Origin of the sequence: Bacteroides sp. CAG:189 (assembly GCF_000432295.1) — a bacterium.
Taxonomy (GTDB): Bacteria; Bacteroidota; Bacteroidia; order Bacteroidales; family Bacteroidaceae; genus Bacteroides; species Bacteroides salyersiae.
In genome coordinates this window covers 1-40,425 of the sequence record NZ_HF991045.1, presented here as the reverse complement: position 1 = coordinate 40,425, position 40,425 = coordinate 1, and the positions used below count along the sequence as shown (strand labels likewise).

The 40,425-nt window shown below is 43.2% G+C and carries 28 protein-coding genes and 1 tRNA gene; 14 read left to right on the top strand and 15 right to left on the bottom strand.

From position 1 onward, the window contains the following. Window positions 1-277: 277 nt before the first annotated feature. Window positions 278-354, bottom strand: a tRNA-Met gene (locus QVP90_RS06275). Between the two features lie 225 nt (window positions 355-579). Between QVP90_RS06275 and QVP90_RS06270 the strand changes: the two genes are divergently transcribed. The 4 genes from QVP90_RS06270 (at window position 580) to QVP90_RS06255 (ending at window position 5,445) form a co-directional block, all read left to right on the top strand. Continuing rightward, the gene (locus QVP90_RS06270; RefSeq protein ID WP_025819194.1) at window positions 580-966 is read left to right on the top strand and encodes an START-like domain-containing protein; all 387 of its coding nucleotides are present in this window, start codon (window positions 580-582) and stop codon (window positions 964-966) included. Window positions 967-1,045: 79 nt separating this feature from the next. Beyond that, on the top strand, window positions 1,046-2,947 hold the full coding sequence (locus tag QVP90_RS06265) for an LptF/LptG family permease (protein WP_021935944.1): 1,902 nt from the start codon (window positions 1,046-1,048) through the stop codon (window positions 2,945-2,947). A 7-nt stretch (window positions 2,948-2,954) separates the two neighbouring features. Next, a complete protein-coding gene (locus QVP90_RS06260; protein ID WP_005926387.1) occupies window positions 2,955-4,169 on the top strand; it encodes a bifunctional 3,4-dihydroxy-2-butanone-4-phosphate synthase/GTP cyclohydrolase II in 1,215 nt (404 codons plus the stop codon). Window positions 4,170-4,251: 82 nt separating this feature from the next. After that, on the top strand, window positions 4,252-5,445 hold the full coding sequence (locus QVP90_RS06255; protein WP_005926383.1) for a pyridoxal phosphate-dependent aminotransferase: 1,194 nt from the start codon (window positions 4,252-4,254) through the stop codon (window positions 5,443-5,445). A 178-nt stretch (window positions 5,446-5,623) separates the two neighbouring features. Here QVP90_RS06255 and QVP90_RS06250 read toward each other — a convergent pair whose 3' ends face one another. Both QVP90_RS06250 and QVP90_RS06245 read right to left on the bottom strand, forming a co-directional pair. Beyond that, on the bottom strand, window positions 5,624-7,900 hold the full coding sequence (locus QVP90_RS06250) for a CotH kinase family protein (RefSeq protein WP_007478854.1): 2,277 nt from the start codon (window positions 7,898-7,900) through the stop codon (window positions 5,624-5,626). Window positions 7,901-8,067: 167 nt separating this feature from the next. Next, complete coding sequence (locus QVP90_RS06245) at window positions 8,068-8,238, bottom strand: DUF362 domain-containing protein (RefSeq protein ID WP_002559159.1); 171 nt, start codon at window positions 8,236-8,238, stop codon at window positions 8,068-8,070. Window positions 8,239-8,391: 153 nt separating this feature from the next. Here QVP90_RS06245 and porT point away from each other — a divergent pair, with 153 nt between their 5' ends. The 4 genes from porT to QVP90_RS06225 all read left to right on the top strand — a co-directional run bounded on the left by porT (window position 8,392) and on the right by QVP90_RS06225 (window position 13,011). Further along, window positions 8,392-9,093 (top strand): type IX secretion/gliding motility protein PorT/SprT, encoded by a 702-nt coding sequence (gene porT, locus QVP90_RS06240; RefSeq protein WP_021935943.1) that lies wholly within the window; start codon window positions 8,392-8,394, stop codon window positions 9,091-9,093. Window positions 9,094-9,254: 161 nt separating this feature from the next. Then, window positions 9,255-10,172 (top strand): homoserine O-acetyltransferase MetA, encoded by a 918-nt coding sequence (gene metA, locus QVP90_RS06235; protein WP_005926374.1) that lies wholly within the window; start codon window positions 9,255-9,257, stop codon window positions 10,170-10,172. Further along, window positions 10,169-11,998 carry a peptidase U32 family protein gene (locus QVP90_RS06230; protein WP_021935942.1) on the top strand — a complete coding sequence of 610 codons (1,830 nt, stop codon included), beginning with the start codon at window positions 10,169-10,171 and terminating at the stop codon, window positions 11,996-11,998. The genes metA and QVP90_RS06230 overlap by 4 nt, the downstream gene beginning before the upstream one ends. A 44-nt stretch (window positions 11,999-12,042) precedes the next feature. Next, window positions 12,043-13,011, top strand: coding sequence for a hypothetical protein (locus QVP90_RS06225; protein ID WP_224206839.1), 969 nt, complete (start codon window positions 12,043-12,045; stop codon window positions 13,009-13,011). 183 nt (window positions 13,012-13,194) lie between these two features. Here QVP90_RS06225 and QVP90_RS06220 read toward each other — a convergent pair whose 3' ends face one another. Further along, window positions 13,195-15,612 (bottom strand): TonB-dependent receptor, encoded by a 2,418-nt coding sequence (locus QVP90_RS06220; protein WP_005926363.1) that lies wholly within the window; start codon window positions 15,610-15,612, stop codon window positions 13,195-13,197. 752 nt (window positions 15,613-16,364) lie between these two features. Here QVP90_RS06220 and QVP90_RS06215 point away from each other — a divergent pair. Continuing rightward, window positions 16,365-17,132 carry a phosphatase PAP2 family protein gene (locus QVP90_RS06215; protein ID WP_005926360.1) on the top strand — a complete coding sequence of 256 codons (768 nt, stop codon included), beginning with the start codon at window positions 16,365-16,367 and terminating at the stop codon, window positions 17,130-17,132. Here QVP90_RS06215 and QVP90_RS06210 read toward each other — a convergent pair. The 4 genes from QVP90_RS06210 to QVP90_RS06195 form a co-directional block, all read right to left on the bottom strand. After that, window positions 17,129-17,722: a response regulator transcription factor gene (locus tag QVP90_RS06210; RefSeq protein ID WP_005926358.1), complete on the bottom strand. Its 594-nt coding sequence runs from the start codon at window positions 17,720-17,722 to the stop codon at window positions 17,129-17,131. The two genes, QVP90_RS06215 and QVP90_RS06210, sit on opposite strands and share 4 nt — an antisense overlap. A gap of 6 nt (window positions 17,723-17,728) precedes the next feature. Next, window positions 17,729-19,348, bottom strand: a complete 1,620-nt coding sequence (locus QVP90_RS06205; protein WP_005926356.1) for an NAD(P)/FAD-dependent oxidoreductase — start codon at window positions 19,346-19,348, stop codon at window positions 17,729-17,731. Window positions 19,349-19,355: 7 nt separating this feature from the next. Continuing rightward, window positions 19,356-20,723 carry a DNA repair protein RadA gene (gene radA / locus QVP90_RS06200; protein WP_021935939.1) on the bottom strand — a complete coding sequence of 456 codons (1,368 nt, stop codon included), beginning with the start codon at window positions 20,721-20,723 and terminating at the stop codon, window positions 19,356-19,358. 123 nt (window positions 20,724-20,846) lie between these two features. Further along, window positions 20,847-21,884: an asparaginase gene (locus tag QVP90_RS06195; RefSeq protein WP_005926352.1), complete on the bottom strand. Its 1,038-nt coding sequence runs from the start codon at window positions 21,882-21,884 to the stop codon at window positions 20,847-20,849. Window positions 21,885-22,281: 397 nt separating this feature from the next. On the opposite strand from QVP90_RS06195, the gene thrA reads away from it, so the two are divergent. The 3 genes from thrA to thrC all read left to right on the top strand — a co-directional run bounded on the left by thrA (window position 22,282) and on the right by thrC (window position 27,520). Continuing rightward, window positions 22,282-24,717 carry a bifunctional aspartate kinase/homoserine dehydrogenase I gene (gene thrA, locus QVP90_RS06190; protein ID WP_007478827.1) on the top strand — a complete coding sequence of 812 codons (2,436 nt, stop codon included), beginning with the start codon at window positions 22,282-22,284 and terminating at the stop codon, window positions 24,715-24,717. 163 nt (window positions 24,718-24,880) lie between these two features. Next, the gene (locus QVP90_RS06185) at window positions 24,881-26,092 is read left to right on the top strand and encodes a cofactor-independent phosphoglycerate mutase (RefSeq protein WP_005926348.1); all 1,212 of its coding nucleotides are present in this window, start codon (window positions 24,881-24,883) and stop codon (window positions 26,090-26,092) included. Between the two features lie 126 nt (window positions 26,093-26,218). Further along, window positions 26,219-27,520: a threonine synthase gene (gene thrC, locus QVP90_RS06180; RefSeq protein ID WP_021935938.1), complete on the top strand. Its 1,302-nt coding sequence runs from the start codon at window positions 26,219-26,221 to the stop codon at window positions 27,518-27,520. A gap of 350 nt (window positions 27,521-27,870) precedes the next feature. Here the strand turns inward: thrC and QVP90_RS06175 are convergent, their stop codons facing one another. From QVP90_RS06175 to QVP90_RS06165, 3 genes are read right to left on the bottom strand one after another with little or no spacing between them, the layout of a single operon-like run. Next, window positions 27,871-28,485 carry a thiamine diphosphokinase gene (locus tag QVP90_RS06175; RefSeq protein WP_021935937.1) on the bottom strand — a complete coding sequence of 205 codons (615 nt, stop codon included), beginning with the start codon at window positions 28,483-28,485 and terminating at the stop codon, window positions 27,871-27,873. A gap of 30 nt (window positions 28,486-28,515) precedes the next feature. Beyond that, window positions 28,516-29,109 carry a nicotinamide riboside transporter PnuC gene (pnuC, locus tag QVP90_RS06170; RefSeq protein WP_021935936.1) on the bottom strand — a complete coding sequence of 198 codons (594 nt, stop codon included), beginning with the start codon at window positions 29,107-29,109 and terminating at the stop codon, window positions 28,516-28,518. A gap of 11 nt (window positions 29,110-29,120) precedes the next feature. Continuing rightward, window positions 29,121-31,394 (bottom strand): TonB-dependent receptor, encoded by a 2,274-nt coding sequence (locus tag QVP90_RS06165; RefSeq protein WP_021935935.1) that lies wholly within the window; start codon window positions 31,392-31,394, stop codon window positions 29,121-29,123. Window positions 31,395-31,626: 232 nt separating this feature from the next. On the opposite strand from QVP90_RS06165, the gene QVP90_RS06160 reads away from it, so the two are divergent. Next, entirely contained in the window at window positions 31,627-32,529 is a 903-nt protein-coding gene (locus QVP90_RS06160) for a mechanosensitive ion channel family protein (protein ID WP_021935934.1), read from the top strand. Between the two features lie 125 nt (window positions 32,530-32,654). Here QVP90_RS06160 and QVP90_RS06155 read toward each other — a convergent pair whose 3' ends face one another. The 3 genes from QVP90_RS06155 to QVP90_RS06145 all read right to left on the bottom strand — a co-directional run bounded on the left by QVP90_RS06155 (window position 32,655) and on the right by QVP90_RS06145 (window position 35,428). After that, complete coding sequence (locus tag QVP90_RS06155) at window positions 32,655-32,894, bottom strand: hypothetical protein (RefSeq protein WP_005926331.1); 240 nt, start codon at window positions 32,892-32,894, stop codon at window positions 32,655-32,657. 234 nt (window positions 32,895-33,128) lie between these two features. After that, window positions 33,129-34,490 carry an MATE family efflux transporter gene (locus QVP90_RS06150; RefSeq protein ID WP_005926328.1) on the bottom strand — a complete coding sequence of 454 codons (1,362 nt, stop codon included), beginning with the start codon at window positions 34,488-34,490 and terminating at the stop codon, window positions 33,129-33,131. Window positions 34,491-34,495: 5 nt separating this feature from the next. Beyond that, on the bottom strand, window positions 34,496-35,428 hold the full coding sequence (locus QVP90_RS06145; RefSeq protein WP_021935933.1) for a lysophospholipid acyltransferase family protein: 933 nt from the start codon (window positions 35,426-35,428) through the stop codon (window positions 34,496-34,498). Between the two features lie 615 nt (window positions 35,429-36,043). On the opposite strand from QVP90_RS06145, the gene QVP90_RS06140 reads away from it, so the two are divergent. Next, window positions 36,044-36,817, top strand: coding sequence for a class I SAM-dependent methyltransferase (locus QVP90_RS06140; RefSeq protein ID WP_005926318.1), 774 nt, complete (start codon window positions 36,044-36,046; stop codon window positions 36,815-36,817). A 115-nt stretch (window positions 36,818-36,932) separates the two neighbouring features. Here the strand turns inward: QVP90_RS06140 and QVP90_RS06135 are convergent, their stop codons facing one another. Beyond that, a complete protein-coding gene (locus QVP90_RS06135; protein WP_021935932.1) occupies window positions 36,933-39,506 on the bottom strand; it encodes a beta-N-acetylglucosaminidase domain-containing protein in 2,574 nt (857 codons plus the stop codon). Window positions 39,507-40,425: the final 919 nt, after the last annotated feature.

Here is a 40,425-nt window from a genome sequence, read left to right as displayed (position 1 = left end):
AAAAGAAAATCCCTCAGGTTTTTACGTTGATCCGACTTTCCTTTCTGTATTTGATATCTTTTAATGACCGGTGGGTTATCTTGTTAATAACTTTGTGTATACTTGTTAATAATCCTGTTAATAACAGTGTGAATAATTGATATTATTTAAGTGGATAAAGAGAGTGGTTACGATTCTTTTCACGTTGATCCTTTCTTACAGTACTACAGAAATCGATCAGTTTTGGGGAATAAAAAAGCGCCTAAGAGTGGAAGCCTCCCAAACGCTAATTTTCTTTTGGTAGCGGGACCCGGGATTGAACCGGGGACCTCATGATTATGAATCATGCGCTCTAACCAGCTGAGCTATCCCGCCATCGTTTCTCGATTGCGGGTGCAAAGATAGATACTTTTTTTTATTCTCCAAAACATTTGTCGTTTTTTTCTGTTTTTTATTTAAGGATCGGCTCTTTGAGTTATCATAAATAGATACATTGAGAGTGGAAAATAAAAAAAGAAAGAAAATAAAGTGCATGATTTATACTGCGTAATTAGAAAAAAGTATTTATCTTGGCACACACAATTTAAGGTGAATATAGCTATGAAAAGAGAGAAAATACGTTTGGAGTATCTTCTGAATGCGACCTCTAAAAACATTCTTTGGTCAGCAATCAGCACACCGACCGGTTTGGAGGACTGGTTTGCAGATAAAGTCGTGTCGAATGATAAAATAGTGGAATTTCATTGGGGGAAAACGGAGCAACGTGATGCCGAAATTACGGCCATACGCGCTTATTCTTTTATCCGTTTCCGTTGGCTGGACGATGAGAACGAAAGAGACTATTTTGAAATTAAAATGAATTATAATGAACTTACAGGTGATTTTGTGTTGGAAATTACTGATTTCGCAGAGCCGGATGAAGTAGACGACATGAAAGAATTGTGGGACTCTCAGGTTAATAAGTTGAGAAGAACTTGTGGTTTTTAGTTAACTTTCAACTAAAAACTTTCTGCACTCCTTTTTTTGTGCTAATTTTGCATCTCAATCGCACGAAACGTATTATAAGATGCTACGCATAAAAAGATTAGATATATTTATAGTAAAGAGTTTTTTACTGCTCTTTATTGGTACATTCTTCATTTGTCTCTTCATCTTCATGATGCAGTTTTTGTGGAGATATGTGGACGAACTGGTCGGAAAGGGATTGGAGATGAGTGTGATGGCTCAGTTCTTCTTTTATTCGGCATTGAGTCTGGTGCCTTTGTCACTTCCGCTGGCCGTATTGTTGGCATCCCTTATTACTTTTGGAAATTTTGGAGAACGTTATGAATTGCTCGCCATGAAAGCGGCGGGCATTTCTTTGCTTAAAATCATGCGTCCTCTCATCATACTTGTCTGTATCATTTGTGGAATTTCCTTTTATTTTCAGAACGTGATCGGTCCCATAGCGCAAGGAAAATTGGGAACGTTGCTGATTTCTATGAAACAGAAATCTCCGGAGGTGGATATACCGGAAGGGGTGTTCTATTCGGAAATTCCCGATTATAACCTTAAAGTGCGGAAGAAAGATCGTAAGACCGGTATGCTATACGATGTGTTGATCTATAATTTTAAAGACGGGGCGGAAAATGCGCATATTATTTATGCCGATTCCGGACGTATGGAGATGACGGCGGATAAACAACACTTGTATCTGCATCTGTATAGCGGTGAGCTGTTCGAAAATTTGAAGAGCCAGAATGTGAAGGCGCAAAATGTGCCGTATCGGCGGGAATCTTTCAAGGAGAAACATACTATTATCGAGTTTAATTCGGACTTTAATATGGCCGATGCGAGTATAATGAGCAATCAGGCCACTACGAAAAGTATGCAGACGTTACAGGTTTCCATCGACTCGATGGAACATGTGGGAGACAGTATCGGACGCCAGTATTATAAAGAGGCCATTGGCGGGGTATATAGCAATCCCGGTGGATTGTCAAAAGAAGATACGATAAAGATTACACAGGCCGATATCGGATCTTACAATGTAGACAGTCTTTTCGAAGCCGCAACGCTGATGCAGAAACAAAAGATTCTCTCTTCTGCTGCAAACCGTGCCGAAAGTCTGCAAGGAGATTATGGCTTTAAGATTTACAACATGAGAGAAAATGATTATCAGATCCGCCGGCATGGAACGGAATGGCACAAGAAGATAACGATTTCTCTTTCCTGTCTGCTTTTCTTTTTTATTGGAGCGCCGCTCGGCGGCATTATCCGTAAAGGCGGATTGGGGATGCCTGTGATAGTATCTGTGCTTGTGTTTATTGTTTATTATGTGATAGATAATAGTGGATACAAGATGGCACGAGACGGTAAATGGATTGTATGGATGGGGATGTGGCTCAGTTCTGCCATCCTGGCGCCGTTGGGGGCATTTCTTACTTATAAATCCAATAATGATTCGGTGGTGCTGAATGCGGATGCTTATACTTCCTGGATCAAACGGGTGATAGGTATCCGTGGTGTGCGCCATTTGTTTAAGAAAGAGGTTATTATCCATGATCCGGACTATTCGAAGATTTTTGCGGAACTTACTGCTCTCACTACAGAGTGTCGCGCATATATAAGTAAACACCAACTGAAGAAAGCACCCAATTATTTTAAACTTTGGATGTCTACCGGCGAAGATGATGAAGTGAAAGCGATCAATGAGCGTCTGGAAACGTTGATTGAAGAGTTATCGAATTCAAGATCGTTTACTTTGCTGACAACTTTGAATAATTATCCCATTATACCTGTGGCTGCTCATGTGCGGCCGTTTCATGTATATTGGTTGAACCTGTTGGCGGGAGCCATTGTGCCGATAGGATTGTTCTTTTATTTCCGTATCTGGATATTCCGTATACGACTTGTACGGGATATAGAGAAGGTTATAAAGACCAACGAAGATATTCAATTCATAATAAAAGAGAATCATAATTTATAGAATAAGTATGGAAGAGATCAGACTGAATACAATCGATGAGGCTATTGCCGATTTCAGAGAAGGGAATTTCGTAATTGTAGTGGACGATGAAGATCGCGAGAACGAAGGTGATTTTATTATTGCGGCTGAAAAAATAACTCCTGAGAAAGTGAATTTTATGATGACACACGGACGGGGTGTGTTGTGTGCTCCTATTACGGAGGAGCGTTGCGCCGAATTGGAACTGGATATGCAGGTTACTGCAAATACTTCTATTTATGAGACACCGTTTACTGTGACTGTCGATCTCCTTGAAGGTTGTACTACCGGAGTATCTATGCACGATCGTGCAGCGACTATCCGTGCTTTGGCCGATCCTAAAACGAAACCGGCTGATCTCGGGCGTCCGGGACATGTGAATCCGTTGCGTGCCCGTTCGCGTGGAGTACTCCGTCGTGCCGGTCATACGGAAGCGAGTGTGGATTTGGCAAAACTGGCCGGACTATACCCGGCTGCTGCTCTGATCGAAATTATTAATGAAGACGGGACTATGGCACGTTTGCCTCAATTGGTGGAAGTGGCCAAACGTTTTGGGCTTAAAATAATCTCGATTAAGGACTTGATTGCTTATCGTGTGCAATTAGAGTCGATTGTGGAGAAAGGAGTAGAGGTGGATATGCCTACCCAATACGGACATTTTCGTCTGATTCCGTTCCGTCAGAAATCAAATGGAATGGAGCATATTGCATTGATTAAAGGTAGCTGGGATAAAGATGAGCCGATTTTGGTACGTGTGCATTCTTCATGTATGACAGGTGATATTTTCGGCTCTTGTCGTTGTGAGTGTGGAGAACAGCTTCATAAGGCGATGGAGATGATCGAGGCTGCCGGAAAGGGGGTCATTGTATATATGAACCAGGAAGGACGTGGCATTGGACTGATGAATAAGATTGCCGCATACAAACTTCAGGAAGAAGGATATGATACGGTAGATGCGAATCTGCATCTGGGTTTCGATGCCGATGAACGTGATTATGGAGTCGGTGCGCAGATTTTGCGTGAGGTAGGAGTGGCAAAAATGAAGTTGATGACCAATAACCCTGTGAAGCGTATCGGTCTGGAAGCATATGGTTTGGAAATAACAGAAAATGTAGGTATCGAGATTACCCCTAATCCTTACAATGAACGTTACTTAAAGACCAAGAAAGAACGAATGGGACATACGCTACATTTTAACAAGTAAAATCCGCTTTTACTTTCATATATCAAATATTATAGCTTATTTTGCAACTAATTTCACTAAACGACAATAAAGTAGATACAAAATGAATCAGTTATCAGACCGTTTGAACAGCTTGTCGCCATCGGCGACACTTGCTATGTCGCAGAAGAGTAATGAACTCAAAGCACAGGGCGTTGATGTTATTAATCTGAGTGTGGGAGAACCCGACTTTAATACTCCCGACCACATCAAAGAAGCTGCAAAGAAAGCTATCGATGACAACTTTTCGCGTTATTCTCCCGTTCCCGGGTATCCGGCATTGCGCAACGCCATCGTAGAGAAACTGAAAAAAGAGAATGGTCTGGAATATACAGCCGCTCAGATTTCATGTGCCAATGGTGCGAAGCAATCTGTATGTAATGCAATCATGGTATTGGTTAATCCGGGTGATGAAGTGATCGTGCCTGCACCGTATTGGGTAAGTTATCCGGAAATGGTGAAACTGGCAGAAGGTACTCCGGTGATTGTAACTGCCGGGATCGAACAGGATTTTAAGATTACTCCTGCACAGTTGGAAGCCGCCATTACCCCGAAAACAAAGGCATTGATACTCTGTTCTCCGTCGAATCCTACCGGTTCGGTTTATAGTAAGGAAGAGTTAGCCGGTTTAGCTGCCGTGTTGGCGAAATATCCGCAGGTAGTGGTAATTGCAGATGAGATTTATGAGCATATCAATTATATAGGTAAACATCAGAGCATTGCACAGTTCCCGGAAATGAAAGAACGGACAGTGATCGTAAACGGTGTGTCGAAAGCCTATGCGATGACCGGATGGAGAATCGGTTTTATTGCCGGACCGGAATGGATTGTGAAAGCTTGCAATAAATTGCAGGGACAATATACGTCGGGGCCTTGCTCTGTTTCTCAGAAGGCTGCTGAAGCCGCCTATACGGGTTCTCAAGCTCCGGTAGAAGAAATGCGTAAGGCGTTCGAGCGTCGCCGCGACCTGATTGTGAAGTTGGCAAAAGAAGTCCCGGGCTTTGAGGTGAATGTTCCTGAAGGCGCTTTCTATTTGTTCCCTAAATGTAGTTCTTTCTTTGGAAAATCAGCAGGCGACCGTAAGATTGCGGATTCGGATGATCTGGCTATGTATCTGTTGGAAGTGGCTCATGTGGCTTGTGTGGGTGGTGCTTCTTTTGGTGCGCCTGAATGTATTCGTATGAGTTATGCTACCAGTGATGAGAACATTGTTGAAGCTATCCGCCGGATTAAGGAAGCATTGGCGAAACTGAAATAAAGATAGTTTGTGTCTGCCGGGCAATGGCGGATGTAAAAAATAAACCTGTATCGGACAGATCGTTTTGATTTGTATCGATACAGGTTTTTTATTAGGGTTGATTTAGAGCCTGCTTTAATTAATTGTCCTCTCAAAATAATACTGAGTAAAATTAAAGCAGGCTTTGGGTTGTAAAGGGCTATTTTACAATAACCTTAAATGTCTGTTGGTTACTTGCATTGACTACTGTCAACAAATAGATGCCTTGGGATAATCCGTTGATCGGTAATCGGGTAAAACTGTTTGTTGTTTCCTGTTGCATTATAACACTGCCTTGCATTGTCATCAACCGGATAGTGGAGTTGGCAGGAGACTCAACGGTCAATACCTCTCCATTTGCAATGAGACGGGGATAAACCTTGGTCTGTTTTTCGTTGCTGACGTTCTCTACACCTACGCCGGATTCTTTTCCTTCTTTGGTGACAGCAAATATGGCCGGGTGTCCCTTTCCTGTGTTTTCTATCTTTATCGATGCAATTACTTTATTTTTATCGGTATTTATTTTATGTTCATACAGGCAGAAATTGTATCGTCCGTCCATTTGGTCGTTCGACCGTGTGATCCTGCTTAGTCCATGTACCGCTTTTCCTGTAGAAACTTCGCTATACCAGTCGCCTATTGTTATGCTTTTAGGAGTAGAACTGGTTTCATCGGCATAATATACGGTTACATCTACTGTGGAACTACCATCGGTACAGGTCGAAAGCAAATAAAGGGCTTCCGTTTGGTGAGAACCGTCGAATTGCAGGGTAGCTGCATTTTCTTTGATCAGAGTTGCTGCATTGGGCTTGTCATATGCGGCAAGGCGATATTGAACGCCGGTGCTGGAAGTGATATTTCTATCGGTTGGCAGAGAGCCTTGTTCTTGTACTCCTGATGTATAATAAATCCAACCTTGGTTATCGAGGGAAGCTGTAGAATAGTTGACGGCAGGACGTTGCTCGGCTATGACATCTTCATTAAATCCTGATGTGACGGTCAGTTGGGTATACTCTACCGGTTCGGGCTCTTTATCGAGTAAGGCCCTGTCCATGAAAATCAACCGTTCTTTGATCCAACTCTTTAAATAAGAAATTTCATCATCATAAGATTGGGCCACGTATTGATTGGGCCATACGTATCTTCCCCATCTTGGCCAAGCCTGTGAGTTGCGTTCTTGTGCTCCCTTAGCATTTAATAAGGTAGTTAACGAGTCAATGGTAAGTTCTATGTTCTTGTCCGAGTAACTTGTTTCACGATATAGTTCCCAACGCTCTTTCACTTCTTTCATAAATGCATCGTCTTTAAGCAACTTATACCACCAGAAAGGAACCAACTGGTTATCACCGGATGCTATGTCATTAAAGTTGTATGCCCAAGTGTCTGTTCTCCAACCATTATTATAATCAGCGTTGCCGAAACCTAAATTCATATCCCATAAGGATGTTTTGAATCTGGGATCTTTGCTGTCTCTATACTTATATAAATTAGTACTTAGGCGATAACCGTCTACATTATGGCAGAATTCTGTTGAGAGCATATAGTCGATGAAAGAGGTGACGTCGATGTACTTTCTGTATCCTGTTTCCGGGTTCTTGTAATCTGCGGAGGCTAAGTTATCTTCGAATGCATCGATGTATCCGTGTATATAATCCAGTTGGGTTTTGGAAAATTCATCCTGGTCCATGTTCTTATATTGGAAAGATATTTTTTTATTACGGATGGGGTTACCTTTTGAATCTACGGGTGAGTGTTTGGAGTAATAAACCGGTTCATCGTCTCTGTCCACTTCCAGATGGTAACCTCCTGTCAATGCATCGCCACTGTCTCCCGGATCCGGTAAGTCCAGGCGGTTCTTGCCTTTTCTAACTCTTTCGGAAAGGATAAAGACACCGTAATAGGTGCCGTCCATGATCATTTCACAATATTTTCCTGTGGGTACGTATTCGAAGAAGGGTCTGGCCAGAGTAAACGCAAATACGTCTCTGATCATACTTTTGTCCGCATAAGGAGCCAGCAATGCCCAATCGTTGTCTTTGCCCATTCCCAATAGGGATACTTTTTGTTTCTTACCTCCTTCTTCCAGAGGTTTGTCCAGTGCACGAATGGCATATGGTTTTTTGTCGGAATTGGTAAAAGAAGAGTTGCCCCGGTATTTCAAGTCGATATAGCCGCTATAGTCTACTGTTTGATTCGGATACAAGAGGGTATCCATATGGTTCAATTGCCCTTCTCCATTATCGATAATTTTCATTTTGGCGGTGATGCGGTTTTCACGTTCGATCACTTGGTGTTGGGTATCGATGAAAACGATCGGGAGATTTGTTTCTGTGAATTTGACTTTCTGGTTATCCGGTTTGAAATTATTGATATCCGTGTCCTGAGCGGAACAGACAACAGACGAAATCAAAAAAAGAGATAAAAATAAGTTTCTCATAAAGTATGTTTTATTAAGTAAATAAAAGGTCTTTGTTAGTAAAACAGTGACAGGGGAAAAAACACTTAGCCGGAGTATTCTTTTTTAAGGGTAATAAAGGTTACAAATGAAAAAAGGCTGCCTCATCGATGGAAGCAGCCTTTTTGGATTTTTCTTTCTTGATTGTATTATTCAGCCGGGTGAATTGCTTCAGAAGGACAAACATCTGCGCAAGTACCGCAGTCAGTACATACATCCGGGTTGATAGAATAGATATCACCTTCAGAGATAGCTTCTACCGGACACTCGTCGATACAAGTTCCGCAAGCAATACAATCGTCACTAATTACGTAAGCCATTTTCTTTAATATTTAAATTATTAGTACTAATTTCTTGGACAAAAATACATGTTTTATTCATTAGTTGCACTTATTCTTGATTAAATTCCTTTAATTTGTATCCCTTCTAAATAAGAGAAACAATAATTTAACTATAAAATCGTTTTTATTGATGTGAAACGCTTTGTGTTACTTCTCATTGTTTCGCTGCTGGTTGCCGGTGCTTCCGGCCAGACGCGTAAGGTGCAGAACCGCCCGTATATCGATCAGCGGATCTGGCACTATGGCTTTTTGGCTGGTATTCACATGCAGGATCTCAAGTTTGTCAATAATGGGTATGTCACGGAGGACGGTCAAGTCTGGTTTGCCGATGTGCCCGAGTATTCTTCGGGTTTTTCGGTAGGCGTGTTGGGAGAATTGTACTTAAACAAGTATATGTCTCTCCGCTTGGTGCCTACGCTTCACTTTGGAGACAAAAAAGTTATTTTTCGTGAGCAGACGAGTGGAGAAACCGAATCGCAGAATGTGAAATCCGCCTATCTGTCTTTTCCTGTCGATTTGAAATTCAGTGCGGAGCGATTCAATAATTATCGTCCTTATGCAATGGTCGGTTTAAGCCCTACTTATGATTTAAGTGTGAAAAAATCTCGTCCACTCTTGGTCAAACCTTTCGACTGCTACATAGAAGTGGGGTTGGGTTGTGACTTTTATCTTCCTTTCTTTAAGCTGATACCGGAACTGAAGTTTTGTTTTGGGTTAGCGAATCTGTTAGACAAAAACCGTAACGATCTTACCGATAAGTCGTTGATGAAATTTACCGAATCTTTGGACAAGGTGAAGTCTCGTATGATTGTATTGACTTTCTACTTTGAATAGGCTGATCATACACATAATCTTGAAATTCACGGGGAAATATGTTCAAAAGAGATAAAACTCTGTGAAACCCTGTGCTACTCTGTGGCGAAATCGTTATTTTTGCAAAGAATTTGCCGGATGGCAAATCATAATTTGTAAATCGTTAAATAGTAAATATCCCCATGCCATTAAATTTACCTGATAGATTACCTGCGATAGAACTGCTGAAAGAGGAAAATATCTTTGTGATCGATAACTCGCGTGCTACCCAACAGGATATCCGTCCGTTGAGGATTGTGATTCTGAATTTGATGCCGTTGAAGATTACTACGGAGACGGATTTGGTCCGGTTGTTGTCTAACACTCCTCTTCAGGTAGAGATTTCATTCATGAAGATAAAAAGCCACACTTCCAAAAATACGCCGGTCGAGCATATGAAGGCTTTTTATACTGATTTCGATAAGATGCGCGGTGAGAAATACGACGGTATGATTATCACCGGTGCTCCTGTGGAACAGATGGATTTTGAAGAAGTAAGTTATTGGAGTGAAATCATGGAGATATTCGATTGGGCGCGTACGCATGTCACTTCGACGCTATATATCTGTTGGGCTGCTCAAGCCGGATTGTATCATCATTATGGAGTGCCTAAATATGCGTTGGATAAAAAGATGTTCGGAATTTTCGAGCATCGCACGCTCGATCCGCTTCATTCTATTTTCAGAGGGTTTGATGATGTGTTTTATGTACCCCATAGCCGCCATACGGAGGTGCGGAAAGAAGATATTCTGAAAGTTCCGGAATTAACGTTGCTTTCTGAATCGGAGGAGTCGGGGGTCTATATGGTGATGGCTCGTGGCGGGCGTGAATTTTTTGTTACCGGTCATTCGGAATACTCTCCCTTAACGCTCGATACGGAGTATCGACGGGATTTGGCAAAAGGTCTTCCGATTGAAATGCCGCGTAATTATTATGTTGATAATGATCCGGAAAAAGGGCCGCTTGTTCGTTGGCGGGGTCATGCCAACCTGTTGTTTTCCAATTGGCTGAATTACTTTGTTTATCAGGAAACTCCTTACAATATCGACGACATTAAATGATAAAGCAGCGTAAAATAGAACTTCTGGCTCCGGCCAGGAATTTGGAGTGTGGTATCGAAGCGATCAATCATGGGGCAGATGCGGTATACATCGGTGCTCCGAAGTTTGGAGCCCGTGCTGCCGCCGTTAATTCGTTGGAGGATATTGCGGCTCTGGTGGAATATGCACATTTATACAATGCACGCATTTATGTCACTGTCAATACCATCCTGAAAGAAGAGGAGCTGAAAGAGACGGAGGAGATGATCCGGGAATTGTATCGAATAGGGGTGGATGCATTGATTGTGCAGGATATGGCCATTGCGAAACTGGAATTACCTCCTATACCGCTTCATGCAAGTACGCAAATGGATAACCGGACTGTAGATAAAGTGAAATTTCTCCGTGATGCGGGTTTTCGGCAAGTGGTATTGGCGCGTGAACTGTCGTTGCGGGAGATTGGCAAAATACATGAGGCATGTCCCGATACTCCGCTTGAAGTTTTTGTGCATGGAGCTTTGTGTGTCAGTTATAGCGGGCAATGTTATGTCAGTCAGGCCTGTTTCGGGCGCAGCGCCAATCGTGGAGAATGCGCACAGTTCTGTCGCCTGCCGTTCAGTCTGGTAGATGCGGAAGGGAAAATGATAGCGAAAGACAAACATTTACTCTCACTGAAGGACCTTAATCAGAGTGAGGAGTTGGAAGCGTTATTGGATGCGGGGGCTTCCTCTTTGAAGATCGAGGGACGGTTGAAAGATGTTTCTTACGTCAAGAATGTTACGGCTGCCTACCGACAGAAGCTCGATGCTATTTTTGCACGGCGTAAAGAGTATACCCGTGCTTCTTCCGGAAAATGTCGTTTTGATTTTAAACCGCAGTTGGATAAGAGTTTCAGTCGTGGCTTTACCCGTTATTTTCTGCACGGAAGGAGCAAAGATATTTTCTCTTTTGACACTCCGAAATCGTTGGGAGAAGAGATGGGGACGATGAAAGAGAGCCGGGGAAACTACTTGACGGTGGCTGGTGTGAAGTCGTTTAATAACGGTGACGGTGTTTGCTATCTTGACGAACAAGGACGTTTGCAGGGATTCCGAATCAACCGTGTGGATGGAAATAAACTTTATCCGCAGGAAATGCCTCGTATCAAACCCCGCACGATGCTGTATCGGAATTTCGACCAGGAGTTTGAACGAATTCTTGCCCGTAAGTCATCCGAAAGAAAAATAGCAGTATGTATCTTGTTGGCGGAGAATAATTTCGGCTTTTCACTTACTATGACGGATGAAGATGACAACAGTGTGACACTAACTTTACCCCGAGACCGGGAACCGGCCCGCACTCCGCAAGCGGATAATCTCAAAAATCAACTTGCGAAGTTGGGAAACACTCCTTTTGAAGCGGAACGGATTGATATTGACTTCTCGGAGAATTGGTTTATTCCGGCTTCCGTACTTTCTGAATTACGGCGGCAACTCGTTGAACAGCTGATCATAGCCCGTAAAGTGAATTATCGTCGTGAATTGGCTGTATGGAAACCTACTACTCATACTTTTCCGCAGCAAACACTTTCTTATTTAGGTAATGTAATGAATACCCGTGCCGCCTCTTTTTATCAGGATCATGGAGTGAAAGAGGTGGAACCGGCTTACGAAAAGCAACCGGTGGAAGCTGCCGTACTGATGTTTTGTAAGCACTGTCTGCGCTACAGTATGGGGTGGTGTCCTATTCACCAGCGCGAGCGTTCACCTTATAAGGAACCTTATTATTTGGTAGGGACGGATGGAAAGAAGTTCCGTTTGTCATTTGATTGTAAAAATTGCCAGATGAAAGTGAGTGCCGCACAATGAGAACGTTTTACCATAGAGTGATGCGATGCGTGATGGAGCCGGATATGAAACGGCTCTGGGGTGTTTGGTGCTATTCTGTGGTTTGTCTTCTGCTGTTTACTGCTTGTCACTATCCCCGGCCGGATCTTCAGAAAGAAGGGATGAGCGATCAGGTGAAGGATTCGTTAACCTATCTTGCCGAGCGGCATTATACTTATAATACAAATTTTGAAGTACAAGCGGATTCTGTTGTTTTAGAGCGGCTTCCGGTTAAAGATTCTTTTATCAGTCTTTACCGTGGGGATCGGGTAGTTGTGGCTGAGTTTGCTATTCATCCGGCAGATAGCGTAGACAGTGTTTGGGTGAAACTTGCCCATTCACAGGAGGCACAAGGTTGGATACGTGAAAAGGATCTGATTCATTCGTTTGTTCCTACGGATAGCATTTCGCAGTTTATTTATTTATTCAGCGATACGCATGCTTCGTATTTTGTCATTGTCTTTGCCCTGTTTATGGGTGCTTATCTGTTTCGGGCTTTCCGTCGTAAGCAGTTGCAAATGGTCTATTTTAATGACATCGATAGTGTTTATCCGCTGTTCCTTTGTCTGTTGATGGCTTTTAGTGCCACTATCTATGAATCGATGCAGGTGTTTTTTCCGGATACCTGGCAGCATTTTTATTTTAATCCTACGCTTTCACCTTTCAAGGTACCGTTTGTCTTGTCGGTATTTTTGTTGAGTATCTGGGTGTTTCTTATTGTTTTTCTGGCAGTACTCGATGATCTGTTCCGGCAACTTACGCCGGCGGCGGCTGTTTTCTATCTGCTCGGATTGACTTCCTGCTGTATTTTCTGTTACTTCTTTTTCATCCTTACTACACAATTTTATATAGGCTATCTCTTTCTGCTTTGTTTTGTTGTTTTATTTTTAAAGAAACTTCGTAAAGGAAGCGGTTATAAGTATCGTTGCGGGTATTGTGGAGAAAAGTTGCACGATAAAGGTATCTGTCCTCATTGCGGGGCGATCAATGAATGATTGGCTTGTTAATGGATACCTTGTGTCTTAGTCGTGCAGTTGAAAGAAACTGTAAAGTTAAACTATAAACCTTTGTCTGGTAAGAATGTATACTTTTATATAGTAAGAGTATATACTCTTGTATGACAAAAGTATATACTCTTTTATGTTTTGATTATCAGCTTGTTATAGTTGCATTTTTGCTTAAAATCGACAGCGTACGTCCACTCCTAATTGCATGGGCCGTCCTTTCTGCATAAATCCGTTGCCCATTGTTTCGAAATAGAATGCCTGATATTCTTTATCCAGCGCGTTGCGTATCCAGAAGGCAATAGCACCATTCCCTTTTTCTAAGCTGACACGCCCGTTCAGTGTACCGTAAAATGCCTGGCTGACATTATTCGCTTCTGTCCAATAGATGCGTCCGGCGGCATTGAAGTTAGCATTTACTTGGATGCGGTCGAACCAGTGACGGGGGGCGATCCGGAAAATATATTGTGCTCCTACATTGAGTGTATGTTTGGGGACGAAAGGAACATAGTTGCCGTTATAATTTTCTTTATCCTGTAAGTTTCCGTCTTTATCTTTTTGTTTCACAACATAATCGGTAAATGTGGCATAGGTGTATCCATAGGATGCATTCATACTGAATGCATCGGTGATGCTGGCGCGTAAGGCAGCCTCCGCTCCATAGCTGCGGCTCTTTCCGGCATTGACGGTGATACGTCCTAAGCCACTCTCGGCAAACTGGGAAATCTGTTGGTCTTTGGTATCCATGTAATATGCAGCAAGGTCGGCCCATAAACGGCCTTCCCACAAAGTGAGATGTGAACCGATCTCGTAGTTCCATGAATATTCGGGTTTGTAAGTGGTAGAGGCTTTTATGTCAATGTCTTCTTCCGGCATCATCATTTCAATCATATTCGCTATGGATGCAAAATCTTTATTTGCTATCATGGCAGCCTTCATCGAATTTTTCAATTCCGACTGTATCAGATCAGAAAACATCTGGACATTATATCCTCCCGAACGATAACCGCGTGAAACGGTGGCATATACATTGTTCCCCTTTTTCCATTCGTACTGAATAGCAAATTTGGGGAGTAATTGCAGATAATCATTTGATAATTTGCCGTTGATGCCGGCCGGAGCTATCATGTTTTTACTTTCAAGATCGATAGTCGGTCTTGGGGGGGGCATCTGCATGTAAAATTTAAAATTGAAGTCCATCGGAGTGGAGGCCGAATTGTAGTTCATCGACATTTTTTCATAATCGAGACGTAGCCCTGCCGTTATGGATAATCCGTCTATCAGGAAATTATTGTAAGTTGATTGATGATAGATGGCAGCACTGAATGTCGGGGTGTCGAAATTGCCGCTCACATTCAATGTCGGGTTGTTGATAGTCAGCTTCATGGTTGGCGCGGCAGGAGAATTTGGGAAATTGTTGTTGGCATTATTTTCAATGACTTCTGTTACTCCATCTTTTTTGAATTCAACCGGACCATCCGTGTTCAGCCATTGGTAGAATCCGAATATGCCGTTGGCCCACTGCCAATTTCCTCCGGGCTTCGACTTCATTACGATCTCTTCAGATAAGGTATTCAGTCTCTGCTGTTGATTAAGAGTAAATATATCTTTCTCCGTGAAATCCTGATCGAGTAGCATACGATCTTTTAAATGTTGATAACCGGTTACGGCACTCAGCGTGAAATGTTGTGTTTGATATTCGATATTAGCGCTGGCATTCAGCAGACTGCGATAATAACTGCTTTCATCATTATAGGAGATCAGACCTATTTTATCTTGCCGTGGATCGTTCTTTTTTTCTTCTTCATTGACTTTTCCGGTATAGAAATAGGGATATCCACCTTGATCACTGTACTCATAGTTCACGTTAAAATCGAGTTTTAGATTCTCTGTTGGCAGATAGATGGCACGGATACGCCCGCCGCCGGCATTGATACGGTCGGTCTTTTGATTGTTTTTGGCTGCATTCTTGAAAAATCCGTCTGCATGTTCATAGAAACCTCCGGCAGAAAAAGCGAATTGTTCCGACATCCGATGATAATGGGTAACCGATGCATTGTAATTTCCGTACGTTCCTGCGCTTAAACGTAAATCGGTGCCCTGATAGCTGAAAGGTGATTTTGTATGTACTTTGATGAGGCCTCCCATTGTATTACGTCCATATAAGGTACCTTGTGGTCCGCGAAGCACGTCGATACGTTCGATATCGGAATAATTGAAGTCAAAAGCGGACTTGTCTATATAGGGAACATTATCGACATATAATCCTACCGATGGTGTATTGATGCGCGAACCGATACCACGGATGTAAATAGCCGATGTCAGTTTGGAACCGTAATCAGGAATGAATATATTGGGGACTAATGTACTCAGTCCTTTTAAGTTAGTCACTTGGTTTGCCTGCATGTCCTGTTGTGACAAGAGAGTGCTGGCTGTCGGGAGTTCGCGTAATTTACGATTTTCTTTCGGTGAAGCAATAATGAGAATTTCTTCTACGTCTACTACCTTGATCGTGTCTTTAGGAATCTCTTCGGCCCAAATATTACCCGTTGTTAAAAAGGTTAAGGCCATGAGAATGCAGTTTCTTTTCATCATATTATTATTTTGCTTGCAAAGGAACGGCAAACTTCTCGGTTACACAATCCTCATTTATTAGGATTATGGTAAAATGTAGCCGGATTCTAAACATATTCTGTGTTTATTCCTTATTAAATATAGAGATATAACTTCTGTTTGTTTATTTATAACCAGAGTTAGGGCGAATTTATTCTTGTGTCCGGTTTATAAGATAATGCAAAATAAAGTTTGTCTATGAAGAAAGATATTCTTATTTTTGTCTTTCAAATAGACATGAAATAAAAGTAGCGGCTTTATTTGAATTAAGAAAACAAGATACAGAGTGTTTACATTGTCATTCTTTCTATAGTAAAACGACCAATTTTAACTGACCGAAAGAATATGCTTTGTGAATGCGCCCTGAAACAGGGTGTGTTCCATCGATATATTCAGTCGGTCATAGGTTCTTGGTCGTACCTAACTATAGTCTGGATATTGTCGGGAACACACTTTTTTTATTAATCACCCTTTAAATAATATAGCCTATGGTATAAATCAGATTAAGTGACATATCGCAGTTAGAAATAACTCATTTGCATTTCTCTTATAGAAAAAACGACCAAAATATTTTTATATGACCGGAGGAATGCAATGGGGCAGATCTTGTTTTTGCTTTCTTCCCGGATTGTTGTGAAAGTTGGAATTGGATGTGTACCTGTTGCGTCTCTGATACAGAAATGCACAGTTAAGATAACATTCAGTATTCAACTTATTTACAACAATGAAAGATGAAAATCAGATTATTTTTTCTTCTTATATTATTGCTGTGTCCGTTTCATTTCCGGGCACAAAATGCTTCTGCAGATTCTCTTGAAATCATGAAACGGAGTCATGGTTTCCGTACTACCCAATTAATACTTCCTGCATCTCTTATCGCTGTCGGCGCAGTGGGCGTTTCCACTCCCTGGTTTAGGTCTTTAAATAGAGAAGTACGTGATGGATTGGCGGAATGGCGTGACGGACGTTATTTTCATGCAGATGATTATATACAATACGTACCGGTAATTGCTAATTTCGGCTTGAGTTTATTAGGAGCAAAAGCCCGGCACAGTTATGTGGACCGTGTTCTGATTACCGCTACTTCTTATGCTGCTATGGGAATTATGGTCAACGGGGTGAAGTGGATAGTGGATGAACAACGTCCGGATGGAACAGCTTTTAACTCTTTTCCGTCAGGACATACGGCTACGGTTTTTATGGGAGCCGAGTTAGTGAGAATGGAATATAAAGATACTTCTCGGCTTTATGGTATAGGTGCATATACTATAGCTTGTGGAGTTGCTTTTTTACGGCTCTATAACGAACGGCATTGGTGCAATGATATTTTGGCCGGTGCAGGTATAGGTATACTCAGCGCACGAATTGGGTATTGGCTTTTACCTTACGAAAGAAAATTATTGGGATTGGATAAGAAGAGTACTGTAAATCTGGTAGCTTCTCCTTTTTATGATCACTTTTCAAAAACATATGGTGGAAGGGTTTTTGTCTGTTTTTAAATTCGGTCGGCCTCTATGTATCCGTTCATTACGGCATAAATGGTAAGCCCGGAAACTGATTTTATGCCTAATTTTTCCGTAATGTTTTTCCGGTGGGTGATAACGGTAGTCAGGCTGATATTTAACTTATCGGCTATTTCCTTGTTGATGAGTCCTTTGGTGATCAAGACAAGTACTTCAATTTCTCGTGCGGATAATTCGTGTTCGACGGTTGGCACCGGAGGTGCGACTTCCACCGGATATCCGTCGTGATGGGCATGTTGGTGGAGTTTCAGAATATCTTTGACCAATGATTCTTCCGGTTGGTAAATGTTCAGTGTCCGTACGGCAGATAACTGGAACGGTTGGCTTTCTCCTGCCAGAACGATTGTCTTTTTCTTTCTGGGCAGGAAGAAAGTATTATGCTCTACATATATCTGAGCAGCTATAAAATAGTGGGCGTACATATCGGGTGTGTCATCCACTAATTCGCCGAAGTTGTGAAATGTACGAATGACTGCCATCGGGATGATCTTCTCTAATATGCTTTTCAAACCGAGAGCAGTAAGGGTGTTCGGTTCGATAATGGCAATTTCTGGTTTTTGGTTCATGATCTGCTATCGATTTAAATAGTTTGCTACTGCTTCGGCACATCGTTCTCCATCCACCCCGGCCGAAACGATACCACCGGCATAGCCGGCTCCTTCACCGCAAGGAAACAGCCCGCGTATGGTAATATGTTGAAGGGTCTCCTTGTCGCGGACAATACGAACGGGAGAAGAAGTCCGGGTTTCTACCCCGATCATAACCGCCTCATTGGTCAAAAAGCCGTGGCTCATTCGCCCGAATTGTAAAAATGCCTGTGACAGACGTTTGCTGATAAATTCCGGCATCCAGAAGTGTAGGGGAGAAGACACCAATCCCGGACTATAAGAAGACTCCGGCAAGTCATAACTGAGTTTTTTTCGTGTAAAGTCCGCCATACGTTGCGCCGGTGCTGTCTGTTTCATGCCGCCTTGCAACCAGCACTGCCGTTCCAGTTCTTCTTGGAAATGCATAACTTGCAAAAGCCGGGAATTGGAAGAGGAAAAGCGGGAGTCATTGGAGGATGTTGCCTGTTGTCCGTTGTTCATTCCCCATTGTCCGCAAAGTAAGTCCTCCGGTTGTATTTCTACTACCATCCCCGAGTTGCTCCATCGTGATCCGCGATTGGAGGGAGACATTCCGTTGACTACCACTTGTTCCGGTCCACTGGCAGCAGGAACGATGAATCCTCCGGGGCACATGCAGAAACTGTATACGCCACGGCCCTCTACTTGAGTGACAAAACTATATTCGGCAGCCGGCAGGTATTTTCCCCGACCGTTTTTGGAATGGTATTGTATCTGGTCTATCCATTCGGCCGGATGTTCCAGACGAACGCCAACGGCAATTCCTTTTGCTTCGATCGTTACGTTGTTTGCTGCTAACCAGCGATATACATCCCGTGCCGAATGTCCTGTTGCCAGTATCACGGGGCCAAGGAATGTCCGTCCCGTATTGGTTTCGATTCCTTTGACTTCTTCATTTTCGATAATCAGGGCATCCATCCGGGTACGAAAATGAACTTCTCCACCACAATCGATAATGGTATTCCGCATGTTCTCGATTACCCGTGGCAATTTATCCGTACCGATATGCGGGTGGGCATCGGCAAGAATGGCCTCAGATGCTCCATGCTGGCAGAATACATTTAAGATTTTGTCTACATTGCCGCGTTTTTTACTTCGGGTATAGAGCTTACCGTCTGAATAAGCGCCTGCACCGCCTTCGCCGAAGCTGTAATTCGATTCCGGGTCGACGGTATGTTCCCTGCTGATCTGTGCAAGGTCTTTTTTGCGTTCACGTACATTTTTACCGCGTTCTACGATGACAGGGCGAAACCCTAATTCTATCAATTTCAAGGCGGCAAATAATCCTCCGGGACCCGCACCTACTACAATCACTTGCGGTTTACCTTCCACATTATTATATATGGTCTCTTCATACCCGTTGTCTGTCGGTATTTCATTGATGTACACCCGTACTTTCAGATTAATGAAGACAGTACGCTGCCGCGCATCGATACTTCGTTTCAGAATACGCGTTGCGGTAATGCTCTGTAAGGTAAGACCTTTTTCCTTTGATAAGTATTCTTTCAATCGTTGCTCGCTGGCGGCAATTTCCGGCAATACTCTCAGTTGATACTCTTCTGTCATAATATGATTATCCGAATAGTGCGCGGAACGCTTCTTCCACCTTTCGTACCGGCACTAACTCTATTTTTAATTTCTTTGTTTCGATTCCCTGCAAATTATATTTGGGCAATAGGAAACGTTTGAAGCCCAACTTTTCGGCTTCCCCGATGCGTTGTTCGATTCTGTTCACCGGGCGTATTTCTCCGGATAAGCCGATTTCTCCTGCCATGCAAACTTCCGGCTCGATAGCGGCATCCATATTAGATGAGAGGATGGCGCTGATTACGGCGAGGTCGATGGCCGGATCATTGACTTTCAACCCTCCGGCTATATTGAGAAATACATCTTTCTGTGCTAATTTGAACCCTACCCGCTTTTCGAGTACTGCTAGCAACATGTTCATCCGTCGGATATCGAAACCTGTGGCCGAGCGTTGCGGATTGCCGTATACGGCAGAACTTACCAGTGCCTGGGTTTCGATGAGAAACGGACGTACCCCTTCGATGGCAGATGCAATGGCTACGCCACTCATGCCTTCGTGATCTTGTGAAAGCAATAGTTCCGACGGGTTACTGACCTGTCGGAGTCCGTCTTGGCGCATTTCGTAAATACCCAATTCGGCAGTACTTCCAAAACGGTTCTTGATGCTTCGCAGGATGCGGTACATGTAATGCTGGTCACCTTCAAACTGGAGCACGGTGTCTACGATGTGTTCCAGTACTTTAGGACCGGCGATACTGCCTTCTTTGTTTATATGTCCGATCAGTAATACCGGGGTATGTGTCTCTTTGGCGAAGCGGAGGATGGAGGCCGAGCACTCACGCACTTGGGCGATGCTACCGGGAGACGATTCGATGTTTTCCGTAGAAATGGTTTGTATGGAATCGATGATGACTAAATCGGGACGGGTATTTTTGATATGAACATAAATCTGTTCCAGAGAAGTTTCGCAAACGATAAGGCAATCGCTGGATGCACTTGTCAGGCGGTCGGCGCGTAACTTTAATTGCCGGGCACTTTCTTCACCGGAAATATACAGAACTCGTCTTTCGGGCATACGTAGTACGGTTTGGAGTACAAGGGTCGATTTTCCGATGCCCGGTTCGCCGCCTATCAGGACCAAAGAGCCCGGCACAAGCCCACCGCCCAACACCCGGTTCAACTCTTCGTCGTGCATGTCGATGCGCGGCTCGTCATCCGCTTCTATTTCACTTAAAGTGACCGGTTTGGCTTTAGCCGTTTCAATGTCTGATACCGGTCTCCGGTTGGCAGGTTCTTTACGTATTATTTCTTCTACATACGTATTCCATTCGCCACACGACGGACACTTTCCTACCCATTTTGGGGATTCTTGTCCGCAGTTACTGCACACATATACGGTCTTCTCTTTTGCCATTCTCTTTGTTCTTCTTTTATAAGATGGGCAAAAATAAGGATATTACAGCACAGATTATACAGATCGGCACAGATTATTTTCTTAAAAAGCATAATCTGTGCCGATCTGTACAATCTTATCGGATTATAAAGTGATTTCTCCGGCTATCGGACGACTCATCCTTTCGCGGATTTCTTCAGGGGTGTAGCCGTGTCCCAACAGGAACATTAATTTGGTGACTGCTGATTCCGTCGTACTGTCATATCCGCTGACAATGCCGGATTGTAATAAGTGATAGCCGGTTTCGTACCGTTCCATTTCCACTGTTCCGGCGCTACATTGGGTGACATTGACGATCACGATGCCCCGTGCGCTTGCTTCGCGCAGCAGGCGAAGAAACCATTGTTTACGGGGGGCATTGCCCGAACCGTAGGTTTCCAGCACCACCGCACGCAATCCGTCTATGGAGAGTGTAGCTGCCACTACATTTTCGTGTATACCGGGAAAGAGTTTCAATACGGCTATATTGGTATCCAACAGGTAGTGAGGTTTTAATTCCTGTTTTTCACGGGTGTGATGAATCAGCGAATGGTTATATTTGATGTGTATGCCTGCTTCCGCCAGCACAGGATAGTTGAAAGAGCGAAAAGCGTTGAAGTTTTCTGCATTCATTTTGGTGGTCCGATTGCCACGCATCAGATGGTTTTCGAAAAAGATGCATACTTCGGGTACGAGCGGTTTTCCGTCGGCATCCTGGGCGGATGCTATCTCAATGCTTGTCATCAGGTTTTCTTTGCCGTCTGTGCGCAGCACACCGATGGGGAGTTGCGAGCCGGTGAGGATGACCGGTTTGTCCAGTCCTTCAAGCATAAAGCTCAGTGCCGAGGCGGTATATGCCATTGTGTCCGTACCGTGAAGGATAACAAAGCCGTTGAACCTGTCGTAATTATCACAAATGATCTTTACCAGTTTGCGCCATGCCTCCGGTTCCATGTCTGATGAGTCCATGGGAGGATCAAACTGATAAGAGTCGATCGTGCAGTTAGATTTCCGTAATTCGGGGACATGTTTTTGCAACTGCTCGAAGTTGAAGTTTTCAAGCGCTCCGGTTTCTGTATTTTCTATCATTCCAATCGTACCACCGGTGTAAATTAGCAATACGGAAGTATTTGAAGGAGTCATAAGCGTTTCTTGTGCGATTATCTACTGCAAAGATAATTATATATCTTATATATTCTAACAAAATGTCAGAAAACTGATGGCTGATTCTCGACGGGTTCGGATAACTGAAAATCTTTTTATTAGAAAATAATCGTAAAAAGTGATAGATTGAACGTTTTTATTGTTACTTTTGCGACATCTTATCAAACAGTAACGAGAAACAATGACTATGATGAAGTACTATCCGCATACAGTCACATCCATGTGCACCATGACCCTTAGGGGTTGAGGGATAGTATTTGTGTTTCTACGTGAATCACGCTTGCAGGAAGTAAGCAAATTCAATTTTAATTATTTTAGTTGTAAATAAACCATTGCTTTCCGTGAAAGGGAGCATTGCTAAATATAAAGTATCTGCATGAAAGTAATGAAATTCGGCGGAACATCCGTAGGTTCCGTGAACAGCATTTTAAGCGTAAAGAGAATAGTAGAGTCGGCCGGTGAACCGGTTATTGTAGTCGTTTCCGCATTAGGCGGCATTACCGATAAGTTGATTAACACCTCGAAGATGGCTGCCATAGGCGATGCGGCTTATGAGGGAGAATTCCGTGAGATTGTTTATCGTCATGTAGAGATGATCAAAGAGGTGATCCCGGCGGGTGAAAGACAAGCTTCTTTGCAGCGTCGGGTAGGGGAACTGCTTAATGAGTTGAAAGACATCTTCCAGGGAATTTATCTGATTAAAGACCTTTCCCCGAAAACATCGGATACCATTGTGAGCTATGGTGAACGGCTGTCTTCCATTATTGTGGCTGAGTTGATTGAAGGAGCTCAATGGTTTGATTCGCGTACTTTTATAAAGACGGAACGGAAACATTCCAAACATACTCTCGACACGGAACTGACCCACCGGTTGGTGAAAGAGGCATTCCGGGAGATTCCGAAAGTATCGTTGGTGCCGGGATTCATTTCATCGGATAAGCTGACAGGAGACGTTACGAATCTTGGTCGTGGCGGCTCGGATTATACGGCGGCTGTGATTGCTGCAGCCCTCGATGCTGCCAGCCTGGAGATATGGACTGATGTGGATGGCTTTATGACTGCTGATCCACGGGTTATTTCTACTGCTTATACCATCAACGAACTGAGTTATGTGGAGGCAACCGAACTCTGTAATTTCGGCGCCAAAGTAGTTTATCCACCTACCATCTATCCGGTTTGCCACAAGAATATACCTATATTAATAAAGAATACTTTCAATCCGGAAGGTACGGGAACGGTGATCAAGCAAGAAGTGTCCGATCCGCGTACGAAAGCCATTAAAGGTATCTCTTCCATCAATGACACCAGCCTGATTACCGTTCAGGGGCTTGGAATGGTGGGGGTGATCGGTGTAAACTACCGCATCTTCAAAGCTTTGGCAAAGAATGGTATCAGTGTATTTCTTGTGTCGCAGGCTTCTTCGGAAAACAGTACTTCTATCGGTGTGCGTAATGCCGACGCCGATTTGGCTTGCGAGGTGCTGAACGAGGAGTTTGTGAAAGAGATAGAGATGGGTGAGATTTCTCCTATTCAAGCGGAGAAGAACTTGGCTACCGTAGCTATTGTCGGTGAGAATATGAAGCATACCCCGGGAATAGCCGGTAAACTGTTCGGTACGTTAGGGCGTAACGGTATAAATGTAATAGCTTGTGCACAGGGAGCATCGGAAACGAATATTTCGTTTGTTGTCGATTCCAAATCACTGCGCAAGTCGTTGAACGTTATTCACGATTCCTTCTTCCTGTCGGAGTATCAAGTATTGAATCTCTTTATTTGCGGTATCGGTACGGTAGGAGGTAGCCTGATCGAACAGATTCGTTGTCAGCAAGAGAAACTGAAAGTGGAAAACGGATTGAAACTTCATGTGGTGGGTATTGCCGATGCTACGAAAGCCATGTTCAGCCGTGACGGTTTCGACTTGGCAAACTATCGTCAGGAACTGGAAGAAAAAGGAACAGAGAGTACTCTCGAATCATTGCGTGACGAGATTATCGGCATGAATATCTTTAATTCCGTTTTTGTGGATTGTACGGCGAGCGAGGGGGTGGCTTCTCTTTATAAAGATCTGTTGCTGCACAATGTGTCCGTGGTGGCTGCCAATAAGATAGCTGCTTCTTCCAAGTATGAAAATTATCGTGAACTGAAGCAGATAGCCCGTCAACGGGGTGTAAAATACTTGTTTGAAACGAATGTGGGAGCGGGACTTCCTATTATCAATACCATAAATGATTTGATTCATAGTGGTGATAAGATTCTGAAAATAGAGGCTGTCTTAAGCGGTACATTGAATTATATCTTTAACAAAATCAGTGCCGATATTCCGTTTAGCCGCACGATAAAGATGGCGCAGGAGGAACGGTATTCCGAGCCTGATCCGCGTATCGACCTGAGCGGGAAAGATGTAATCCGTAAACTTGTTATTCTGGCACGTGAAGCGGGATATACTTTGGAGCAGGAAGATGTGGAAAAGAATCTTTTTGTGCCGAATGACTTCTTTGAGGGCTCGCTGGATGATTTTTGGAAACGCGTACCGAGTCTGGATGCGGACTTCGAAGCCCGTCGGCAGATATTGGAAAAGGAGAATAAGCATTGGCGTTTTGTTGCCAAACTGGAAAACGGGAAAGCCTCTGTCGGCCTGCAGGAGGTAGGGGCCAATCATCCGTTCTACGGTTTGGAGGGAAGTAATAATATTATCCTTTTGACAACAGAACGTTACAAAGAATATCCGATGATGATTCAGGGATACGGTGCCGGAGCGGGTGTAACTGCTGCCGGGGTCTTTGCGGACATAATGAGTATAGCAAACGTTTGATTTAGTTGAAAGTTGAGAGTTGAAAGTTGAAAGTTGCTGCGCAGTGGTGGCTATACTTGCTCTTTCTGGTTTTAGCTTATAACTCTCAACTTTCAACTCTCAACTAAATAAAGCTTTCAACTGAATAGAACTTTCAACTTTCAACTCTCAACTTTCAACTATTATGAAGCATATTATTATATTAGGTGATGGAATGGCCGATTGGCCGGTAAAATCATTGGGGGACAAGACGCTCCTGCAATATGCGAAAACGCCTTATATGGATAAATTGGCCCGCATGGGGCGTAATGGCAGGCTGAAGACAGTTGCTGTTGGTTTTCATCCCGGTAGTGAGGTGGCAAACATGTCAGTACTCGGATACGATCTTCCGAAAGTGTACGAAGGGCGTGGCCCGCTCGAAGCGGCAAGCATCGGGGTAGACTTGCAACCGGGAGAGATGGCGATGCGTTGCAATATTATTTGTATGGAGGGAGATCATATAAAGAATCATTCTGCCGGGCATATTTCAACTGAAGAGGCTGATGTCCTGATTCAATATTTGCAGGAGCATTTGGGCTCTGACCGGGTACGTTTCCACACCGGTGTTCAATACCGGCATCTGCTGGTTATCAAAGGAGGAAACAAGCAATTGGATTGCACTCCTCCCCATGATGTCCCATTGAAACCTTTCCGGCCGTTGATGGTAAAACCATTGGTTCCGGAGGCGGAAGAGACAGCTGCTCTTATCAATGACCTGATTTTAAGATCACAGGATTTACTGAAGAATCATCCGTTGAACTTGAAGCGTATAGCCGAAGGTAAGGACCCCGCCAATAGCATCTGGCCTTGGAGTCCGGGATATCGTCCGCAGATGGAAACCTTTTCTGATACTTTCCCGCAAGTAAAAAAGGGGGCTGTTATCTCTGCCGTCGATCTGATAAACGGTATCGGTTACTATGCCGGGTTGCGCCGGATTGCAGTAGAGGGGGCGACAGGGCTATATGATACCAATTATGAAAATAAAGTGGCTGCCGCATTGGAAGCATTGAAAACCGATGATTTTGTTTATCTGCATATCGAAGCGAGCGATGAGGCCGGACACGAAGGAGATATCCCTTTGAAACTTCTTACGATAGAGAATCTGGATAAACGTGCCGTAGGGCCGATTTATGAGGCGGTAAAGGACTGGGACGAACCGGTAGCCATTGCCGTGCTTCCCGACCATCCTACTCCTTGTGAACTTCGTACACATACCAATGAACCGATTCCGTTTCTTATCTGGTATCCGGGCATCGAACCGGACGAGGTGCAGACGTATGATGAGGTAGCCGCTTGCAATGGCGTCTACGGGCTGATGAAAGAAGATGAATTCATAAAGACATTTATGAATGAGTAACGTGCCGATGCGATACTTTGCCGAATGTACGGGTGTATCCGTTGGTAAATAAGAGGATTAATCAATTAATTAAAAAAGAGTGCCCTGCTGATTCATGTATTGGCATTTGAGCACATTGTTTAAATTATGAAATATTACAGCACTAACCGTCAGGCGCCTGTCGCTACACTTGAAGAAGCCGTAGTGAAGGGCCTTGCTGCCGATAAGGGGCTTTTCATGCCCGAAACGATCAAACCGTTGCCACAGGAATTTTATGATACGATCGAGACGCTTTCTTTTCAGGAGATTGCTTATCGTGTGGCTGATGCTTTCTTTGGCGAAGATGTCCCGGCAGAAACCTTGAAACAGATTGTTTATGATACGTTGAATTTTGATGTGCCATTGGTGCATGTGAAGGATCGTATTTACTCTCTTGAACTGTTTCATGGCCCTACACTCGCGTTTAAGGATGTAGGCGGCCGTTTTATGGCACGTCTGTTGGGTTACTTTATCCGTAAGGAGGGCAAGCGACAGGTAAATGTGCTTGTGGCCACTTCCGGCGATACCGGTAGTGCCGTAGCGAATGGTTTTCTCGGTGTAGAGGGAATTCATGTGTATGTACTTTACCCCAAAGGCAAGGTGAGCGAAATACAGGAAAAGCAATTTACTACGTTGGGACGGAATATCACCGCTCTTGAAGTAGAGGGTACTTTTGATGATTGCCAGGCGCTTGTGAAATCTGCTTTTATGGATAAAGAATTGAATGAACACCTGCAACTTACCAGTGCCAATTCCATTAATGTAGCCCGTTTCCTGCCACAGGCATTTTATTACTTCTATGCTTATGCCCAGTTGAAGAAGGCCGGAAAAGCTGACAATGCCGTTATTTGTGTTCCCAGTGGAAACTTCGGTAATATCACTGCCGGACTGTTCGGCAAGAAGATGGGATTGCCCGTAAAGCGTTTTATCGCTGCCAATAATAAGAACGATATCTTTTATCAGTATTTGCAGACCGGACAGTATAACCCGCGTCCGTCCGTTGCTACGATTGCCAATGCCATGGATGTGGGCGATCCGAGTAACTTTGCCCGTGTGCTCGATCTTTATGGAGCTTCGCATGCTGCTATCTCGGCCGGGATAACAGGAGCTGCTTATACCGACGAACAGATACGCGAAACGGTGAAGAAGACCTACGAAGATACGCATTACCTGCTCGATCCGCATGGCGCTTGCGGTTATCGGGCGCTTGAAGAGGGATTGCAGCCCGGAGAAACCGGTGTATTTCTTGAAACAGCTCATCCGGCCAAGTTCCTCGATACGGTAGAAGGTATTATTGGCGATAAAGTAGAGATTCCTGCAAAATTGCAGGCATTTATGAAAGGCGAAAAAAAGAGTCTGCCGATGACAAAAGAGTTTGCGGATTTTAAGAAATACCTGCTTTCTCTTTGATATCCGGTACCGGAATTATTTCTCAAAGATGTAGTATTTTTCCTCAGAAGGTGCTACATCTTTTTTTATTTTGTAAAACTGCTGTTATTCCGTTTGTTTTTACCCCTTTCATCCTCTTCACCTTTTTGGAAGAATCCCTTTATTCATGGGCGATACAGGGTGAAGCTCCATTGGAAAAAAAACAATCGGCAGGTTGATAATCGTAAGCAGGATGCCTATGTTCCTGCAAGACCGTTCATACCCTTCATATGCACCGTGCTTGGCACACCCAAGCACCGTTCTTAGGAGGATTTAGGACGGTTCATAAAAACGGATATGTCCCTGTTGAAGTTCTTTTCTTATTTTGGAATTCAGAAATTAATAAATACGAGGTATTTGCCTGTGGCATGAATGCAGAATTCCTCTCCTGTTGCCTCGTTCAACGTCCCTTGCCACCAATTGTTGAAATCGCTTAGCGGATAGGCCAATCCTTCCCCTTGTAATCCGGTAGCGCCGAAGTTGAAAATAGAAACTTGTTGTCCGGGGCGGGAGTCGAATCTTTGTGTATCACAAGATGGGATGAATATGCCGTAATCCGTTATCATTCGTACTTGCAGTCCTTCCTGCATGTAATCCATCAGTAGGCTGATATTCCCCAATGTATGATCTTCCCGTTTGCCTGTGCCGCCGATGATGGTTATTTTCCGTTTTCCCTGCGCTTTCAGAAAGCGGACGGCTTTGGTCTGGTCGTTCGTTTCCTGGTCTTTTATCTGATGAAAGATTGGCGCAAGCTTGTCCCGGTTTTCGGATGAGAGCGAATCACCGTCTCCGATGATTGCATCCGGGAGAAAGCCGTGACGGATGTATTCATCGGCTGCACCGTCACAGCATACTACGTAGGGAGCTTGCCGCAATACGTTCAGAGGATAGGGATGCGAGGGATAGTCGCCATTACCAAGAATTACTGCTTCTGTTGTCATATTCATTGATTGGTTGCGGAAATACCGGATGCACATTTAACATGGCTCTGTCGGCGATGATTGTCCGTGCATCATTTTTTTCCATTTCAAGTAGCCAAAGATAGCTATAATCGAATAAAGTCCGTAAAGTCCGGAAGTGAAATACAATTCCTTATAGATATAGAGCCCGCAGCAAACGATATCTACCAGTATCCATGCCCACCACTGTTCTACATATTTACGGGCGAGCATCCACATGCCGACAATGCTCAATGCTGTGGTGAAAGAGTCGAGCCAGGGAACAGTGCTGTCGGTAAAGTTTATCAGTATCCAGACAATGCCCAAAAGGGCGATTATGAATACGGCTGTTAATGGCGGAAGATATTTCAATGGGATACGGGTGATCGGCAATTCTGCTTTTTCCTGTTTCTTGTTGCCGTATTTCCAGATTATCCACCCGTAGACGGCGGCCAGCAGGTAGTAGATGTTGATGCCGAAATCGGCATATAATCCGGCTTTATAATACACAAAGATATAGATGGCAGGCATAATGATGCCCGCTATCCATAAATAAATGCTTGCCCGGTATTCCAACCACAGATAGAGCAGTCCGATAATGGTACCGATGATTTCAAGATAATTCATTGCCATACCGGGAGGTTTTAGAATCTGACGGTTATGTGCGCCAATACATTGGTTCCCGCCATTGGATAGAAACGAGGGTCGTAAGAGATGACCGCTTTCTGATTCTTGTCGCCTCCTTCGTAGACGGCGGCATTTTGCGAATAACCGTTCGTCTCATATCGGGTGTTGAAGAGGTTATAGATTGTGGCACCTACGGTGATCTGTTTCACGGATGGCAGTTTAAAGCTATACGCCAGACTGAGATGGTTTACAAAATAGGGATCGAGAGAATTCTCGTCTATACCGAAGTTATCGAGATACTGGCGGCTGACATACTGTGATTGCAAAGATGCATCAAAGCCTTTGTAGTTGAAACTGATCAGGCTGTTCCCCATGAACGACGGGGAAAAGGAGATCGGAGTGTCGCCGGCATAGATGGCCGTTTGTGTATAGAGTTCTTTCCAGTTCTGGTTATAGTCGCTCATATAGCCGGTATAATTCTTGATCCGGTTCTTGCTCCATGTTCCGTTGAGATCCCAGCGTAACCAGTCTGTGATGCGGGCGCCCAAAGAGAGTTCTATACCCATACGGTAACTGTCTTTTACGTTTTCCGCCATTGCCTCTCCGATGTCGTTTACTTTTCCGTTCAGCACCAGTTGGTCGGTATAATCCATATAATAGAGATTTACGCCGGCAGTGAAACGGCTGTTGCGGAAAGTATATCCCAGTTCGTAATCCAGCATTTTCTCCGGACGGGGAAGCTCGTCGAAGAGCCCGTCGGTATAGTTGTTGCGGGTGGGTTCTTTCTGCGCGACCGCAAAGGAAGCATAGGCGCTGTGGTTCGGGTTGAATTGCCAGAACAAACCGGCTTTTGGGTTGAAGAAACTGAAGTCTTCGTTTACGTTCAGGCGTTGCAGGTGTCCCGGATCGGCCGTCCAATCCCATTTGTCATTGTCTCCTTCTATCTTGTAACTGATGTATCGGTATTGCAGGTCGGCATAGGCATGCAGCCCTTTTGTAATTTGGTAATTGGCTTTTGCATAGATGTTTCCGTCTGTTTTGCTGCCATTGTTACGATAGTATTCGTGGTCCGGATTCAATGGTTCCGTGTAGTTCTTCACCCATATTACCTTACCGTAGTGGTCATTACTGTAATGATTTAATCCTCCTCCTAAAGAAGCGCTTAATTTTTCATCTTTATAATCGACCGAGAATACTCCGCCGCCGAAACCACTGTCCACCAGTTTCTGACGTACCAGATTGGTTTTGGTTTGGGCTTCTGTATTTTCCGGAAGATAGAAAGGCTTTAATCCGTACTCTTCCAGTGTACGTCCGTTTTTGTATTCTTGATAATATCCGAATCCGTCGGTGTAGTGCAAAGCGATGTTCAGATGCCATTCCGGTGAAAACAAGTGGTTGAATATCAATTGATAATTCGTCTGCTCGTAATTGTCAGTCTGGTCGTCATAGAAGCCGATAATGTTTCCTTTGTTCAGGTTATCGTCTTTGATGGCTCCATTCGGATTATACGTCCGGTCTGTTTCCAGTTGTTCCCGGCTGATACCGTCCCAGGCATGATAGGTTTTCTCTTTGCCACCGAAAGCGATCAATTTCAGTGTGGTGTTTTCACCGTAATATCCTCCTTGCAGAAAGTAGGATTTTAAGTCGGATGTGGCGCGGTCGCGGTATCCGTCGCTTTGGATATTCGATATGCGGGCATCGAAAGCCCAATGATTGCCCAACAATCCCGAACCGACACGCACGGTCTCTTTATGTGTATTGAATGAACCGTAAGAACCGGAAACTTCGGCATAGGCTTTGGAGGGGATACCGGCTGTACGCAGATTGATGCTGGCGCCGAAAGCTCCTGCACCGTTGGTTGAAGTTCCTGCTCCACGTTGTATTTGCATGTCTTCGAGTGAGGAAGCCAAGTCCGGTGTGTTTACCCAAAAAATGGAATGACTCTCGGCATCATTCATCGGGATCCCGTTGGCGGTAATGTTGATGCGTGTGGCATCTGTTCCGCGTACACGGATGCTGGTGTAGCCTACTCCGCTACCGGCATCTGATGTGGTGAGTACCGAGGGGGTAGCCGTCAGTAGAAACGGAAGGTCGAGCCCGAAGTTCTGTTTCTGAATCTCTTTTTGGGAAATGTTGCTGTATGCCACCGGAGTCTTAGAAGTGGCACGGGTGGATACTACCTGCACCTCTTGCAGGTTGACTACTCTCAAACTGTCTTTGGCACTGGTCTGTGCAAAGGCATTTGCGCTGGCTGCCAACAGGAAGACGGCAGTCGATAAATTCTTTTTCATTTTGCAGTTTATTCGTTCTCTACGCCGGCATTACCCGGTTCAGGTATTATGGGTATGTTCTCAGCCCGTCATGTTAAGGCACCCCCTATCTCGTGAAATCGCCGGCAAAATTAGTGCTTTCGGACGAAGAAAGCAAAAAAACTTTTATATTTGCTTGGAACAAAGTAACTTTGCAACTTGTTAATATTGAATTAAAATCACGATTTATTTACTTAAAATAATAAACTAAATTATGCTACTATTACAAGTTACTCAGGCTGTTGCCGACTCTTTACAGGTTGCAGCCGACAATTTGGATCAGGCTATTGCGAATGCGGATGGTCTTGATAAGTTGTCTCTTATCACCCAACAATTGCTCGATGCCGGTGTGCATGCCGGTGCAAGTATCTTAAAGGCGATACTTGTTTTCATAGTAGGTCGTTTCCTTGTTTCGATGTTGAACAAGCTGACCGCCCGGATGATGGATAAGCGACATGTGGATATAAGTATCAAGACATTTGTCAAAAGCCTTGTCAATATTCTGCTGACAGTTCTTCTGATTATTTCGGTTGTCGGTGCATTGGGAGTAGAGACTACTTCATTTGCTGCATTGTTGGCATCTGCCGGTGTGGCCATCGGTATGGCTTTGTCGGGTAATCTTCAGAACTTTGCAGGAGGGTTGGTCATCTTGTTGTTTAAACCCTATAAGGTGGGTGATTGGATTGAAAGCCAGAGTTTCTCGGGTACTGTGAGGGAGATACAAATATTCCATACTATTCTGACTACGGGAGATAACAAACTGGTTTATGTACCGAACGGTTCATTGAGCAGTGGTGTGGTGACGAATTATAATACGCAGGAAACCCGCCGTGTGGAATGGGTATTCAGTGTGGATTACGGTGAGGATTATGACAAAGTGGAACGTGTGATACGTGAAGTCTTGGCAGCCGATAGCCGGGTATTGAATACTCCGGAGCCTTTTATTGCCCTTCATGCATTGGATGCAAGCAGTGTGAACGTGATTGTTCGCGTATGGGTAAAGACCGGGGATTACTGGGGTGTTTATTTTGATACGAATAAGGCTATTTATAATACTTTCAACGAAAAAGGTATCAACTTCCCGTTCCCGCAACTTACGGTTCATCAGGGAAATTAAATTTGTTGTATATATAAAAGACGGAGCCACGGCAGGTGCTATAACCTCCGTGGCTCCATCTTTTTGAAAATAAATAAGGGGGGGAGCCCTTCTTTATGACAACTTATATTTTCTGTTTTAGGACGTTAGCACACGCCGAACTCTTCTTCTATCTCTTCTGTCGCATCTGTTATGCCCAGAAGTTGGTTCATCTTTTTTCTTTTTTCCAAGTCTGTAAAATAAGTCTCCACCACTTTGTAGAGGTCGAAACAAGAGGTAGACCCGGCTGCCATATCAAGAGACTCTACCATCTTTTCTACTGCTTGATGGATTTTAGCTTTATCAATCAGATGCAGCTCATTACTGTGAATTAGATATTTTTCCATAACCTCAATGTTTTTATTGTTTATGCTATTATAACATACCGGGTATGGAGAAAGTTCAGTTTCCGGAGCTTTTGGGTATATACGGACTTTTTGTAAAATCATTTATGACTTCGTAACGATCGGTTTACTTAATCATTACAAGATAAAGTCTCTCTTTAAACAAAGTTATCAACAGGATAATTTATTGATATTCTGTCTGTTTGTTGGTTTTCTTGTTTGTTATTCACAACCCGGTTAACTGGGTTGTGAATAACAAGGATGAGTTGTTGATCTTTTATCTTTTGTGTATCTCAAATACCATATACATATCAGGAGTGATACGATTGTTGAGAGCGGGGGTGCAAATCCCATGATAAACAGTGAGGAACTGTCTATTTGGCTGAACCAGTATGAAAGCGGAATACGAAACAGGAAAGTCGCTATCAAACTGTGTATCATTGGAAACAGTGAGTTGCCTTGCCCGCTGAAATAAGAATTGATACAGAACACAAAGCTGACGATGACACAGTCGATGCTGTATCCTTTCAAATATTCTGCTGCCATCGATATTACCGCAGGGTCTTTGGAGAAAAAGGCCGTAAGTGTTTCCGGCAAGAATTGCGAGTACAGGCAGACCGTAACTCCGAAAATGAGAGCGAGCCCGATGCCGGAAAGAAGGCATTGGTTCATTCTCCGTATGAGTCCGGCACCATAATTTTGTGCCGTCATTGTGGCTACGGCAGAGGATATGGCCATTGGGGGCAACATGGCAAAAACAATAATTTTCTCGACAACACCCAAAGAAGCTGATGCGATGACTCCCATCTGGTTCACAATAACAGTGATTATCAGAAAGGAGACATTGATCAGTGCATCTTGTAATGCAATAGGGGCACCTAACGCCAGGATTCGTTTGGATAGGACACCGTTCAATCGGATGTCGCGGCGTGTAAATTCGAAATGGAAACCTTTCCGGTGAAGGAAACAGAGTGCGGTGGCAAAACTGACCCCTTGTGCCGTCACGGTGGCAATTGCTGCTCCGGTGGCTCCGAGATGGAAATACCCGACTAATATAAAATCGAGAACGATGTTGATGATACATGCTAACGCTATGAAGTAAAGGGGCGTTTTTGAATCGCCCAATCCACGCAGGATACCGCATACCACATTGTATCCTATAATGAACAGTATTCCGGTGGAGCACACTAAGATATAACTTTTAGTGTCGGACATCGCTTCTGTCGGGGTATGCATCCATTCTGCTATCTGACTGTGAAGAAGTATCATGAGCAGGGTCAGTATGATACCGGTAATTGAAAACAGCCAGATGGAGGATCCGATGGTTGAAGCCACTTTCCGGTTATCTTTGGCACCGGTTGCTATGGCAATCAGTACGGTAGTACCTGTTGTGATGCCGAGGATGATACCTGTAATGGTTTGCATCACCTGGCTGCCGATCGCTACGGCTGCTACTCCTGCCGAATCGTCATATTGTCCTACAACAAAAAGGTCTGCTCCTCCATAGAGTGCCTGGAGGATATTGGCTACTAAGAAAGGTACTGCAAATTGCAGCAATACCTTTGGAACGCTTCCTTGTGTCAGATTTAACTCTTTCATCAATCTTACTCTTTCTTATGTGTGAATTGTCTATACCAAACTATGATCTCTTCCCGTGTCCGTATCCATCTGTCGTGTGTCCACAACCAGTAGGAGGGAGCTTTATTGATAGTACATTCCAATTTGCGCATGAATAAGTCGGTGACTTCATAATCGGCATGTTGTTGTATATCATTTACCATACGGCTGATTGTGCATCGGTAGTATCCTCTCCGGGTACGTTCCATCTCTGCGTAAAAGATGAGTGCATCCACATGTTTACCCATCTGCTCGGCACCGGTGAATACCGGTGTTTCCCATTGGAAGAAATAGCTCCAATGATATTTTCCACTCCACAGGGGTGCCTGGTCGGATACAAAGGCGATTATTGCCTTCCGGGAATTCTCTTCCAACTCGATGATCCGGCGGATCGTATCTTTTATAGCGATGCTTTTTCCACCTAACCGATTTCGTAGTTTCAAAAGGATTCTGTCAAAAATCTTATTCTTTAACGGATAATAGATATAGCCATTGACCATTTTTGAGTTATGTTCTTGTACTTTAGTGGCTAACAGTGACAGCCATTCCCAATTGCCGTAATGTCCCATGTAGAGGAAAGCGAAATTTTTGTTTTCATTTTCTAATTCACTTACCATTTCGGGCAATCCTTCAAAAGCCATACGTTTGTTTATTCCTTTCTCTGTGATGGAGCATAGCTTGATCGTTTCGATGAACTGGTCACACAAAAAGGCATAGAATTTCTTTTCTATGGCGAGAATCTCATTTTCTCCTTTTTGGGGAAAAGAGATGCGGAGGTTGTTACGGACTACTTTTCTTTTATATTTAATAATGTGATAAAGCAGAACATAAAACAGGTCTGATATCCGGTATAATACCCAGAAGGGCAGTAGGGATACCATGTAGCAAACGGAGTATGCGATAAAGTATAGGATAGTCATAGCACATTATTTAGATCGTTATACATGAGGACGTATAGAAGCTTGGAATGAACTTGATAGTCATTGCTTTTACAAAGGCAAAGCTTGGCTTCGCAGGTGTTGTACTGTTACTGGTTACCTTTTTCATCTCTTTAAATATTTAATTTTCAGTTTACTCTATACCGTTCTGTCTTATTCTAAAAAAATGATGCCGGATAAGACGAATGATTTTCCACCATTCATCTTATCCGGCACTATGACTATTGTGATAATGCCCTCCGATGAGGAATTATATGTCTGTCTTTATTTTTGCGGTGCAAAGTTGGGCATTGTTTTCGTGACAACCAAATTCCGGAATGTCTTTTTTAAAGGAACTAAATTTTTCTACTTTTATCGTTAGATTTTGCCGGAATAAAAAAGGTTCTTATCTTTGTGACAGTTAAAAAAGTTTGGATGTTTAAATTTAAGAAGGATTCCGTGAAGTAAATAACCTTTGTGCTTTCTGCTTAAGGTTATCCGTTATTTGACTCAGGCATGTTCTTGTCAGAGTTATTTTCATATTTATATATCAATTAATCAGCAATAACCCTACGTGGGTATTGTCCTTTATTTTTTTAATTATAAAATTAAAACATCATGAGTAACGAAAATAAATCAATTCACGAATTCGACTTTAATTTAATCTGTGAATATTTTGCCAGTGTCGAACGGCAGGGACCCGGTAGCCGGGAGGTGACTCTCAAGGCTCTTAGCTTTATTGATAATCTGAATGAGCATTCTCGTATTGCCGATCTTGGCTGTGGTACCGGCTGGCAAACCATCCTGTTGGGTGAGCATGTTCCGGGAGAGATTTTTGGTCTGGATTTGTTTCCCGATTTTATTGATATTTTGAATCGCAATGCAGGGTTGCATCATTTGCAAAATCGGATAAAAGGTATTGTCGGGTCAATGGACGATCTGCCATTTGAAAAAGAGACGTTGGATTTAATCTGGTCGGAAGGGGCAATCTACAATATCGGTTTTCAGCGTGGACTGAATGAATGGCGGGAATATTTGAAGAAAGGTGGTTACGTAGCTGTTTCGGAAGTTTCATGGTTTACCGACTGGCGTCCTGCGGAAATTAACGACTTTTGGATGGATGCCTATCCCGAGATTGATACTATTCCCAATAAGGCCGGTCAGATGCAAAAAGCCGGTTATGTTCCTGTTGCCAGTTTTATTTTACCGGAAAACTGCTGGATAGAACATTTTTATGCTCCTCAAGTGGAAGCACAAGAAATATTCTTAAGGAGATACGCCGGTAATAAGGTTGCTGAAGATTTTATTGCTAATCAGCGGTATGAAACTCAATTGTATTATAAATACAAGGAGTTTTATGGGTATGTGTTTTACATTGGGAAGAAGATATAGCCAATACTGATGGAGAAGTATTTAAAATTGATTTCTTAGAGGAAGAAGGTGTGTTAAAAGGGGAGTTTTTAAACATCCCCTTTTTGATTATCTTCTATTGTTTTTTCTATTTTAATTATTCTGATTCGGCAATAATCTCGAATATTTCTGTCGCTCCCTCTATGCTGATTTTTGCTACATCTTTGCCGGATAACTCAATCTTGGCATAAGGAGAGTCGATTGATGTTTCTGACACGAGTTTTCCTTTTATATCAAACTGTTTACATTTCAGTGGCATCGGAAGTTCGTTCATTAGCAGAGTATATGCTTTCGTGCCTTTTGCTACTTCGAATTCCAGGCAATCTTGGTCCTTGGATTTGAATGATGTACCTAAGTTCTTATCAAATGCATAAAGTGCCTGTTCTGGATTTTCTGTTTGCAACTTGAATCTTAAATCCTCTATGTGAAGTGGATTTACCTCAAACGAGCGGATGGAAGCATAGTTTGTGCGTTTGGAATCCAATCTTCTCAACCGGACATAACGGGCTTTTACAGCTTCTCCTTGCCATTGGATAATGTATTGTTGTTTTAACTCTTCTGTCAAAGGCTTCCAAATCTTTCCGTCTTCTGAATATTCTAATATGGCGTGGTCGAAATAATCGACATCATCCACTGAATTTCTTCCTTGGAGAATGGATATCTCAGATACATCACGGATGGTTCTTAAATCGACACCAATCCAGTCTCCGGCTTTTTGAGCCATACCGGAAGTATAATAAGTAGTGGTGTCTCTGTCAAGCATCAATTTGGTCTGGATTGTACCGGAATTTGCGAACGAACCGATACCTTTGTAATCCATCGGAATCTCACCGCTCAGTTTTTTCAGGAATCCATGTGCCATATCGTCCATCGTATTTTCGTAAAAAGGTTGTAGCTTCATAGTGCCTGACTTATGAGCGTCGTAGTTCTTACGTTCCTCTTTCGTCATTAGGTTTTGTACGAATTTACTCCAGAAGAGTGCGTCATCCTGCTTGGAACGATAGATACGTGCAAGTTCTATAGCCCGCTTTCCTCTCGTTCCCAATTTGCCGAATTCTGTCAACCACGGACGCAATTCTTTCAGTAAATTCTTGTTGGTACATCCTTTTTCCAGATTGGCGGGTACATTTTCTATCTTCTTGAATTCTTCTTCCAGGGCTTGTGCGGTTTCCTCCGTCCAATCAGTAAGTCGGAATGTTTTTGTTTCCCAAGATTCGTCACGGCGATAACCGGTTTCCGTATCACTTGAGTGGATGGCAAATCTCCGGTAGTCCTCTCTTGCTTGCGGTATTAGTTCGCTCAACCCTCTTTCCCAGTTGTCGATTGCATTGTAGGCTGCCATATTCCAAGTGTAGTCAGCTACACCATATAGTGCCAGTTTGGAAGCCTCGCCATGTTCCATTGGGTTACTGATGACTCCGCAAACATCTTTTTCTGTTAATGAGGTGTTTAGGCCATAAACCGGACCTTGCAGAAGAATATTGCGCACATAATCTGTCACCGGATAGTTCCACCAGAAATATGCCGGGCGCTTGATTCGTGAGTTTACAAATTCCAATGTCTCTTTTGTCAGGTCGCTACAGACTACATCGCCTGTCCAGAATACTTTTATTTCCGGATACAATGTTTTACCGTAAATGGCAAGACTTCCTTCCGGAGTCGGATTTGCCCAAAGTTTGGAATAATCAGTCGGGCATACCGTGAGTGGAGTGATATCACCTTTTACCTTCACAAAATCATCAGTCAACCTATTTAATAGTTCAGTCTGTTTCAACGGGTTAGTTCCTTCCCCTGAGATGTCATCGAAAAAAATAGCAAAGTGGTGTACGCCGAGATCGTACATCCCATTGAATTTGTTGATTAAGTTGTTATAATCTTCTTCATTCCATTTGATATCCTGTCCCGGGTGAATGGCCCACACGAAATCTACGCGGTTCCGGTTACAGGCCTCAATCAATTGCCGGATGTTTTTGGCTTCTTTCTCCGGATAGGGGAGACGCCAGTTAGGGCAACTGTGATAAGGATCGTCTTTTGGACCGTACAGATAAGTGTTCATCTTGAATTTTCCGTAGAAGTCTATTAAAGACATCCGTACTTCGTGTGACCATGGAGTGCCATAAAATCCTTCTACTACTCCACGATTAGGCAAGTCCGGATAATCGTTGATTTCCAGGTAGGGCAATTGTCCGTTTACGGTTGCCGGGCTTTCTGCTAATTGCCGTAAGGTTTGAATACCATAAAATGCACCTCTTTCATCATAACCGATAATGGAGATACCTTTAGAGCTGATAGTTAAGGCATAAGCTCCCGATACTTCTTTTACATTTTGTGTTGCCGCTACTTTCTTTCCAAAATCAATAGATAACTTTATACCTTTCTTATTAAGCGTAACAAACTCCAGATCTTTTGTGAATTTTTTCTGTTTGTCTTTCAATATGAATCCTTGGGAAATATTCAATTTACTATTTCCGTTAAATACCAGCTTTTGGGGAGTAGGATTAATGATTATTCCCCGGTGGTCTACTTTTTCCCCGGGCACTGCCAAAACATCTTGTTTTTCTGAACGTTGGGAAGACAGATCGAAATTAGTCTCTTGCGCCGATAGATTACCGCACATCAATATACATGCAATTCCTGCATACAGTGTGTTTTTGTGATTTACCATTTTCATGTAGTATATATTTAAAATCAAATTTCGTTTGAGCTTTATTGCCGTTGACTTTCTGTGGATAACTGAAAGTCTCTTAATTATAATACAATTGAGCGTTCCGGGATATGATAATAATTTTGTTTTTTTAGTATTTGCACTTAATTTATGCTATGATTAGCAGATGATGTGCAAATATATCGGATTTTCACTCTATTAAAAGTTGTCTTAAATCAAAATCTGAGTTGTTTTTATTACAAATTCCGGTCGGATATGTTTTTCTTGCTTGTATTGGTTGTTGTATCTTATGGATATTTAGTTCACTCCTCTACGAGAAACGACTCGGAACTCTACGAGAATCGATGTGTTTGTCTACGAGAATCGAGTCGATTCTCGTAGAGGAAATGGAGGTTTTTGTAATTTATTGATAATTAGTTGATTGTGTGGATCTTCGCGTGTCTTGTATTTTCAATATAAAAAACTTTCTTTTTATACTTTTTCTTTGACTGTACTTTAATCTGAAATCGAAACAGAACGTTTTTGTATTATGGAGAGAAGACGAGAATCCGGAATGGGGGAGTAAAGCCGTAGGGTAAGAAAAAAGCCCCTGAAATTCAGAGGCTTAATTTTATTTCAGTGATCCGCTTGGTTCATGAACCCTGCGGTATATTCTCCTATAAATCAATATCTTTGGAGTTATAAGCTTTGTACCTGTCACGTTTTAGTCCTAAAAAACTGTCCACTTCTGTCCAGTGCCTGTCTGCTTATATCTTGGGTTCAAAAGTATACATTCTTTTTAAAATACGCAAGTCTTTGATTATTAATATTTCAACTTAGGTGCAAGCTATATATACATATATATATGCTTGCACCTTGCACCTAAAATTCACTTGTCCTAGAAAAACTTTACAGATTATATTACTTTGTCCTATATAAGCTTGAC

Excerpts from the sequence above, each read along its gene's own strand:
- QVP90_RS06270 (WP_025819194.1), top strand. The coding sequence starts at position 580 with ATGAAAAGAGAGAAAATACGTTTGGAGTATCTTCTGAATGCGACCTCT.
- QVP90_RS06265 (WP_021935944.1), top strand. The coding sequence starts at position 1,046 with ATGCTACGCATAAAAAGATTAGATATATTTATAGTAAAGAGTTTTTTA.
- QVP90_RS06260 (WP_005926387.1), top strand. The coding sequence starts at position 2,955 with ATGGAAGAGATCAGACTGAATACAATCGATGAGGCTATTGCCGATTTC.
- QVP90_RS06255 (WP_005926383.1), top strand. The coding sequence starts at position 4,252 with ATGAATCAGTTATCAGACCGTTTGAACAGCTTGTCGCCATCGGCGACA.
- QVP90_RS06250 (WP_007478854.1), bottom strand. The coding sequence starts at position 7,900 with ATGAGAAACTTATTTTTATCTCTTTTTTTGATTTCGTCTGTTGTCTGT.
- QVP90_RS06245 (WP_002559159.1), bottom strand. The coding sequence starts at position 8,238 with ATGGCTTACGTAATTAGTGACGATTGTATTGCTTGCGGAACTTGTATC.
- metA (WP_005926374.1), top strand. The coding sequence starts at position 9,255 with ATGCCATTAAATTTACCTGATAGATTACCTGCGATAGAACTGCTGAAA.
- QVP90_RS06230 (WP_021935942.1), top strand. The coding sequence starts at position 10,169 with ATGATAAAGCAGCGTAAAATAGAACTTCTGGCTCCGGCCAGGAATTTG.
- QVP90_RS06225 (WP_224206839.1), top strand. The coding sequence starts at position 12,043 with ATGAAACGGCTCTGGGGTGTTTGGTGCTATTCTGTGGTTTGTCTTCTG.
- QVP90_RS06220 (WP_005926363.1), bottom strand. The coding sequence starts at position 15,612 with ATGAAAAGAAACTGCATTCTCATGGCCTTAACCTTTTTAACAACGGGT.
- QVP90_RS06215 (WP_005926360.1), top strand. The coding sequence starts at position 16,365 with ATGAAAATCAGATTATTTTTTCTTCTTATATTATTGCTGTGTCCGTTT.
- QVP90_RS06210 (WP_005926358.1), bottom strand. The coding sequence starts at position 17,722 with ATGAACCAAAAACCAGAAATTGCCATTATCGAACCGAACACCCTTACT.
- QVP90_RS06205 (WP_005926356.1), bottom strand. The coding sequence starts at position 19,348 with ATGACAGAAGAGTATCAACTGAGAGTATTGCCGGAAATTGCCGCCAGC.
- radA (WP_021935939.1), bottom strand. The coding sequence starts at position 20,723 with ATGGCAAAAGAGAAGACCGTATATGTGTGCAGTAACTGCGGACAAGAA.
- QVP90_RS06195 (WP_005926352.1), bottom strand. The coding sequence starts at position 21,884 with ATGACTCCTTCAAATACTTCCGTATTGCTAATTTACACCGGTGGTACG.
- thrA (WP_007478827.1), top strand. The coding sequence starts at position 22,282 with ATGAAAGTAATGAAATTCGGCGGAACATCCGTAGGTTCCGTGAACAGC.
- QVP90_RS06185 (WP_005926348.1), top strand. The coding sequence starts at position 24,881 with ATGAAGCATATTATTATATTAGGTGATGGAATGGCCGATTGGCCGGTA.
- thrC (WP_021935938.1), top strand. The coding sequence starts at position 26,219 with ATGAAATATTACAGCACTAACCGTCAGGCGCCTGTCGCTACACTTGAA.
- QVP90_RS06175 (WP_021935937.1), bottom strand. The coding sequence starts at position 28,485 with ATGAATATGACAACAGAAGCAGTAATTCTTGGTAATGGCGACTATCCC.
- pnuC (WP_021935936.1), bottom strand. The coding sequence starts at position 29,109 with ATGGCAATGAATTATCTTGAAATCATCGGTACCATTATCGGACTGCTC.
- QVP90_RS06165 (WP_021935935.1), bottom strand. The coding sequence starts at position 31,394 with ATGAAAAAGAATTTATCGACTGCCGTCTTCCTGTTGGCAGCCAGCGCA.
- QVP90_RS06160 (WP_021935934.1), top strand. The coding sequence starts at position 31,627 with ATGCTACTATTACAAGTTACTCAGGCTGTTGCCGACTCTTTACAGGTT.
- QVP90_RS06155 (WP_005926331.1), bottom strand. The coding sequence starts at position 32,894 with ATGGAAAAATATCTAATTCACAGTAATGAGCTGCATCTGATTGATAAA.
- QVP90_RS06150 (WP_005926328.1), bottom strand. The coding sequence starts at position 34,490 with ATGAAAGAGTTAAATCTGACACAAGGAAGCGTTCCAAAGGTATTGCTG.
- QVP90_RS06145 (WP_021935933.1), bottom strand. The coding sequence starts at position 35,428 with ATGACTATCCTATACTTTATCGCATACTCCGTTTGCTACATGGTATCC.
- QVP90_RS06140 (WP_005926318.1), top strand. The coding sequence starts at position 36,044 with ATGAGTAACGAAAATAAATCAATTCACGAATTCGACTTTAATTTAATC.
- QVP90_RS06135 (WP_021935932.1), bottom strand. The coding sequence starts at position 39,506 with ATGAAAATGGTAAATCACAAAAACACACTGTATGCAGGAATTGCATGT.